Consider the following 57,671-nt stretch of genomic DNA (forward strand, 5'->3'; position numbering starts at 1 on the left):
AGCTTTCCGATATCGTCAAAATTGAAAAGGAAATTGATGTCCTCGAAAACATCAGCCTGGAGGATTTGTTAAAGGAAATTGAATCCGGTATGAAGGACACACTTTTGCTATCCAAAGCTACCATCAATCTGGATCTGAAAATCCGGGAGATCCCATTTTCAAGAAAAAACCTCAGGAGTATCATGACAAATATTTTGAGCAATGCAATCAAATACTGCGCTTCTGACCGGACTCCCGTGATTAATATCTATTCGGAAAAATCAAATGAAACTATTATCGTTTCCATCAAAGACAATGGATTGGGTATTCCAGAAAGCAAAAAAAAGGAAATCTTTGCAAGATTCAAGCGTGCACACAACCATGTTGAGGGAAGCGGGGTCGGTTTATACCTTGTCAAAAAAATAATCACCCTTGCAGGTGGAGACATTGAGGTCGAAAGCGAACTTGGAAAAGGATCTACATTTAAAATTTATTTCAAATGTACTGAAGCGCTTTAAGCCCCCCTATTATAAAAACAATCCTCAATCATCCATTTCTCAATATCTTCTCCATCTTCTTTCCTTTGGCCAATTCATCTACCAGTTTATCCAAATACCTCACTTGCTTTGTGAGTGGGTTTTCAAGTTCTTCTATCCTGTAGCCACAGATCACACCAGTGATAAGATGGGCATTGGGGTTCAGTTTGGCTCTCTTAAAAAAAGCTTCAAATGTCACTTTTTCATCAATCAATTCCTGGATCTCTTTGTCACTAAAGCTGGTAAGCCAAGTGATGACTTGATGCAATTCTTCCTTTGTCCGGCCTTTTTTCTCCACTTTGGTGACATAGTGTGGATACACTGAAGAAAATGTCATTTTGGCCATTCGTTCATGATGTTCGGCTGTTGCTTCCATATCGCTCTATTTATGGTTTTCAAATTTCACTTGCGGAAATATTGCCTCAATTTCCTTAGTCTTTTTCAGTTTCCCAAAAGACGACTGGCAACATCTTCCAATCTTAAAATTAAGTAATTATATGGACTTTGGGAATTGCAGACCAAGGGAAATTGCTTTTAACAATTTCAAAGTAAGAAACTCTTCCAGGGCTGCCCAAGTTTGTCGGATTGGTCCGTGGGGACACAGTCCAATAACGATTAAGTTCAAATCCTCGAAGGTATTTTTGGATAAAAGCAACTTCCCTGACTGCAGACCTTTTCAATTATTGCACCCACACCTACTTTTTATTTGAAACCACAAGTAAATTGAGGGCGATTCCAGAAAAATCAAAATTGATATCCAACAAAAAACCAAATATTATTCACCAACAGGTGTCTGTTTACTTTTGAATTTCCCATTTGGGTTTCCTCCAAAGGTTCAAAATAATATCTAAAAGGGACAGCGAGATGGAAGTACAGTCCTTTAACCTTAAAAAGATCCGTCTCTCTATAGCTCGGGGCGAAACCTACAGTCGCCGAAAAATTTTCCACAGATTCCGCCAGAATAGTATGTTCATAATAATCATTCGCATATCCTACTGAGGCTCCCAGATATAAATTTTTCAATAAATGATAATCATAGTACACTTCGTAACTTTTCATCAGCCCCTTGATATTTTTCCCCTCCACCGTTCTGGCAAAATTGCTCGAAAGATGCTTTTCTGAGAGATTGACATTTTGATATACAAACCTGAGGAGGTTGTCATTTTTAAACTTCAACCCTACTTCCCCACTAAAATTTTGAAAGTTATTGAAGGCCATTTCTCCAAGTTCATAGCCTATAAACACCTTGGTTTTATCCAAGTCTCTCTTTCCTGCGGTAGACTGTTCATTCTCTTGGGAAAAGGCATAAAATGCTTTCGTCATTAATAATGCAACAATGATTGCTTTAGTACCCATAATACTTTTTTCTAAAATTTGGATTATGAGACAAAAGTATCCTTGCAAATCTACAGACACCATCGGGCATCAGGCTGAAAATTGAAGCTGAATGAAATTTCATACAAAAGTATGAGTTCTCATCATCAGGAATTTAGCAATTGGGTCAGTTCATAGCGGGTTTTTACACTACATTTTTTATAAATATTCCCAGCATGGGTCTTTACCGTAGGCAAAGAGATGGATAGCTGGTCCGAGATAGCCTTATAGGTGATCCCTTTTGAAAGCAAAGCTGCGATCTCACCTTCACGTAAAGTAAGCCCATAATTTTCAAAATGTCGCTTATGGGGTTCTACTCCTTTATTGATCAGAGACAGTCTTTGCAAATCATCATAAATCTTACTAATTGCAAGCAAGGTAAAACCAATGTAAAGCAAAAAATCTATGGGGAAATTTTCATAAGCTTTCTCAAACCCGAAATGAAATACAAGTATGAGTGGCACTATAACCATAAAGACAAGCGAAAAAACCCTGTTGGATTTTTCTAGATGGACATAACGTTTTTTGGGTTTGGTGAGTCTGATGACAACCATCGAAATCACAACTGAACCTACCAAAAACACAACAATCGAATATTCAACGTAATACACAAAACCTACCCAATGGCTAAGAATAACGGCAAAAAACAGCATAAAAGCTAGGTAGCTATGTATCTTCTTGTAGATGGAAGGTATGGCATGAACCCGTTCTTTCAAAGTACTCAAAAAGGTAGTCACAGAAACCAAAACCATGCATACCAAAGTCGTGATTGTTGGAGATGTGCCATCATTGGATAAAGGCGATAAGCTGATAGACACCACCAACAGCAAAAGTGAGACTGTGAAAGCGATAGTTTCAATAGCTTCCATGCTCCGCTTAAAGCAAAACACTTGAAGAAAAATGGCTATCGTTAAGACAGTATAGGTAATGGTTAATATAGAGAGTTCGAATGCCAGCATATCGTTAAATGAAAGGAGAAAGTTATTCAAGTTTCTATTCACATTCTACATGGCTGCAGATTTTTATTTATAGACATATGGAAATCTGCCGCTAAGTTGAATATTGCTCGTGAAAAATTCCGTTTATGAATTAATTTCTTTTCGTTCTCGCTTCTTTGCCTCATATCCCATATCTGGCATTTTTTGCTTCTTATCTCTTCTAGCTACATCAGAAAACATAATATGTCAATAACATTGAATTAATGTATCAATGATACCTTTGTCCAGATATGGAAACTTTGTTATTTGTAGTCACTTTACAATCCCTGACTACAGGGCTATTGATCTACTTGAACAAAAAATTTAAGGGTGAAGATTTATTTTTAAGCCTATTCTTTGGGGTATTCACGGTTCATTTGGCTTATAAGATCCTAATCCATCTGATATTTCATGATGCAAATATTTTTGAGAAACTCAATGGAAGTTTCTCCTTGCTCTATGGCCCATTACTTTTTTTCTATACAGTCCAGATTATGGGCAATAAAATTGGGAATTTTAAGATTTTGGTTCACGCAGCTCCATTTTTGGTTTGTTTAGGGCTTAATATTTTGGCATCCCTATCCTTGTTTTTAAACTCTGATATTATAGAATTGATAGACATTTACCACAATTTCATCACATCTATCATCTTTGTTTCATATATCTCATACAGCATTATCAGTATCCGTCTGATTCAGGTATTGCCAAAAAGCCCTATCAATAAATTAAAGGTCAAAATCGTAAAACTCATCACAGTAAGTTTGCTTGGAATCTCATTGTTGATCATTGCCGGATATTCATTTTTTTCTATGGGAATCAGCTTGCCGTTCAATCTACGGGTGATTTACTATTTTATATTGTTGATTATGTTCTTTGGAGTGATCCAGCTACGAATTCGGATGTTTTTGAGTTCGGAATCATATTCGGAATTCAAAGTGGAGAAAAAAGTGCAAACAGAAAACAGCAAATACAAAAACTCGAAAATCAATACGAAATTATTGGAGGAAACGGCTGCCATGATCCTAGAATATTTCGAGAAAGAGAAGCCGTACCTAGACTCAGAATTCAGTTTAGAGGATTTGGCAAGCAATCTCGCTATCCCAAAACTCCAAATCACCCAAACCCTCAATATGCACTTGGGTACAAATTTTTACCAGCTTGTAAATAATTCCAGAATTGAGCTATCCAAAGAACTCATAGCAAATGGACAAGAAAATAACCTGACCGTCATTGGTTACGAAAGTGGCTTCAAGTCCAAATCTACTTTTTACAAATACTTCAAAGAAGTCACTGGATACAACCCCACAGATTACAAAAAGCAAATCAGCATTTGAATGTTACTTCGTGATAACGGATTGATAATCATTTCTTAAAATAATTTAACGTTATAATTATCAATCACTTACACTCCAATCCTTTTAGGAAAAGTACGTCCAAATTTACATGGACGAATGAGGCAGCCCACTGATCTAGATTTACACAAAAAAATTGAAGTCATGAAAAAACAATTACTGCTATTACTGTTTATTGTCAGTTGCTTTGGGACTGCATCTGGACAAACGTCAGTTTCTGTGACAGGAAGAATATCTGATGGTGCAGGATTTCTGCCAGGAGTCAATGTGTTGGTTTTGGGAACTACCCAAGGAGCACCCACAGATATCGATGGAAAGTTCCAAATATCAAATTTGCCAAATGGGACGGTAAAACTCAGGTTCAGCTATTTGGGATTTGAAACCATCGAAAAAGAATTTGAACTGAAAGAGGGACTAAACAGTATTGGGACAGTCACAATGACTGAAGATTCCGGCAGTCTGATGGAGTATGTTGTCCAAGGAACAATGGCGCCTTCCCAACTCAAAGCAATGTCTATCAAGAAAAATTCCTTGGGAATCATGGATGTGATCGCGGCAGATGCCATCGGCAAACTACCAGACAGAAATGCTGCCGAAGCTGTACAAAGACTCCCTGCAGCCAGTGTGAACAGATACCATGGAGAAGCCAACCAAGTAAGTGTGAGAGGAACTCCCTATGCATGGTCATCCACACTATATAATGGCACAAGACTTCCAAGTGCCAATGTTTTTGGAAATAGAAATGCCTTGCTTGATGCCATACCGGCTGAAATGATCCAGTATATTCAACTTTCTAAAGCCATCACCCCTGACATGGAAGGTGATGCTATAGGGGGTTCTATCAATTTTATCACAAGATCTGCTCCAGAAGAGCAAATTCTCAATGCAAGCATTGCCGGTGGCTACAACCAACGCTCGGAAAATTCCTCTTACAATGCTTCTCTTGTATATGGAAACAGATTTTTCAACAACAAACTTGGATTGATCATCTCGGGGGCTATTTGGAACAGGAATTTTGCAGCCGATGAGATTGCAATGGAATATAACATCAACAGACCAAACCCAGCTGAAAGATACTCCATCAATACACTGAATGCGAAGCGATATTTTGGATACAGAAGGACGACAGCCATCAATGCTGCATTGGAATATGAGTTTAATCCTGCCCACAAATTGTTTACACGCTTTGTAAATGACCAGTTTGATGATGTAAGGCCTGTGTATGAATCCTATTATGAATTCAACAGCAACAGGTACCGCTATAGCAACAGGGAGTCTGATTACAAAACCAACTTGAATGGAATTGAATTGGGAGGAATCCACAAATTTGGAAGTAAAGCCAAATTGGATTGGACTGTGTCAAATTATGAGATGTACTACAGATTGGAAACCCCACCAAACATGCCATCCAACCAGAAAGGTTTGCCTATCGTGCAATTTCGCCAAAATCTCCAAGGAAACTTTGGTGTAAGGTCGGGTGATGGATTGGTCTACAACCAGTTTGATTCACCGGATGGAAACGGTATTGACCCATACAACTTTGATCCCAAGTTGACCAACCCGAACGATTTCTTAGACCCAAGTAGGTTACAACTGCAACAAATGATCATTTACCAAACAGACCAAAAGGACAATGACAAAGTGGCCCAAGTGAATTTTACACACAATGCCACTTCAAAATTCACCCTGAAAACAGGGATTAAGATCAGACTAAAGGACAATGAAGGCGAACTAACCCCTTTGGCATTTTTACCGGGGGCAGCAGTTGGAATCCCAGGGTCTCCACCGCTTAGATTCTTGAGTGAGTTCCAAACACAAGGCTTTCCAAGTATTGGGACATATTTCAGTGAAGTAAACAATCAGTTTGACTATTTGGCATTGAATCCACTAACCCAAGGCCAGGTTTTTGAAATGTTTTCTCCTGAATTCTTCGAACAAAACGGTATCATGGATTTCTCTCCCGCATCCAATGTCACGACGAAATACAATGGAAAGGAAAATGTCTATGCGGGATATATCATGGGGATTTATGAAATCAACCAAAGACTGAAGCTGACAGGTGGGATAAGAAATGAATTTACCCATATTTCCATGAACAGTTTCCAATTTGACGCTGAAACTGACAACACTGAGCCGATCAACAAAAAGCATGAATACAATGCTTTTCTTCCTATGATCCACCTGACATACAAACCTACCGAACAGAGCAATCTCAGGTTGGCATATACCAAAACCTTTGCAAGAGCAAACTTCAGAGACCTAAACCCCTCGGAAAATATCGACATTACAGGCGGAATCCCTAGGATTAGCCGTGGAAATACAGCCTTGCTTCCTACATTTTCCCACAACTTTGACGTGATGGGGGAATATTTCCTGAATGATATAGGATTGCTGACAGGGGGTGTATTTTACAAAAATATCTCAAACTTCATCTTCAATGACCTCTCCCAAGAAACAGTAAACGGCACAAATTACCTTGTGTCACAACCCAATAACTTAGAAAACTCTTTCCTTGTAGGTTTTGAACTTGGGATTACCAAGAGATTTTCAGGGTTGCCGGGTATCCTGAGTGGCTTCGGCACTGAGCTGAATTATACACGAATCCACTCGGAACTAGAAGTGCCTAGGAATGATGAACAAGGCCAAGTGATCGGAAGAGACATTACCTCACTTCCAAATCAATCAGGCAATCTGTTCAATGCTTCATTGTTCTATGAAAAAAATGGGCTTATGCTTAGGTTGGCAGGCAACTATCGAGGTCCATCTGTGGAGACCATCAACAAAGACTTAGGTCCAGATTTTTATGTGCACGTAGGAAAGAACTTCACTGTTGATTTCTCGGGGGCATATTCCATTACCGATAAGATCAAGGCATTTGCAGAAGTGAGAAACATTACCAACGAACCATTTGTGCAATACCTAGGTGAAAATAAAGACAGAATCACATCCAGTGAGTGGTTCTCTATCAATGGACAGGCAGGCATCAGACTTATCATATTTTAAAAAACACAAATCATGAAAATTACAATATTGGCAATACTAACTTCATTCATTTCAATAGTCGCATTTGGGCAAAAAAATGCAGAAATCCAAAGCAGCCCCAATTTCAGGGAATTGGGAGGATTGGAAATTTCTCCAAATTCCAAAATCAAGGATGGGGTAATATACAGGTCTGGGAGTTTTTCTGACCTGAATACAGAAGATGCGAAGACTTTCGAAAAAACAGGAATAAAAACAATCGTGGACTTCAGGTCAGAACATGAAATAGCAAAAGAGCCAGATCATTTGCCCGAAAACATGGAGATCGATTGGGTCAATGCTCCCATTGGCAATATAAACCCTGAGAAAATGGGCAAGTTTGCCGAAGTACTTATGAGCCCTGATTTTGATGAAGCTGCGGTTGAAGGCTTGATGGTAGATGTGAATAAAGGGTTTATTGATAACATAGCTGACTTCAAGCCTCTGTTTGATGTATTACTGGATAAAGAGCATGCTATTCTATTTCATTGTACCGCAGGAAAAGACAGGACAGGTTTGGCTTCTTCATTGTTTTTGCATGCTTTGGGAGCAGATTGGGATACCATCATGGAGGATTTTCTTTTGTCCAATGAAGCTGTAGACAAATTGGATAAAAAGAAATCAAATGCATATGGACTTCCCCAAGACAGGATAGATATGCTTATGGGTGTCAGGGCAAGCTATCTCGAAAGCGCCTGGGATACTGCTATCAAAAAATATGGCAGCATAGATACAATGCTTGAAAAAGAATTGGGAATAGGGAAAAACGAAAAAGCCAAGCTTCAGAAAAAATTTCTGGTAGTGAGGTGAGATTTTGCGCTGGCAAAAACAATTATCGCTGTAGAATTAAAAGAAGTCGTTTCTCTAGGGAAACGTCTTCTTTTAATTTATTTGCTTGCAAAGGATGACACGAAAGAACGTCTCATTTATAGATTTAGTGGTTTTTAGATAATATGCTTTCAAATCACCTGCTTAATCAGCTTTTCTGATTCTATGTTAAATATCAAAAACCCTTCGGTATGGTCATCAAGTTGTCCAACTAATTTCCCGTTTTTATCCCAAACAGCACTTTGCCCTGCACTTAAAAAATCGTCACAGTAACCAATGCAATTGGACATTAAAACAGGCATTGAGAATCTTTTTGCTATCGATGGATAGTGGCTCATCGCCTTGTCAATACCACGCTGTGATTTGGCGACGCTTGCTACATAAATTTCTGCCCCTAGATTAAATGCCCTTTCTGAATGGTCAGATTGTAAACTTTCATAGCAAATTGCCGGTGCGATCTTCTTACGCTTAACTGTTATTAAAACTTGCTTTTCCCCGTTGACAAAGTATGGAATCTCATCTGAATGCAATAGTTGCTTAGCGTAAATCTGTCTAGGTATTTCTGGTTGAAAGAGCAACATCCCAATTTGTATCCCCGAATTTGTTCTTGTTGGCATTCCAAGTGCTATTACGATTTTATTCTTGTCACTTATGTCTTGAAAATCTCCAAATATCCCATCATCTGGATCTGTTGCCAAGCTTTTTGCCAGCTTGGGTTCATAGCCTGTCAGGGAAAGTTCGGGAAAGAATATCGAAGTCGCTCCAAACGAAACCGCAAGATCAATCAGTCTTTTGTGCTTCCCAATATTCGCCGAAATGTCACCCCCAATGGGATTGGTCTGGGCAATGCAGATTTTCATGAACTTGGTTTTAGATCCTTATATCAAATTATCATTATTTACCGGAAACACACTTGCAGTCTCCTCAAACCGCTGCACTTTCATGACTTAATTGCATCATTTTTTTTAACCTGACCATTTTTTCCTTGTACTGCAGGGGCGATTCTGTTCTTTGTTTTCCTAATTTGTTGTCGACGAATAGTTTACATATCGGAGTGCAAACCTATAGTATTTCCTTCTGTATCTATGACAATACTACAAAAACCATGTTCTCCAATCTGCATTTTTTCTTGGATAACTTGGCCTCCTGCCTGCTGAACCCTTGATTCTTCTACTGCACAGTCCTCACAAGTGAAATACACAAGTGTTCCACCTGCCCCAGGTTTGAAATCGGCTGTTTTGCAGAGTGCACCACTGATATTCTTTTCACCTTCTGCCCAAGGAAAACTCCACATTTCCAAATCCCCAAAATCTCCCGGTGTCTGCATTGGAATCATTTCGATTTGGAATACATTTTCATAAAATCTCCTGGCCCTATCCATGTCTTCTACATAAATCTCTAGCCAAGTAAAAGGATTTTTTGCTGCTATTGCCATGATTGAATTATTTATGATGATTTGGGTGACAGACTAATTTACAATGGAGCCCATCATTTCCAGATTGAAATATACTAAATAAATTTTATGTATATCCGCTCTCTTACCAGTAGCCAATTAAAATAATGTATCCATATTGTTTCTAGGGCAAGTTGACTGTCAACCGTCGACGGTTGACAATTATCCGCATCATTTCATATGCATAATTTTACTACTGGTGTCATTGCGGATAATCATAATAAATTTAATCGGAATATCTTGTAAAGCATATACAACGAATCAATTCTACTCGTCTCTGCCCAATTCAGCCCACATATCCCATTTATCCCTTATCTTTGGCATCAAATCAACAATGATGCTCCAACAAATCCGAACGCTTATACTCAAAGAACTTACGCTCGAATGGCGGCAGAAATATGCCCTCAATGGCATCTTGTTATATGTCGTTTCGGCGGTGTTTATCACCTACCTTAGTGTAGGCGCAAAGCAGGGAAATATCGGAGTGCCTACTTGGAATGCCCTTTACTGGATTATCATCCTTTTCTCAGCTGTCAATGCGGTGGCAAAGAGTTTCGTGCAGGAGCATCAGGGGCGGCAGTTGTATTACTACATGATTGCCTCACCAGAATCCATCATCGTCTCCAAGATTATTTACAATTCGATCTTGACTTTGGTTTTGGCGCTGTTGGGGTATTTGGTATTTAGCATCATCTTGGGAAACCCAGTGCAGGATCAAGGCTTGTTTGTACTTAATCTCGTCCTCGGCTCCCTGGGCTTTTCGGCATGCCTGACGATGGTATCCGGCATCGCATCCAAAGCCAGCAACAATGCCACATTGATGGCGATATTGAGCTTTCCAGTGATTATCCCCATTCTCCTGATGGCTATCCGGGTATCCAAAAATGCCATCGATGGGCTGGATTGGAGTGTAAGTGTGGATAAACTGATTACACTTTTGGCGATCAATGCTATCATTTCAGCCACAGCCTATATCTTGTTTCCTTATTTGTGGAGGAGTTGATATTGAAAATCCAGCTTTTCATTGACATTCCTTTGGTACTGTTCAAATAACTGACAAAAAGCACAGGAATCAGGAACTTATACCTTATTTTTGCACTCGAAAAGCAAAAATCGATTACATGAAATCTAGCTGGTGGAAAATTCTGACAATAGTACTATTGGCATATACTATTATTGCAGGACTCTTACTTGATGTTCCCCGACTTCCCATTCTCAACGAAACTATCCGAGCGCTGTACTTCCATGTCACCATGTGGTTTGGCATGATCATCATGCTTCTGGTAGCGGTAATCTACAGCATCAAATTCCTCAGGACAAATGATCTGAGAAATGATGACATTGCCATTGAGTTTACCAATGCTGCCATTCTTTTTGGGGTATTGGGCATCGTGACAGGAATGCTCTGGGCAAAATTCACTTGGGGCGACTATTGGAGTGGAGATCCGAAGCAGAATGCTTCTGCCATAGGATTATTGATGTATTTCGCTTATTTGATTCTAAGGAACTCACTGACAGATGTACATCAAAGAGCCAGAATCGGTGCCGTGTATAATATTTTCGCATTTGCTGCCTTTATCCCTTTGATTTTCGTATTACCAAGACTGACTGACAGCCTGCATCCGGGAAATGGAGGAAACCCGGGTTTCAATGCATACGATATGGATAGCAATCTGCGTCAGGTATTCTATCCGGCAGTGATTGCATGGACACTCTTGGGCACATGGGTCAGCATAACGCGCGTTAGGCTCAAAAGAGCAGAAAGAAAAATAGAAGATAAATTGATCAATCAATTATAATGAAGAAGTGGTTTATAATATTGTTTCTCTTGGTTAGTCTACAAGGCTTCGCACAGGAGAAAATCGCCATCACAGAGGACGATTACAACAACACAAAGATAGAGATGGCTGATGTCATGCGTTCTGAGGGGAAAATATATGTCTTGGTAGGAATTATCGGGATCGTATTTGCCGGAATATTGGTTTATGTGATTGCAACAGACAGGAAAATCAGCAGATTGGAAAAATTGCTTGAAGAAGAAAGTGGGATAAACTCAAAATAAAAAAGGTATGGAATCGACCCCGACCGCAAGATGCAGTCAGGAGGACTTACGTCACAGGGGGGAAAGATTATCCACTATGCGAGATTCTCCCGAAAGTCGGGGCATGAAAAGACCGTTAAAAATCAAATTATAAACAGATGAAAAAAGGGCACATTTTAGGACTGGGGATTATTGCAATCGCGATTGTGATCATCGTCTCTATGCTTGGAGACACAAGTACTTATGAAAGTTTCGCTACTGCCAAGGAGATGAAGAAAAAAGGTGAGGACAAGGCAATCCACGTAGTGGGTCAATTGAAGAAAAGTGTGTCGGGAGAAGTAGAAGGGATTGAAGTGAATGAAAACAAGACCTCATTTTACTTTATGATGGTCGATAATGATGGAACTGAACAAAAAGTCTTTTACAATGAACCTGTACCTGCAGATTTTCACAGATCCGAGCAAGTGGTTGTAATTGGTTCCTATAAAACTGAGGAAATTTTTATGGCGGACAAGATCTTGATGAAATGTCCTTCCAAATATCAGGAAACGGAAGTGAATACTGCCGGAATGTAAATTAGATTTAAAGATAAGTTATGATCAATACCTTTGTTGGTAATTTAGGCCATTTTGCTACTATTCTTGCTTTTGTAAGTGCTGTAGTGACGGCCTTTTCCTATTATAAATACAGTGTGGCCTCCGAACTCGAGAAAGCAAATTGGAGGAACTTCAGCAGAATACTTTTTTACATCCATTCTGTTTCGAGTGTAGTCATCGCTGTTTCACTATTCGAGATTATCTACAGCCATAGATTTGAGTATTTCTATGCTTATTCCCATTCCTCGATGGCATTGCCAGTACATTATATGATCTCCAGTTTTTGGGAAGGTCAGGAAGGTGCATTTATCTTATGGATCTTCTGGAATGTGGTTTTAGGCTTAGTAATCATCCATACCAACAAATCCTGGGAAGCCCCAGTGATGATCGTATTTGCATTGGTACAGGCTTTCCTGGTATCCATGATTTTGGGTGTGGTGATTGGTGATTTGAAAATCGGCAGTTCTCCATTTATACTCTTGAGAGACGCCGTATCAGCCCCGATTTTCCAGATGAACCCTGATTTTGTGCCGGAAGATGGTACAGGATTGAATCCATTGTTACAAAACATCTGGATGGTAATCCATCCACCGACATTGTTTTTGGGTTATGCAAGTACTTTGGTGCCATTTGCGTTCTTGATGGCTGGGTTGGCTTCCAAAAGATACTCAGAATGGATTCGTCCAGCTTTGCCTTGGGCCATATTCTCTGCCATGATTTTGGGAATGGGGATCATCATGGGAGCTTATTGGGCTTATGTAACCTTGAATTTCGGTGGCTACTGGAACTGGGATCCCGTGGAAAATGCCGTTTATGTTCCTTGGTTGATTATGGTCGCAGGAATCCATACCATGATTACTTTCAAGAAAAGCAGTACTGCGCTGAAAACTTCCATAGTACTGATTATTGCTTCATTTATATTGGTGCTTTACGCTACCTTCTTGGTGAGAAGTGGCGTTTTGGGGGATTCATCAGTGCATTCATTTACTGATCTGGGACTTTCTGGACAGCTTTTGATATACTTACTGTTTTTCTTGGCAGTTGCTATTTTTCTGTCTGTCAGAGCTTGGAAGTACATTCCTACTTCAGACAAAGAAGCATCTGTGTATTCACGGGAATTTTGGATATTCATAGGAGCTACGACATTATCATTGATGGCTTTTCAAGTGATCCTTCCTACCTCGATTCCAGTTTGGAACGCTATCGTAGAAAGTTTCGGAGGGATCTCAAATATGGCTCCACCCACAGATCAAGTTGGATTTTACACTAAATTTCAACTTTGGTTTGCTGTTGTTTTAGCCTTACTTACTGCGGTTGGACAGTTTTTTTGGTGGAACAAAATGGATGGGAAAACACTCAAGGACACTTTGGTGATGCCTTACATAGTTTCGGTTTTGCTATCAGCGGTGATCATTGTTCTGGGAAAAGTTTATAATATCAGCTATAGCATTGTAGTCCTCGCTGGTACATTTACTATCGTTGCGAACGCGACCATTTTATTTAAACTCCTTAAAAAATCCACCTTCAAACTCGCAGGTGGATCTTTGGCACACATTGGATTGGGGATGATTTTGATCGGTGTGATGTTCTCTTCAGGTTATTCAGAGACGATTTCTTACAATCTTTCTGGTCTGACATACAAGAATAGCTTCGAAGATGAAATCAACAAAGAACATGTACTTCTTTGGATCAACAAGCCTACACAGATCAAAGACTACACTGCCATCTACAGAGGACGTCAGAAAAAAGTAGTGGGTGTACCTGGATTAGTTGATAGCAACATACTGAAAAAAGCTGAAGGAGTGAATCAGGCTATCGCTCTGAAAGATATCGTTGTGGATGGAAAAACATATCACAGGGAAGGGGAGTTTGTCCAGATTGTTTTGGAAGAAAACAACTACTACAAAATCGACTATTACCAAGATGACCAATTGGCTTTTTCCCTAAGCCCAATGGCACAGTACAACACTTCCATGGGCTTGATATCATCTCCAGATTCCAGGAGATTTGTCGACAAGGATCTATACACTTTCGTTTCCGTCATCAACGATCTTGAAGATCCTGAGTGGAACAAAGACGAAGTGTTTGAAGTATCACCAAATGACACTTTCTTCATCTCTGATATGGTCACCAAATTCGAAAGTGCAGATGTGGTGAAGGAACTGGATGGAATGCAACTTTTCGACGGTGATGTAGCGGTAAAAGCCAAGCTAACCATCCAAGACTATGATGTGGAAAAAGTGCTGGAGCCAATTTTCATCATCAGAAATAACCAAGTCGGTAGAATCCCAATCATAGACAATGAACTTGGTATCAAAATCGAGTTGACGAATATTTTGCCTGAAGAAAATAAATTTGTCTTCACCGTCAATAGCAACCAAAAAGACTATGTGATCCTAAAAGCCATCGTCAAACCTCAAATCAATATCCTTTGGGCAGGAACGATCATCATGTTGATTGGATTCTGTGTGGCGATCTACAGAAGGTATGACGAATTCTCTAAGATGCGGGATAAGGGTTTGGAGTAATAAGCTTCCATTTGAAGATCATTTTATTAAGTATTATTCTGCGAATGTACTTAGGTAAGGGAAAAGTTAAAGGGAAATCCTCTTTTTAGCTTTTCCCTTTTTTTTAAAATAATTTGATTTAATTTTTATGTGTATCCGCTTGATTGCACGTAGCCAATCAATAGAATGTTTGATAAATGATTTGAGGTTCTGTTGACAGTTGTCCGGTGACGAGAATCCGCAACACATAATACCTCTTCTGAGACAACGTACAACATTGCGGATACTCGTATTAATTTTTGTGGATAAATGTTACTTTGTCCATATTCCTTGTAGTTGAAGATCTCCATAATAATCTTTCAAAAATTAATTTACGCACAAGTACTTATGCATTTTATCTATATATCTGCATATATACTTGTGCAGAAATGGAAGATATAATAATTAACTCTGAAAATTTAATCGAGGAAGTTTCTCTGAACTTCAAGAGATATCTTTATACACAAATCAATTGGAACAATCGATTAATTGGCATTAAAGGTGCCCGTGGGACAGGTAAAACCACCATGCTTTTGCAAATGCTGAAAGCTTCCAATCTTCGCATGTCTGAGAAGGCATACTTCACTTTGGATGATATCTATTTTTTGGGCAATAGTTTATTGGAAACAGGCAAGTTATTTTATCAGCAGGGAGGAAAACTCTTGGTGTTGGATGAAGTCCATAAGTACCCCTCTTGGTCCCAAGAAATCAAAAATCTATATGATCGGTACAGGGATTTGCAAATTGTATTTACAGGATCATCTATTGTGGATATTTCAACACGAGAAGGTGACCTCAGCAGGAGGGCATTGATGTATGAACTTCAAGTTTTATCGTATCGTGAGTATCTTCATTATCAATATGGCATGGGATATCCGGTTTTGAAGCTGGAGGAACTACTGAACAGCAAAGAATCAATCAGAAGTCTATTTCCAAAAGATTTCAAACCTTTGGCAAATTTTCGGGGGTACTTAAAATTTGGCTATTATCCATATCAAACAGAAGACAGGTTGGGGTATTTTCAAAGACTCCGACAACAGTCCCGTTTAATAGTCGAATATGATATGGCTGAGTTAAAGGGATTTGATATAAGACACGCCAAAAAGATGTTACAGCTACTTTTCGTAGTAGCACAGCAGGTTCCATTCAAACCTAACATCAACAAACTAGCCGAAAAGACGGGAATCCACCGAAACTCTATCAACAACTACCTTTACTTTTTGGAGGAAGCGAGACTTTTGAGTTTACTGCAAGCAAGTGGGAGTAGCGCTGCATTACTTCAAAAACCAGAGAAGATTTTTATGGAAAACAGCAACCTTCTGTACGCACTTTCAGAGGATGCACCAGAAATTGGTTCAGTCAGAGAAGTGTTTTTCCACAATCAAGTCAGTGCTAAGCACAAGCTTTCAATGCCAAAATCTGGTGATTTTCTGATCGATTGGAAATATGTGGTTGAAATGGGTGGGAAAAATAAGGATTCCAGACAAATACTGGATTTGCCCAACTCTTGGTTGGTAAAAGACGATTTGGAGTACCCTGTTGGAAAGTCAATTCCATTGTGGCTATTTGGGTTTCTTTATTGACGGAAATGCTTTAAACCTACATCCTAAACCTTATAGGCAACCTCATCAATACTTTTACTTTCTCTCCATCCAAAGTCCCAGGAGTCCAAAGGTAAGGGTAATTGTAAATCACTCGTAAAGCTTCTTGGGCAAGCATAGGATGAGGCTCAGGATTGAGTACTTCTAGATTTTCAAAATCACCTTCCTCAGTAATTTCAAAAGATAAATAAACAACACCCTCAATCCCTTTTCTTCGAGCATCTTTTGGATATCTAAGGTTATTTTGAAGATACAGAAACATACCAGGAATACCATCAAATGGCTCAGGTTGAACCTTTTCAGGTTTCTTTATCTCTAATCCATTTTCATTATAATAATTCCCTGAAACCAATTTTTCTCCTTCACATTTTTCTTTAGATTTCAATTGTCCATTGAAATAATAAGTCTCCATTTCAGTTTCTGCCAACAAAAAGTCAACTTTCATGATACATTCTAAATTCCCATTATCGTTATACTTTCTTTCAATCTTTTTCAGCTCATTTCCTTCAAGATCATTGAATACGATTATTTCATCAACCAAAACACTATCCAAACTATAAATCTTGGTTTCCTTCTTATCATCACTTTCATAAGTAACTGAGAAAAAGCAAGGAGGATAGGTATCAATATCCTTAATAGGAAATTTCCCTACATTAAGATAGTTAAGCATCTGAGCCTTTACCCCATAAAAACCTAAGGATAGACAAGTTAGCAAGAGTAATCGTTTTCCCATATTGTTATTATTTCAACAAGCCCATCTTCGTCATAAAATCCCAAATCCCAATACCCAAAGTCACCGAGATATTCAAAGAGTGTTTTGTCCCCAACTGTGGGATCTCGATCACATGATCGGACGCTTTGAGTACTTCATCTTCAACCCCAAAAACCTCATTTCCAAAAACCAATGCATATTTTTTGTCAGAAATGGCTTCGAATTCATTCAACTTCACACTTCTATCCACTTGTTCAAAGGCGCAGATTTCATAACCACTGGCCTTTATTTCTTCCAAAGCTTCTAAGGTGGTTGCCTTATATTCCCAAGCCACAGATTCTGTAGCGCCAAGAGCTGTTTTTTGGATATCACGATGCGGCGGAGTACCGGTAATACCACAAAGATAAATCTTCCCAATCAAAAATGCATCGGAAGTCCTGAAAGCAGAACCAACATTATTCAAGCTTCGAATATTGTCCAAAACAATGATTATCGGACTTTTTTCGACTTCTTTGAACTCCTCCACCGAGAGCCGATTGAGCTCTTCCATGCTTAATTTTTTCATTGGGTTTTGTTTACCTTTCTTAATATTATAATTTCAAGCTTTCAAGCAGAATCAAAATTAGCATAAAGATTTAATTTAAGGTACAAAATGGCCAAAGCGAAGGTAACAGAAGTGAAGGAAACACCCTTGATGAAGCAATATAATGCAATCAAAGCAAAGCACCCGGGAGCATTGCTGCTCTTCAGGGTAGGGGATTTTTATGAGACTTTTGGAGAAGATGCCATCAAGGCAAGCAAAGTGCTTGATATCGTATTGACCAAGCGGGCAAATGGCTCCGCTTCCCACATTGAACTGGCTGGATTTCCGCACCACTCACTAGATAGCTACCTCCCTAAGCTTGTCCGTGCAGGTAACCGCGTGGCTATCTGCGACCAGCTCGAAGACCCCAAAGAAGTCAAGGGAATCGTCAAGAGAGGTGTCACGGAGCTTGTCACCCCAGGACTTTCATTCAACGACAATGTCCTGGACAAAAGAAGAAACAACTACCTTGCGTCCATCTATTTCGGGAAAGACACTTTGGGCATTGCATTCCTCGATCTCTCCACGGGAGAATTTATGTGTGCCGAAGGATCCCAGTCATATATCGAAAAATTACTCCAAAGCTTTAGCCCTTCTGAAGTCATCTATTCTAAAACTGCCAAATCTAGGGCAGCAGAGATTCTCAAAGACAATTTTTCCACCTTCCATTGCGAAGATTGGGTGTATCAGTATGATTACACCTATGAAAAACTCACCAATCACTTTGCCACAAACAACCTGAAGGGATTTGGGATAGAAACATTGGAGCATGGAATCATCGCTGCCGGAGCGGTACTATTCTACCTGGAAGAAACAGAGCATAAAGAGGTGAAACATATCGCTGCGATCTCCAGAATTGCCGAAGAGAGGTATGTTTGGCTGGATAAATTCACCATTCGAAACCTGGAATTGGTATATCCACAACAAGATGGAGGGATCCCCCTGATTTCTATTTTGGACCATACCGTGACACCGATGGGATCACGGATGATGAAGAAGTGGATGGTTCTCCCCCTGAAAGAAAAGGAACCGATAGAAGAAAGACTTAAGGTAGTAGAACACTTTTTTACAAAAAGAGAATTGTCGGAAGAAATCCTAAACCACCTCAAGCAGATCGGTGATTTGGAAAGGTTGATTTCAAAAGTTGCGGTAGGAAGGATCAATCCGCGGGAAATGAATCAGCTCAAAAAAGCACTGAAGAACACCCTGCCAATCAAAGAACTCCTGAAAAAATCTTCCAATGCATCCCTCAAGAAACTTGCAGACCAAGTCAATCCATGTGAATTTTTATTGGAGAAAATCGAAAGGGAACTCCAAGAAGATGCCCCAATGCTCACCCATCAGGGAAACATCATCAAAGATGGTGTGGATGCTGAATTGGACGAGTACAGAGGACTTGCCAATACAGGAAAAGACTATTTGGTACAGTTGCAGCAACGAGAGGTTCAGAGAACAGGGATTTCCTCTTTGAAGATAGCTTTCAACAAGGTCTTTGGCTATTATCTTGAAGTCACCAATTCCCACAAAGACAAAGTGCCTGAAGAGTGGATCAGGAAACAGACCTTGGTCAATGCCGAGAGGTACATTACCCCTGAACTGAAGGAATACGAAGAAAAGATCCTCAACGCTGAGGAAAGGATGATTGCCATCGAGCAGAAGTATTTCTTGGCTTTGGTTCAGGATGCATCCGAATACGTCATCCAAATCCAGCAGAATGCCAGAATCCTTGCTTCTGTAGACAGTTTGCTTTCTTTTGCCTCCGTAGCGATAAGCAACAACTACTGCAAACCGAAAATATCTGACACAGACACTCTGGAGATCAAAGACGGTAGGCATCCAGTGATCGAAAAACAATTGCCTGTAGGGGAAGCTTACGTACCCAATGATATCTATCTGGACAATGACACCCAACAGATCATCATCATCACAGGACCTAACATGGCAGGTAAATCCGCACTCCTGAGACAGACAGCCTTGATCGTGTTGATGGCCCAGATGGGAAGTTTTGTGCCAGCTACATTTGCCAGGATTGGGATTATAGACAAGGTTTTCACCCGGGTAGGAGCTTCGGACAACTTGGCAAAAGGAGAATCTACATTCATGGTAGAAATGACCGAAACAGCAAGTATCCTAAACAACCTTTCGGATAGAAGTCTGGTACTGATGGATGAAATCGGACGTGGTACATCCACCTATGATGGGATTTCCATTGCTTGGTCTATCGTGGAATTTTTGCACAACCATCCAAAGTCACGAGCAAAAACACTTTTCGCCACACACTATCATGAACTGAACCAGTTGGCGGAGGATTTTCCCAAAATCAAAAACTTCAATGTCTCTGTAAAGGAAGTTGGCAATAAAGTCATCTTTATGCGAAAACTGAAAGAAGGGGGAAGTGAACACAGTTTTGGTATCCATGTAGCCCAAATGGCCGGAATGCCAAACCCAGTTGTGTTAAGAGCCTCTGAGATCATGGTACACCTTGAAAAGGACAAAGATCTCAACGAGCAAAAGGAGAAAATTAAGGACATGCCAAAAAACAACTATCAGCTTTCCCTATTTGAGATGGACCCTAAATACAAAGAGGCCAAAGAAATGCTGGATCAGATCGACATCAACACCATTTCACCAGTTGAGGCATTGCTAAAACTAAATGAAATAAAAAAGAAGTTGGAAAACTAAATACGGTAGAGATTTTGGGAGATATGAATATCCCCTTTGGTACCAGTAGCCACTTAGAATAATGTGTTCTTCTAATTTAAAACGGCAGTTGGCTACTGGTTTCATTGCGGATAACCATATGATGCAAAGAGATAATATGAAAAATAAAGAAACTATTTTCTTTCAGTTCAATTTATCTGTATAAACATATAATAAGCTGTTTGGCTTGTTATATACATTAAAATCATGTTTATTTGTTTAAAGGTGCTGTTTGCAGTTGGAAAACATTTATGGATAGATTTTTAAGAAAAAATTTAAAAAAGCAGAATTCCTATTCTGATTTTTTTACCGAGTGGAAAGAAAGAGAGTTCAACACCACCGATATTGATGAAGACAAATTGCTCAAAGACCTGGAAGCACTTAGTCAAAATCTGGGGATGAAGGAAGGTATCATCATAGGATGCTTTGACTACAGGGATTTGAGTTTGGCATTTTTCACCGACAATGTCGAGGACATCATGGGCTACCCAAATTCATTTTTCCGAAACAAGGGCATGGAGGCAGTATTGACAATGTTGCACCCTGAGGATGTCCCTGAACTGGCAAAATTTCAAAAAATCGTTTTGGATTTATTACAGGGGTTAAAACGGGAAGAAATGGAAACTTTTGAATTTACCTATACCGTCCGTTGGGTTCATTACAGAACCAAAGAAATAAAATGGTTTGCGTCAAAAGTAAGACCTTACTTGATAGACAAAAACAAGAATGTGGTTTTCGACCTCCACATAGTAGTCCATTTGGTCAATCCCCCACAAGTGAATAATTTCGATTGGAGCTATTCCTACACCTCCCAAGATGGAGATAAAATCCATGCCTCCAAAAGGGATCCAAACAGGGTCAACTTCAAGTTGACAAAAAAAGAGCGGGAGATCTCCAATATGATTTTGGAAGGGAAAAACTCTCAAGAAATCGCCACGAAGCTAAACATTTCGAAAAACACAGTGAATACCCATCGGAAAAATATCTTCAAAAAGCTAAAAGCAAAAAACACTGCTGAATTGATGAAAATTTTATTGACAACATCAATAGATTAATTTCCTGATTATCAACAACAGAAGTTCAAGACTGTTAAATATTGGATTTTTTTTACCGTATCGTTTTGCAAATAAGGAAAACTGATATACCTTTGCACACACAAAAGACGGAGATAAAAGATCAAAGTCAAAAACATACACAAATGCGAGAGTAGCTCAGCTGGTAGAGCACGACCTTGCCAAGGTCGGGGTCGCGAGTTCGAATCTCGTCTCTCGCTCAAAAAGCCCTTCTTTAAGGGCTTTGTTGTTTATAAGTAGCTCCGGCATACGCCGAAGTGAAGCCGGGATGGTGGAATTGGTAGACACGCAAGACTTAAAATCTTGTGGCTTCACGGCCGTGCGGGTTCGATTCCCGCTCCTGGTACAAAGACCTCGTAGAAATACGGGGTCTTTGTTTTTTAACACACATTAAAACCTTGTGGCTCCACAGCCGTGCAGGCCTGTCTGCCACCAGGTAAATTCGATCCCCATTCCTGGCACAAAAACCTTATAGAAATACGGTTTTTTTGTTTTATATTAGATTATGTTTTTTGTATACGCAATATCAAGTATTAGAAGAAAATATATCTATGCAGGACTAACTTCAAATCTCGAAGACAGAATTCACAGACATAACTCAGGATACGAAAAAACAACCAAGCCTTATGCCCCATTTAGCATCATCTATTCTAAAACTTTTTTGACAAGGCCTGAAGCTAGAGAACATGAAAAATTTTTGAAATCAACTCCCGGTAAAAGATTTCTTTATTCCTTGCCCTAATCTTGTGGCTTCACGGCCGTGCGGACCTGTCTGCCGCCAGGTAGACCTGTCTGCCGTTGACTGGTAGGCCTGTCTGCCGCCAGGTAGATTCGATTCCCGCTCTTGGTACAAAGACCTCGTAGAAATACGGGGTTTTTGTTTTTTAATATTTTTCTAATATCAATACTAATTCAGTTTTGGTATCTTTAAACAATGATGCAAGCAAAGATATTAGTTGTTGAAGACGATGTCCGTCTAGCTTCACTGTTGCAGCGGGGACTGGAAGAATCCGGGATGCAAGTTCTCTTGGCCTATGATGGAGAACTTGCATTGAAACTGTTCGAAAACACCATGCCGGATCTGGTCATCACCGACCTTATCCTTCCCAAAATCAATGGGCTAGACTTATGCAAGCACCTCAGGAACAAGCATCCCCAAACCCCCATCATCATGCTGACAGCCCTGGGCACCACCGACGACAAGCTCGAAGGATTCGATGCTGGCGCCGATGACTATTTGGTAAAACCCTTTGACTTCAGGGAGCTGCATGCACGCATCAAAACCCTCCTCAAAAGAACCCAAGCTGTAAATAGCATTAGCTATACCAATGAATTGGTTTATGCTGATCTAAAAATAGACCTTCAGGTAAAGAAAGTCTTCCGAAAAGACCAAGAGATCACCTTGACCCCCAAAGAATTCAACCTACTTGCCTTTCTGGTAAAGAATCCGGACAGGGTTCTTTCCAGAGAAGAGATCGCGCAAGAAGTCTGGGGAGTGAACTTTGACACTGGGACAAATTTCATTGATGTCTACATCAACTATATCCGAAAAAAAGTTGACAAACCATTTGATGAAAAACTGATCCATACGCGTCCCGGAATGGGTTTTATATTGCAACGATCATGAATATCCAACAACGCATTACTTTTCTTTTTACTGCGGTGAGTGCTGGGATCCTCGCACTTTTTATGGCAGTTGTATACTTTTCCGCCTCCCAAAACAGAGCGAATGAATTCTACAATATCCTTGAAAAAGAAGCTATTACAAAAGCAAACCTGCTATTGGAAACGCAACTTGACGCCGAAACATTGCAAACCATCTACAAGAACAACCGAGAAATACTCTATGAAGTAGAAGCCGCAATATACGATGACAACATGAGCTTGATCTACCATGATGCAGTGAGTATCGACTTTGTGAAGGAAACCCCTGAAATGCTTGCTGAAATATTAAAAAAGGGAAAAATCCAATTTGTCCAAAAGGAATGGCAGGTAGTTGGAATAGTCTACAATTTTGACGGCAAACCATTTATCGTAACAGCAGCAGCCTTTGATGGATATGGATTCAGCAAACTGAAAAACCTCCAAACGACTATGCTGCTGGCATTTTTCTCTGGACTCCTATTGATTTTTGTAACAGGAAAGTACTTCTCCAAAAGATCCCTAATCCCGCTTTCCAAAATGTCTGATGAAGCAAAAAAAATCTCCGCCAGCAACCTGGACTTGAGGCTAAAAGAAGGGAATGATGAAATTGGTCTTTTGGCAACAACCTTCAATGCCATGCTCAAAAGACTCGAGAGTTCATTCGAATCACAAAAGCAGTTTGTCTCTTACCTAGCCCATGAATTCCGCACACCATTGGCCATTATTATCGGTGAAATCGAGTTGAGCCTATCCAAAGAACGGTCAGTGGCCGATTACAAAACCACCCTGCAAACCATACTTGACGACTCCAAAAAGATTGCAAAGCTTTCGGAGAACTTTTTGGATCTCGCGAAAGCCGGCTATGACAAATCAGAAGTAAAATTCAAAGCGGTCAGACTGGATGAATGCCTCATCGAAGCCAGCCATAAGCTCCAAAAAAACCATCCTGACTTTAGGGTAGAAATGGATGTTCCGGAAGGGTTGGAAGAAGAAATGATTACAATCCAGGGAAATGAATACCTCCTTAGCGCAGCTTTTAAAAACCTCATTGAAAATGCATGCAAATTCTCGGAAAACAAGTATTGTCTCATCAAGATTTGTTCGAAAAACTCCCGCCCTACCCTGACTTTCACAGACCAAGGAATCGGTATTCCAGAGGCAGATTTACCAAAAATATTCTCCCCCTTCTTTAGGGGAAACAACACTCTTTTTGCTGAAGGTAGCGGCATTGGGTTGTTTTTGGTAGAGAAGATTATCCTACTTCACAATGGAAAAACCCATGTTTCTTCGGAAATCGAAAAAGGGACTACTGTAACATTGGAATTCTAACCCTTCCATTATTCTAATGGGATTCTAATTTTTTTCTAACCACTCCCTAAAGAGCCTTTCGGGTCTACAGTTTTACTTTTGCATCGTCCAATAGGGAAAATATGAAAAAGCTATTACTCATTTCTTTTGTGCTTATAGGGGTAAACTCATTTGCACAAGAAGCAACCATCGGAATCGGAGCCCCCGATGGCCACAAAAACACAGACCGTCTTTCAATCCTGGATACCATCAGCCTGCCATTTGAATTGTCAGACGACAAAAAACTGTCTCGTGAAGACATTCTCAATAAAAAGGAAGGCTTTTTTGTAACGGGTTTGCCGAGATTTGAGTTTGACCCAATCCGTGGTTTCGGCATAGGAGGAAATGTGTTTTTCTTCCAAAACAAAACCAAAGAAGATCCATTCTTTTATTATACCCCTTATAGATACAGCATCAACACAGAATTTTTTGTCTTTGAAAATGGCAGAATTAGGGCTGCCGTCAATTTGGATATCCCATATATCTTCAACTCAAAATGGAGATTTAGGGCAGACGCAGTAATCTGGGAAGACCCCAATGCCCAATATTGGGGAATAGGAAGGCAATCTTTGGATAAACTTGGCTTTCAGGATAAATCCACAGGCGCGGAAGCAGGGGTACGTCAGTTTAACCGTGTAAATGAATACGAGGACAATTTAAGCTTGGCTGTTCCAGGAAATGGCGGAAGACTTCAGACGGATACGCATTACAATCAATTTCTCCAAAGAGAATTGCTTTTCAACGCACTTGGGGAAAGGGTAGAGATGGGAGGAAAACTACGGTTGCTGTTCGGCTACGAGGCACTTTTCACAGCCTTTGAAGATTATTCAGGAAAGCTAGCAGAAGAGGCTTTCTTAGCTGACGGCACTGAAGTTGAAGCTATACAGCGTCAAACTTTGGTCAACAGACAGATTAATGACGGCACTTGGCAAAGATTCAACCTTTCGGGATTTTCAGAAGGCTATAAGTTTACATCTATGTTGGCCGCCGCACTGATCTATGACACCAGAGACTTGGAGCCTGACCCATCCAAAGGACTATTTTTGCAGTACTCCCACGAATACTCCGCACCTTGGTTGGGATCTGATTTCAATTTCAACAAATTCATGGTTCAGGGTCAATTTATTCACACTTTCCACCGATGGAAAAACAACCGAAACAGACTTACATTTGCAGGATTGGCAGCATTTGGACATATCTATGGCCCAAACATCAACTTTATAGAAATGTGGGACCTTTCTTCCCAAGCTGAAGCAGGGGGAATCCTCGTCCTTGGTGGTGGCAGATCTTTGAGAGGCTATAGAGAAGCCAGATTCATGGCTCCCACTGTAGGCTTGGTAAATTTGGAAATGCGTGCCAGGCTGCATGACTTCAATGCTTTCAATCAGCACTTTGCCCTTGGTGTGACGCCATTCTATGACTTTGGTACAGTATGGGAAGGGTTGACCGATATACAGCTTAACAATTTCAGGGGAGCTCCAGGTATAGGGGGAAGAATCGCCTGGAACCAATCTACCATACTCCGTTTGGATTATGCACAAAGTAGAGAAGGCGGCCAGTTTTTCTTTGGTTTTGGACATATATTCTAAAAGCCAACAACAAGACTCCAAAAACCAAAATAGCCCGACTCTATCAAAGTCGGGCTATTTTAATTTGTCAAAAGAAAGAATATCTACTTGGTCTGAAACCCAACCCTAGCCAAATTCACAGTACCAGATGGAGCATCCATGATAGCTACAGTATTAAGCGTTTTTAGATTCCTTACATGGATCTTCGTTTTGTCTGCCTCTAATACATAAAGAAAGTTCTCAGAAGCTGTCAAAACCGGATTTTCTTCATTCATCATCCTGTAATGCTCCAACTCATCCCCAGCTTTTCTGGCTCCAGCATTTACATTTTCCGCTACAGTCACCGGTTTGGAAGCCAACTCAATTCCTGAGGTGGTGTCAAACACCTTAACCACGTTATCCTTCGTCTGAACAATCAAGTGGCCGCCATCTGCACTTAGCAAATAGGTCTTGATATTGTTTGACAAGAATATTGGTTTGATGGTATTGGCAATGGGATCAATCTCAAAAATACCTTGCTGGCTCGCATAACCGTAGAATTTGCTGATATTGTCATTACCCTTAATCGTCCCCATCCAGTTGCCGGAAGTAGATTCCAACGGGCTTGGATTGGCTATCAATTTGATTTGGTCATCTGCTCCTGCCACAACCACACCTTCGGTAGCTCCAAATACTGCAAAATCACCATTGGATGCATCTCCATGAATTCCCGTGACAGACACCTCTTCATTTTCAGAAATCAAGTCACCGGATAAGTCCAATAATTTCACCCGTTGTGGGAGCGATCCTTCTGTCCCTTCGTCTTTGAAAGTCACTGCAAGTTTATTGCCCTTCAACCATGTCGCTGCCCCATGGTGCACACCATTCCCAAGACCAGAAATAATCGTTGGGGTAAAGCTTGGGGTTTCCATATTGGTTTCTCTTGCCAATGTCACACTTCCATCTCCATCATTGAAGATGACAATATTCCCAGAAGTCGAAGAAAAGTGGGTTGGCAACGGAGCTACTGCTGTCGCAGACAACCATTTTGGACTATAAGCATGTCCGTGGTCACTGTGGTTCTCCAATCCCGAATCGAAAAACCTAACATTACCCTCTGCTCTTTCCATAGATACAATGTATCTACCAGATGAAGTTACATAGTTAGCACTTGTAGTACTGAAAGCAGGAAGGTCAGGCTGGGCGAATTCTTCAGAAACAGGATTCAACAAACCCAGCTTAGAATTTTCATTCCACAAAGCCAATCTGACCCATTCACTTTCCGTTTCCCCAAAATTCGGCTCTTCTACAATAGGATCCTCTTTCTCCTGGCATCCAATCAACGATGCAAACAATAGTGCACTCGCAAATGCATAATACTTTTTCATAAATCTTTTTCTTGCAAAAGTATGTTTCCATTCCCTTATATGCAACATTGTTGCATTTAATTTTTCTATTGCTTTAAGTTAAACACCTTATTCTTCTCAATTTTTCCGATGAATGTGACAAAAGTCAAAGCAAGTCTTCCTTTTGCCTCAATTTGGACATGTGAATCACTATTGAAACTTTGGTGGATTGACACAGATGACAGAATAAACCATACTATTGAGTATGATCATCCAAGCCATGTTAGAACTCAAAAGAATATTATCCAACTAACCCCAAAAAACATTTAAAACTATAAATCACTTTTTTTGGAAAATCATGGAAATTTACAAAAGAGATCAAAATGGAGTTATGGCACCAAAAAGTGACTTAAATTTTTTAAAAAGTTTTATTTGGAAAATTTAACAAAATCTAATAAGTTAGTTTTATGGATTTAAGTATGATACATAGAACAATTCTGTTTTCTGCATTTTTCGTGTTGTTTTATAACACAAACTGTTATTCTCAGGAAAGAGTAATAACACCATTAAACGAGCACTTTTTCGCAGTTAATGAAGGTAGTGATGATCATCATTACAACAAAATTGAGAGCACTTCAAAAACAGGTGAGTCAATAGAGAAAATCTACAACCTAGAAAATAAGTTAATAGCTTTTAAAAAAGCTAGGACTGCAGATTCTTTAGGTACTAGAATTTTTATTGAAGTAGAACAAAAATTTTCTTTGACAGGAAAATTGGAACAAAGCAGATTAAAATATTCAAATTCTGATTCAACACGTATATTTGTTATTGTTGAGGAGGAAATTATTTTAGATCTCCACTGCCAAACTAAAGACAAATGTGAGGGAATCTATATACAAACAACTGGGGAAGAAGAATTTGTAGATAGGAATATATTCCACCCAAGTTTTACTAGCTATAAGTTATGGGAAAAATTTTTGCTTAATAATTTAACTTATCCTCTGGTTGCAAGAATAGGTGGTCATCAAGGAAAAGTATTTGTAGGAATAAAGATCGATCATACAGGAGAATTATCAGAAATTAAATTCATGAATTCACATGAAACACACTCTTCCTTGAAGAAAGAAGTAGAAAGAATCCTGAGAAAGTATAAAGGAGGGTTTATCCCAGCAAGAAGTATAGATGGGCAATATATATCAGCTTGGATGTATTTCCCTGTAAAGTTTTCCTTAGGTTAAAATTTAGAAAAATATGAATATTTAAATTCTCGTTGCCTATAATTCTCCACAATCGCCAAATGCTCAACATGACAAGAAGTATATGTGGTGATTCTGCCAAAATCTTCAATCAAGGTCTTTTTCCCAAACTCTTTGGTTTCAATAATCTTCCCCACTCTGTTTGGCCACTGATTGCTTCTTCCAATTGTATGGCGGCACACCTTTCAATATAACCTGATATAAATCATGGAAAAAAATAGTTAAACATTAGTCTAGAAATTTTTATTATCGTAATATTGCAATATAATAGTCGTCGAAATAAAACTTCACTGAATATGCTTTACCACGGTAAACAGGTTCTCAAAATACAATTGAAACAAGGTAGAAACATGTCTCTGCCTCATTGTAGATAAGTTTGGCGAAATAGAATGAAGTAATGAAAAAACAAACTTATAACGAAAAAAATTGGAATTAGAATTGTGACCTCCTTAGTCTCTGATTTTAGAAAAGGTTGCTGATAACAAACTATTTCAACATTATTTCTACTCTATTTCAGGACTTGACTCTCCGAATATAACATCTGAGCGGGCTTTACTTCTTGTCTCTAAAATTTTATTTCTAGCATCTCGCTTCTAACCTCTAAATGTCTCAAAAATGGGTGTTACCAAATCTGACTTATTCACCGAAAAGCAAAACGAATTGGCAAAAATCGCCAAAGTCTTTGCTCATCCTGCAAGAATAGCCATTCTTGAATATTTGATTCAATCTGATACCTGTATCAATGGAGATTTGGTTCAGGAACTAGGGCTTGCCCAAGCGACTATCTCCCAACACTTACGCGAACTCAAAGAAACCGGCCTGATCAAGGGAAGCATCGAAGGGGTAACAGTATGCTATTGCATCGATCCTATCCGCTGGACAGAAGTACAAAACCTCTTTCAAGAGCTGTTTGGTGGCTTTCCGAAGATCTCTGGATGCTGCTGAATAGATGTGAGATATTAGATTTGAGACATTAGAGGTTAGGCTTTGATGGTCGCAATTTCAAGTATCCCATCACATTCCAGTTTAAATAAATTTATCAAGTTCATTTAAAATATATCGTGAGTCAAAGACAGAGCTATAAATTCAAAAGTCTCATGTCTAGCGTCTCATATCTAAAATCTAAAAAAAATGAAAACCTCAGAATTTACCCAAATCCTACGAGAAAACCCTGAAAAGGCACTTTTCTTCGAATATCAATCAGGTCAATATGTGAGAACTGACTACCACATCACCGAGATCAAGAATGTCAATTATGATACCGTGGACTGCGGTGGCATCCGCAACCAGTGGTCAGAAGTACATATCCAGCTATGGGAAAACGAAATTCCTGAACCAGATCATGCTGTGGATAGTAGCAAAGCCTTGAAAATCTTTGAGGTAGTCAACAAAGTGAGGGAAACCTTTCCAGATACTGAAATCAAATTCGAATACGGTAACTCCCTTTTCCCGACTGCTGTGCTTCCTATCCACAATATCAAGGACACTGGAAATGCCTTGATCGTACAACTAACACCTGACCAAACGACCTGCAAAGCCAAAGACAGAGCTACCACTCCAGAAGAAAAAGCTGCTGCCTGCTGTGGTCCAGTATCCGAAAAACCAAAAGTCAGAGTTTCCCTAGCATCCCTTCAGACCGCCAATAGCTGCGAACCTGGAGCGGGTTGCTGCTAAGTCATTGAACAAAGTACCAAGTACGATGTACAAAGTATCGGAGACCTCTTGGTACTTTGTACTTCATACATTGTACATCAAAAACTCCATATGAACATATACCTAACACTCCAAGCAATCATCGAAAAAGCGCAAGCACTTCCAATTTCAGATGAGCGAAAAGCTGTCCTCCAAGTTCTGATTGATTATATCCAAAAGAAAATCGATCAAGGTCAGGAAATCAATCTGAATTATATCTGCACGCACAACTCCCGCAGAAGCCAATTTTCCCAAATTTGGGGAAAGGTAGCTGCTGCTTTTCACGGAATAGACATCAACTCTTACTCTGGTGGCGTAGAAGTAACTGCTTTCAACGAAAGAGCGGTAGAATCTATCAAAAGATTCGGATTCAAAGTCAGCAAAGAAGGAGTAGGCAATCCAAAATATTTTGTCCTATACTCAAACGATGAAAATCCGATTGTGGCATTCAGCAAAGTGTACGATGATGCAGCCAATGCACCAAAAGGCTTTGCTGCCATCATGACCTGTTCCCATGCAGATGAAAATTGTCCATTTATCCCAGGTGCAGAAGCCCGGATCCCAGTCAGATACGAAGACCCAAAAGCATTTGACGACACAGATCAAGAAGCGGAAAAATATGATGAAAGATCACTTCAGATAGGTTCGGAGATGCTCTTTGTATTCTCTCAAATCATGAAGAATTAAAATGGAAATGTACTTTGTGAAATACAATTGAAATATACTTCGTGAAATAAATTGAAATAGATATTATTGGATATTTGATCTGTGATATCTCCATCATATTTCAACCTTATTTCCATTTTATATCTACCATATTTCCACATTATATCTATTCTATTTCTAATACATCCTTATTCAATTAATGACCAATAATAATGTCAACAAATAAAAAAGAAATCGGTTTTTTTGAAAAGTACCTAACAGTCTGGGTTGCGCTATGCATAGGTGCTGGTATTCTGATTGGGCATTTGGCGGGTGAGGATATTACCTTTTTGTCGGATATGGAGATTTACAATGTCAACATTCCGATAGCGATATTGATCTGGTTGATGATCTACCCGATGATGTTGCAGATAGACTTTGGAAGTATCAAGGGAGTGGGAAAAGCTCCAAAAGGACTGATATTGACTTTGGTGATCAATTGGCTGATCAAACCATTTACCATGGCATTCTTTGCGTGGATATTCTTTGACAAGCTGTATTCTGCCTACATTGATCCAGAGCTGGCAGGAGAATATATAGCCGGAGCAATCCTATTAGGTGTGGCGCCTTGTACGGCGATGGTTTTTGTATGGTCTTACCTTACAGATGGTGATCCCAACTATACTTTGGTACAGGTTTCTGTCAATGACTTGATCATTTTGGTTGCATTTGTCCCATTGGTTGGCTTGCTACTAGGCATCACTGATATCACTATTCCTTATGGAACATTGGTCGCTTCCGTATTGATTTTTGTGGTTGTGCCATTGGTGGCGGGAGTAATTACAAGCAAAATAATGATCAGAAGCAAAGGTGAAGTGTGGTTTAAAAATGAATTTTTGCCAAAATTCAAACCAGTCAGCATCTTCGCATTATTGCTTACTTTAGTGCTTTTATTCGCCTTCCAGGGGCCAAATATCCTGAACAATCCATTGATTATTTTGCTGATTGCCATTCCACTGATCATCCAAACCTACTTTATTTTCTTTATCGCTTGGTTTGGTGGGCGTAAACTCAAGCTTCCCCACGCGATCTGTTCCCCGGCTGCGATGATAGGAGCAAGCAATTTCTTTGAATTGGCTGTTGCAGTGGCAATAGCTTTGTTCGGATTGCAAAGCCCAGCTGCTTTGGTGACTGTGGTGGGTGTATTGGTAGAGGTGCCGATTATGCTAAGCTTGGTGGCTTTGGCGAATAGGTGGAGGTATTAGGTAAAAGAAATATGCCTGATGCGAAATATACTTTCAGTGAAATATTGTTGAAATATAGCTGCGCTGAAATATATTGAAATAGAAATTGGTGGATATTTGATTTTCGATATTTCCATCAATTTTCAATAGTATTTCCATCCTATTTCCACTTTATATCAACCATATTACTACATTATTCCAATCACATTTCAATAAGTTATAAAACATCTAAAACTAAGAAAACGGCTTTTTTTAAAGTGCCTTATTTAATTCTTCAATCAAGCTTTCCAAGGAATAATCCACTTTACCACTTTTCTCACCTTCAACCAATGCATTCCGCAATGCCTCCAACTTTGTTTCTTTCTCCTCTAAAAGACGCAAAGCTGCCCGGACAGCCTCACTGGTAGATCCATATCTACCTTTTTGGATTTGTTTATTGATAAAATCCTCAAAATGACTACCCAATGTTATACTAGTGTTTTCAGCCATAATTTCAATTTTAACAATCAAATACACCAATAAATATTAATATTTGGTACATCAAAATCAATTGGAAAAGCTCTAAAAAGTGTGTCCAACTCAATTCTGCTATCACTGATGGCAGAATTTGAATATCAGGAAAAACTTCAACAAAATATAGTATTTTCTACAACTCAGGCTCATAAGGTAGCCCCATCTTTATTTGTAATTTATCTTGTATCTCCCAAATTTACTTGTTTTTCAGACAATTTTTCACTCCTACTACACTCCAGTCACCAAATCCTACACTTCAGTAACCTTTAATTTTTTCTGAATGCCTTTTCCTAGACTTTTGAATCAAAGTTCAAAGCTATGAAGGCAACAATTTACATAATTCTAATTCTAGTAGCCCAGCCTATTTTCGCCCAAACCAACATCCAAGGTATGGTAAAGGATCAAAGGGGAGAAACTATCCCTGGGGTAAACATTTTTCTCAAAGGAACCTACGAGGGTGTTTCTTCGGAAATAGATGGCAGCTACATACTTGAGACTACATTGACAGGAGAATATACAGTCATTTTTCAAGCGATGGGCTACAAATCTTTCGAAAAAGATGTTTTGCTTGAAGGAAAACCCATCACTTTGTCAGTGACACTTCGGGAAGCGATCAATGAAATGACTGCCGTCACCATCAGCGCCGGTGCGATGGAGGCTTCTGATGAAAAAAAGGCCGTCGTACTCAAGCCTATCGATATTGTCACTGTACCATCAGCCATGGGGGATATCATCGGGGCATTTCAGACTTTGCCCGGAACTGCCAATGTAGGCAATGACGGGCGGCTATTTGTCCGTGGTGGTGATGCTTCTGAAACAGCAATATTCATTGACGGCATGAAAGTCGGCAATGCATTTGGGACAACTGCATCAAATGTCCCAACTCGCACAAGGTTCAATCCCAATCTTTTTAAGGGTTCATTTTTCAGCACAGGTGGTTACTCCGCAGAATATGGACAAGCTCTCTCGTCCGCATTGGCACTGAACAGTGTGGATATCCCAGCTAGAAGCCAAGGCGATATCAGCATACTGTCTGTCGGTGGAGGTTTTGCACAAACCTTGACCGGTGAAAGAAACAGCATTACAGCATCGGCAAACTATTTTGATTTGTCACCTTACCAAAAATTGATCAACCAAAACTTCGACTGGGAAAGATCCCCTTACGGATGGGATACGGAGATTTCGGCAAAACAAAAATGGGGAATAAGTGGAATCATCAAAGCTTATGTCCATACTGAAGCCAGTGGCATGAAAATCTGGAGCAAACAGCCTGGTTCTGAAGAAAGAGGTCAGCTTGTGGGTATAGGCAACCAATATACTTTTGCCCAAGGCTCTTTCAAGCAGTTGGGGAAAAATGACTGGAGCTATTATGGCGGTATTTCATTTTCCAACAATGTGGATAATTTTGACATCGCAGCAAATGAAATCCAAAATCAAAACAGATTGCTTCATGGAAAAACTGTAGCAATAAAAAGCTTTTCTGATAAATTTTCCCTAAAAACAGGTATGGAAACCTACATCCTTCGCTATTCCGAGGAGTTAATTTCCGAAAATCTGAAAAGGGAAATCACGGACTATCAATACAATCTTTTTACAGAAGCCGATTATTACTTAAGCAATAAGCTGGTATTTCGTGGAGGTTTGCGGTCTGGCCATAGCTCCTTGGCAAACCAGACTTGGCTCAATCCCAGATTTTCATTGGCATATAAATTTGCGAATGAAGGACAAGTCTCTTTGGCAGCAGGTACATTCAACCAAATGCCACTTGAAGAACTCCGAATCATCAATCAAGCACTTCAAAACACTCAATCGGAGCACCTGATCTTAAACTATTTCATCAACAAAAACGGAAGGACTCTTCGTGCAGAAGCATTCTACAAAGGGTATAAAAACTTGGTGACTTTCGAAGGACAAAGGTTCAATTACAGTAAAATAGAACAAGCAGGAGAGGGATTTGCCCAAGGTTTTGATTTCTTTTACCGAGATCAAAAATCCTTCAAAAACACAGATTTCTGGATCACCTACAGCTTTGTGGACAGTAAAAGGCAATTTGCCATGTTCACCGAAATGGTACAACCTTCCTTTGCACCGCGCCAAAATGCATCGATTGTAGTCAAACATTTTGTGGGCAAGCTCAAATCACAAATCGGAACTTCATTCAGCATCAATGATGGCTACACTTACCATGATCCCAATTTTCCGGGACAGATGAATGCCAAAACAAGGTCATTCCAAGACCTGAGTCTAAGTTGGAGCTACTTGCCGAAGCCAAATATGATCATTCATATGGCATGTTCCAATGTGCTGGGAAGAGAAAATGTGTTTGGTCATCAATTCAGTGGGCAGACAAATGAAAACGGAAGGTACGAAAGTAGCCCAATCGGAATGCAAGCTACAAGATTCCTCTTTCTTGGGGTATTCATCACCCTTTCCAAAGACAAAACAGCAAATCAATTAAACAACTTATAAATATTTATTATCATGAAAAAGATCAATTTAATCATCGCAATTATTTTGCTTAGCATCAGTATTTCATTTGCAAATGAAGCATATCAAGCGGCAATGCTCAAAGAAATCAAAACCATGAACCAAGCGGGGCCAGCTACAGAACTACAAAAATCGGCAAATGCATTCGGTAGAATAGCCCAAATGAATCCAGTGGAATGGTTGCCACATTACTATGCCGGTTTGGCGTTGGTAAATGCTTCATTCAGGGTTCAGGGAGGCATGACAGAAAAAGACAACCTCTTGGAAGAAGCGAAAAAACATGTTGAAAAAGCAGCCGCAATCTCACCCAACAATTCAGAAATAGTGGCACTGGATGGCTATATCACCATGGCAGAATTGGCAGCAGACCCCGCATCTAGAGGACAGCACCTTTCACCACTGGCCATGCAGAAATTTGGCAAAGCTGTGGAACTGAACAGGAAAAACCCAAGGGCAATCATGATGTTGGGGCAGATGGAGTTGGGTATGGCTGAGTTCTTTGGAACAGGACCAGAAAAAGGATGCGGACTGATCAATGCAAGCTTGGAGTTGTTTGAAAAAGAAGCCTCAAATCATGATGCCGGTAATCTCAATCCACACTGGGGCAAGGAAATGGCTGAGCAGGTGAAAACAAAGTGTAAATAACCCCCTGAAAGGATTCCTTCAAGTGTTTGAAAATGATGGTCGCTATTTCTATCTGACCTGAATAGCTATGGCATAAAGCCCATCAGGGGTTTGGAACCTTTGATGGGCTTTATACGAGCCTGTACTTTTTTATCTATCTTTGGTATCTATGAGTACCTTGTTTGGATTCGAATATAGACACATGAAATCAAGACCGAATGAATAATAATCCCTCCAAATGTTCAACCATTATGAGATCATTCAAACAATTTATTTTGGTGAATTTGGGAATCGTACTCATCGTGACGATCATACTTTGCCCAAAATGCTTTCTTACTTTGGAAGGAATTAAGGGCTTACTTCCAAACTTTATCTTTTCATTCTGTATTTCAAGTTGTTTGAGCTTTGGAGGTTCGTGGATCGAAGGTTATTTTGATGGTAAAATTTCTTGGATAGAAGCACCAGTTAAACGACTTTCCCTTACCGCAATCTCTTATATTATCTATTCATTTTCTGTAAGTGTCATTCTTGTGGTCATTTACATTACTTCCACTAACCCGGAAGTTACATTAAACAATATTGGTTGGATGAGAGTCTTCAGATATGCATTGATGGCTACCAGCATTGCGTTAATCATCATCACGGTTTTTATTGCCAGGTCATGGCTATTCGAATGGAAAAATGCTGCTCTAGAAGCCGAGAAACTAAAATCGGAAAATCTGGCAAGCCAATATCAATCACTGAAAGACCAGCTAAACCCACATTTCCTATTCAATTCTTTGAATGTATTGAGCAATTTGGTCTATGAAAGTGCTGATAAATCAGCCGACTTTATCCAACAACTGTCACGAATCTATCGGTATGTATTGGATGTACAGCAGGAAGAATTGGTAAGTTTGGAGATGGAAATTGATTTTGCGGTCAATTATCTTAGTTTGCAAAAAATCCGATTCGAGCAGAGTTTGGAATTCCATATCGATGAGTTTCAATCAAAGGGCTGGATGATCCCTCCCCTTTCCCTACAACTCCTTTTGGAAAATGCCATCAAACACAATGTCACCAGTGAAACCAGACCTTTGAAAATCTGGATCGAAATCCAAAATGAAAAACTGATTGTCAAAAATAACTTTCAACCCAAAATGGATAAAGAAACACATTCTGGAATCGGTCTCGAAAACATTTCCAAACGCTATGACCTTCTCAGTGAATCCGCTCCAGAAATTATTCAAACTGAGCGGGAATTTATCGTCAAATTACCGCTTCTGAAAGTCTCCAAAGGATGAACATACTGATCATAGAAGATGAAAAACCTGCTGCCAAAAGACTGATGCAGCTAATTGGACAAGAGCTTCCTGAGGCGAAACTTACAGGAAATATCGATAGCATCGAATCGGCTATTGATTGGATTACTTCCAATCCAGATCCTGATTTGATTTTCTGCGATATCCAATTGGCTGATGGCTTAAGCTTTTCGATTTTCGAGAATGTAGAAGTCAATTCACCCATCATTTTCACGACTGCCTTTGATCAATATGCGATCAAAGCATTTAAGCTGAATTCCATAGATTACCTCCTCAAGCCGATCGATCCAGCGGAATTAAAACATGCAATCGGCAAATTCCAACAGCTAAACGACAGACCCTCTTTTGATATCAACAAAATCAGGGAAATATTCCAAACAGAAAGCAAGACTTACAAAAGCAGGTTTCTGGTCAAAATCGGAGAAAAAATCCAATCTATACAAGCCTCGGAAGCTTCTTATTTTTACAGTGAAGAGCGAATCACTTTTCTCAAAACATTCGAAGGGAAAAAATTCATCTTGGACTATACACTCGACCAGCTTGAAAACATGCTCGAACCAAAGCAATTTTTCAGACTCAACAGAAAATATATTTCCTCATTCCCCTCCATTTCAGAGATCCACACCTACTCAAACAGTCGGCTGAAAATCATCCTCAAAGACTGTTCAGACAATGATATTTTGGTCAGTCGAGAAAAAGTAACTGCTTTTAAAGCTTGGCTGGATGGTTGAATTTGAAGAGTTTCTTAATTGATAAAACCATTTTCTTTCAATTTACTTGCAAGATCCTTAGAGATACGTTCGTACAAATCCGAGAATTCGTTCCATCCTCCACTCCCTACAGCATCGGACTTTGCTATCCATACATTTTGATAATCGTATTTATCAATCAGAAAAATATGATATTCCGCATTTAGTTTGGTGACTGTATCCCCATCACTAACCCTCTCGTGTATCCATTCCCCTTTGGAATGAACCAACAGTATTGCATCAAAGTTGATGTTTTCTATTTGACCCATAAAATCAGCATAATCTATGGGCTTGTGAAGGGGAAAAACCTGACTTGCATTGAAGATTTTTGTCCCATTGAAATACTTCCTGATATGATATGCAAACTTTTCTCGATTCCGCTCTTGGTCGAGACCATTGAACCTCGTGTTGATCACATAATTATAATTTTCCTCGTTCCATTCATAAAATGTATCCTCAGAATCTGTAAATATCAATAACAGTGAATCATATTGCTTTACATCCTCGGTCAGTTTGTGTCCATTCAAATTGACAGTGATACAGGACGAAAACATCGCCAAAACCGAACAAACTAAAATGATTTTCTTCATACAGGTATTACTTGATTTTAATAGAGAAGGTTTTGGTTGAGATTAAATAAGGATACTTTTATATGAGTATCCGCAATTGTGCCAATAATGGAATTTATAGGTTAAAATTCAGAAAATCTGATATTTGATCACAGACAACTCAGCTGCAAAAAGAGGTTATACCCCTAAACTTTACATAATGCATATTATCATATTCGATTTCGGCAAAAAAACGACCCTTCCATTGGCTATAAATCTTAACCACAAGGGACACCAGGGTTTTCACTAAGGACACTAGGAAAAAAAAATAATCACCTTTTCGTGGGAATCCCTACCGTGAGCTTTGTGCAACCTTTGGGCTCTTTGTGGTTGGTTTTTGGCATATGTTCTTATCAATTATTTTTCAAATATCGCAACTGCCCTAACTGGTGAACCTGTTCCTCCCCTAATTTTTAAGGGAAACCCTATAAACCGAAATCTCCCCCTTCCAATTAACAAATGTAGGTTTATCAAATTTTCATAATGCGTAAAACCTAATTCCCCGCAAATACGATGTACTTCTTTGTTCGAAACCTTCCGAACACCAGGAGACATTGTTTCAACTCCAAATGCAGAGATTTCTTTTTCTCCCAACCAACGAGCGCTTTCGGCAGAAACCCCAGGACCATCCCCCCAGTTTATCCCGTTAAAATGTCTTCTATAATGGTCAGTATAAATCAGAACAGTATCCCCATTTTTAATTGTCAGGTTTTCTTTCCTACAGGCTTCTTCAATTTCGTTTGGCTCTATCAGCTCTTTGGGTTTTTTGTGGGAAAAATCTAAGCATATACCTTCTGTATAAAACATTGACAGTGGCATTTTATCAATAGAATGGCCTTCATATTGTTTTGCCATATGATTGATAGCATCAACATGTGTCCCAGTATGCTCCCCAAGTTCTAATTTATGTACCGCAGGTGTTTTCTTTTCAGGATTTTTAATTCCATCCCATTCTTCGTGAGAGTTATGAATTTCCATTTTGACTTGTGGCAGGTCTTTAAAAACCGGCATTCCTTCATAAATCTCTTGACTCAAATCTATAATCTCTGTCATTTAGGTTATCTTTTTTTAATTATGTACCAATCCAGTTGATCTAAATTCTGCACTAAAGTAATTCACATATCATAAAAAATCATCATTGGGTTTGAATTCAAATGGAAAGATCAAAAAGCAAGATTTCCAGCATCTTTTCTCCAAGCTTACCCTGAACATCGGACTTCATTGATCAGTAAAAGCAATTTTGAAGAATTTCTATTTCAACAAGTAACTTTTCCAAAGTTTAGAACTTTGGAAAAGTTTAATACTCTAATAAACACGCCTTATTGATCTACATCAACCTCAGCTTCACTCCTCCATTGATCACAAAGCCATCCAATGGCGCATAGATTTCCCTGAAATTTGGATTGTCTATATTGCCTGTGAAAATGGTATCAAAACGGGTTTGACGGGCATCCAGGAAATTTTCGAAATTGATAAATACTGAAAATTTCTCCCAAATCTTCTCCGCCATAAAGCCCATGATCCAATAGGACTGCCCTACCGAACCATCACTCAAGCGCTGTTGGCTAAAATAATAGGATTCCCAGCCAATTTTCCATTTGTCATGCACCTCATAGAAAAGCACTGAGTTGATCCTGTGTTTTGGGGTCAAGGGATTGTCTCTTCTTATCCCATTTGAATTGATCCTAGCATGGGTATAGGTATATCCCATAAACCATTTGAAATCCCTAAACATCCATTTGATATTGGTCTCCGTGCCTTTGGTATCACTGTACCCGTCAATGTTGACAAATCTAAATTCAGAACCACCTATTTGTTCCAAGAATAATGGATTGTTCAGGTATGTGTAGAAAAACAAATGATTGACACTGAAAAACAGTTGGTCATTGAACAATGAAGTCTTGTAATTCAAATCCCAATTGAGTCCATAACTTTTCTCCAAAGTATTGAAATCAGCATCGATTGGTTGGATATTCTGATACTGCAACCTTTCACTTTCTTCGGTGAAAATCGTCGGTGCCTTGTAGCCCAACCCTCCACCAAACCTAGAACTGAAATTCACATTTGCCTTGTACATCAAGGCTATCCTCGGCAACACTGCCAGTCCATAATCCAACACATAATCCGTCCTCAAGCCAGATTCCAGCACCCACTTTTGACTCAAATTGGTATTGTTTTGCACAAAAGCCCCGAAAGTATTCAAGTTGTAATCTCTCACTGGAAAATTATTGGTCTGCTCTTCTTTGAATGCTTCCGTCCATAGATTCCCTCCAAGTACCCAATCTGTAGCTTTTCCATCTATCTGATAATTGATTTCAGTAAATGTAGATTGCTGTACCGCATTGAAATCATAAGCATTTGTCCCCAGTTTGCGGTTGAAAACATTGTAACTGTTTTTTACCTGAAGCCTTTTCTTTTCTTCCAAACGATGGTTTAGGACAAACTGAGTGCTGAGCCTTTCACTTTGGTTACTTTCGAAAAAAGCATCTGGATTTGACCGATTTCCCTTAAGATAATCCATATCCCCCCCAACCCTGTCTTCCAAAGAGAGATTTACCCCAAACTCCAAGTCTGTGGATTTGGAAGGGTAAAGAAAGACTTTGGGGTTGAATGAAAAACGGTCAAATTTCGGAATGGCACTCAAGCCAATCGCCGCAGGGTCGAAAGGTGAATTGGTGTTGTAAGCAGCAAAGATTGTGGTACCGATTTTTTCATTTCGCTTTCCATAAAACCCCGAGGCATCAAAACCACCGGCGTTGGTGCCATTGAGGACAAAGCTCAATTCTCCGTCTTCATCAGGCCTTTTTGAAATCAAATTCACCAATCCAGCGATGGCTCCTCCGCCATAAAGTGTAGATGCCGAACCCTTGATCAGCTCCACTTGCTGCAGATCCAAAGGCGGGATCTGCAAAAGCCCCAATCCACTTGCCGCACCGGAATAAAGTGGAAATCCATCTTTTAGGATTTGGGTATAGCGACCATCCAAACCTTGGATTCTGATCCCTGCATTGGCTGAAGTTGGAGAAGTCACCTGTACCTGAATCCCAGTACTTTCACTCAAAAGCACACGGATATCCCCAGGCTTCATATTGACTTTTTCGTCCAACTCCTCCCCTGCGATAAATTCCACCCGGGTAGGGATATCCTCTATGGTTCGCGAGCTTCTGGTGGATGATACCGTCACAGTTTCCATCTCGTCATGGGATTCATGCAGCAATACTTCCAGTGGCATTTCACCGACATCATCCGGCCAGTTGATAGAGATCTGCTTCCTTTCATAACCGATTAACTGAAACCTCAATGTCAATTTTCCAACTGGTGGGTTTGGGAAAACAATCAAGCCATTCTCATCTGAAACAGCCCCCTGCTTATTCTCCAAGATGAGCATAGAGACTCCTATCAATGCTGTGTTTTCGTGTTCATCTTTGACTACTACCTGAAGATCTTGAGCCATCAAACAGCCAGTCCAACTTAGCCATAACAGGCCAAGAATGAATATTTTTTTCATAAATAAATATGTAATATGATTAAAAATTGATTTTATCAATCCTCTCAATAAGAAGTAGACATTGCAATCCTACCTTATGGAAAAGAGGACAGTAGACTCCTTATGTGCGCATATCGTCACAAAAGGAATTAGAAAAATTTAGGCTAGCTTGGGCGGTTGCCAGATTGAAAATGCCGATTCTTGATAACAATGCACGATCAATACGGGCTCTTCGGACTTGATGGATTGTTGTGGGAAAGATCCCATTTCCCAAACAACTTGGTAGACAAAGAGTGAGCATACTTTGCAGATTGAAAAAGGTGAACAACACTGATTTTCTGGATGCTCAGAATCATGCTGTTCGGTGCTCTCCAAATGATCACAATCATGGTTGGCTTGCGGGATGCCAATCTGAAAGATCATGTAAATGAGTAATATGAAAGAAAATATGCGATTCACACTTTAAATGTAATGAAAAAAATTAAAGCTTTTCATAAGTCCATTCGTTTTTCACTTTATCATACCTAGCCCTATCATCTGGAAATTCCACATATTCCTTATTCAAAAAGTAGCGATCTAAATTTTTAAAATACATCAAGTCTTTCCAAAGATAAGATCCCTTTTCTTTGATTTCATCTACAGGAAGCATAGGAGTATTTGCAATTTCTTCAAAGTCGATCAATTCGAAGTCATTTCCTAGTTTGAACTTACCCAAGACGCCCCTCTTATATCCCTTTTCGTTTCTAGCAGGTCTGATAAGTTGGAAATAATGAGTACTATCCTGATCAATAAAGTAATTTAAAAATTCAAAATTTTTGATTTGACCAACATATAGTTTTCTATATTCCAAATCAAATTTCTTTTTTGGATCTACACCCCTTGGAACTTTATAGATATATGTAACAATATTGGTAAGCAAAGTATCCTGTTCACTATTGTCGAAGTAATGCGATACTTGATATTTTTTATCCTCCCCATCGCAGGCAACAAAAGAAAAAACTGCAATCAACAACAATACTCCTAATGCAAAATTCTTCATGGAAATTATATTTTATTCAAAAAGCCAAGCCAGCAGTGCTGACTTGGCCTTAAAATTAAGGTGTTAATAGATTAGTCTCTGTAAACAGTATTTCTGCTGAAATTAGCCCATCCTTGAGTCCAGTCTTCGGAAGTCCCGAAAGCACCGGCATGAGGTACTTGCTCAAACTGACCGAACCAAGTACTCTTAGTGCTTGATTGAACAAAAGGTACATTGTCCCACTTAGCTCCAGTTGCAACAGGCTTATCCGCTTCAACAGTAAATGTAGGAGTTCCAAGATCAAAAACAGAAGGGCTGATTCCAATTTCGTCCCATGCACCGTAGAATTTATTTCCAAAAGCTGCAGTATTAAACCAATCAAGTGCATTGAATCCAGGAACAGTCCATCTGATAGAGTGACCTCTTGGCTCAGAACCCGGGTGATTACCCCTAGCCACTCCATTTCCGTCAACAAATGGTAAACCAGTTGCCTGCAAATCAGGATAACTTGCGGAATTCAATGCACTTTGGTGATCATAAGCTCTATTTGGATCATAAGCTTTTCCAAAACCATTTCCACCCCAGCCTCTTACACCAGCAAGGAATACGTTTCTCAACTGCAATTCGTCATTCTGTGCAAATTGAACAGTATTGTTTCCATCTATAAAGATTCCCATTGGGTAACCTGCGATGATTGAATTATAAATCTTCAATTTACTGCTTCTTCTAAGCTGTGCACCGTGCTGGAATTCAGCTGAAATAGAAGTTTCTCTTACCTTTTTTGGACCGATGATAGTAATGTTAGAAAATACCGATGAAGTGTAAGGCTCCCTCAACTCACCACTACCATTGTTATCTACTTCAAAACCATTAGAACCTGATTGATCTGCGTCTTTTGCATCTCTTATACCGATAGCAAACTGAATGTTTCCACTGTGACCCAAATCTACATCAAAGTCATCATCCAAACCTCTATAAGCGATCAAATATCTTCCATCAACAGAACCACCAAACCACTCAAACTGATCATCAAGACCAAATGAAGCCTGTACATATTCTACAACAGTACCTCTACCCACACTACCCAAAGTTAGGGTGTTTACTTCTTCATTTGGATTGATAGGAATACCTGCCCACTCAATTCTAACATATTTCAAAACACCACTGTTATCGGTATCATCTGTTCCCCCGTGCCAAGCAGCATAGCCACCTTCAAGCTGAACACTTGGACCTTCATTGTTGCGAGCTCTACCGCAAAGTACTACACCACCCCAGTCACCTGGAGTTCTTTCGCCAGGAGCATTAGCGGAAGTGAATACAATTGGTGCATCCTTAGTTCCTTCTGCCATGATTTTACCACCTCTTTGTACTACCAAAGTACCTTTTGTAGCTTCATCACCGAAAACAACTGTACCTGGCTCTATAGTAAGGACACCTTCTGTCCTTCCATCATCAGTCGAAGGAGTTTGGCCAGCAGCAGGGATTGGACCTACTCTTACAAAACCAATCAAATAGTAATCCTTATCAGCTGTTAAAGTAACATTTCTCTCCTGAATATAAGTACCTTCAATTCCTGAAACAGCAACACCTACGATATGTTCGTCATATCCTGGAAGTTGAGTAGTTCCACCAACTTGAACTCTTGGCTTAGGAGGTGTTGCAGTTACATTTACTGCCAATGGAGCAGAAGTAGCTGCTCTATCCAACATATCTGTAACTACGAATGTGAAGTTTACTACAGCGCCAGCATTCAAAGTTGGCTCAATTGTATATTTGAATTCATAAGATCCAGTAGTACCTGTGATATTTACATCAGGGAAATTACTATCTGGAGCTCCATTCTTTAAAATCCTGAACGATTTCACACCTTCTGGTGCGCTTACTGAAACTAATGCCGATACCTCAGATCCAGGAATACCACTTATTGTACCAGGATCAGATGATACAGTAGGAGGTGCTCCCGCTGGTTTTTCATCGTCACCACATGACACCAAAAATAATGATGACAGAAGCAATGCGGAGATTGAAAACAAACCAAAAACTCTATTCAGTTTGTTGCTTTTCTTGTTGTTGTTCATGATGTTAATTAAATTGTGTAAAGTTAAAATTCATATGTAAACCCTATAGAATATTGAGTCCCTAGCTTGTACCTTCTGAATATTTGATCATTTTTCCTATCAAAGACCCCGTCTTCGTTACCATCTTGCAAGAGCAAAAACTCTTGGTTAAGTATATCTTTGATACCAGCTTTCACAGAAAGTTTTTCAGTCAAGGATTTTCTTACAGATAGATCAAGTACATTTCTAGGCATTTCATAAGTATCAGGAATCGCTCCTGCTCCAACCAAAAGAATTCTTTTCCCAATCACATTGTAATTTAGGTTAACTTGAAGCCCTGTTATCTCATCATCATAGGAAATCCCTGTGTTTACAATGAAGTTTGATTGACCCTGTAATGGCCTGTCCGTAGCCCTCAAAAGCAAGGATAAAGAATCACCAAGTGTCACTTGACTGTCAATGACAGAAATGTTGGCGGTAAGGCTCATCTTGCTGAAAAATTTAGATTTGATAACATTCGCCATAGATTTTCTGACATCAACTTCAAAACCTCTAGCATAAGCACTTTCTGTATTGGCAAACAAGAAGGTAGATTGTTCACTTCCAAAATTCCCGTACAAAGACTCTATCGGATCTCTGAAATCTTTATAAAATAATGCGAAAGAAACCGTTTCTGTCAAACTTGGATACCACTCCCATCTCAAATCATAATTATGTATCGTAGCATTTCTAAGAAATGAATTTCCAGCGACAGTGGCATCAAATACGAAATCAAAGAATCCAAATGGAGCAATTTCCCTAAACTCAGGCCTGTTAAGTGTTTTGCCATACACCCCCTTTAAGACCATCTTTGGATTGATATTGTATGCAAGTGTCACTGATGGCAAAAAATCCACTTGATCAATCACAACTGGATCAATTGGAGGTGTGCTTGTACCAGGCTGAAATCTATCAGGACTTCTTAGTTCTTGTTTATTGTCTTCTACTCTAACCCCACCTGATAGATTAAATTTCCCCAATGGCATATTCAATGATAAATAATATGCCCTTAATTCGTTAGTAGCTATATAGAAGTTACTCGTAGCGAAGTTTTCTCCAAGTCTAATACCATTATTACTGTTAATATTCTCAGGCTGAAATAGTTCTTCGACACCTGATTGTATAAGACCTTCATTAAAATTCGGTGATCTGCTGAAACCAAGGTTTCTTGCGTCAAACTCTCTTTCTCTATTTTCCAAATACACTCCAGCTTTAAGCATAGGCTTGAAGGAAGCATTTGAATTTTGATTAAATTTCTGTTCGAAATTGATCGCTCCCGAATAGATATTCTCACGCATGGTAGAATAAAATTTTCCCAAAAAATCAGGCGTCTGACCACGAGGAATAAAAAGCACAGACTCACCCGTCTCTTCGTCCACCACATTCTTTCTATAGCGTCTGTAATCAGGCAATTCATTGAAGGTCATACCATAACCACCTACCCATTCCAACTTTCCTGTTTCATCAAAAAGCTTATGGCTACCAACCAACTGTCCTGAGTATACTCCTCTATATTCATTGAAAAAGGCGAAATTATTCTGCTTAAAACCCTGGGCAACCTGATCTCCAAAACGATCAATGAAGTCATGTGTTGTCAATCTTTGGTACAGGTTTTTGAGTTCGATTACATTTTTATCATTGATTTTCCAAGCCCAATTGAACACAATACCATTGGTTATTTCTTGTCCATACTCTACATCCTGAAAAGCATATCTTAATTTAGGCTCATTTGTATCAAAATCATACGCTTCAAAAGCATTGTTTTCTACATTAAAAATCGTTTTGGTGTTAGAATATTGAATGCTTGTAGTGTTCCCAATCTGCATCCCTTTTTTTCCAATGTCCTTTCTAAAAGTATATGTAAGACCTATTTTGTAATCTAGACCAGAATTATAATTGCTTTCACGCCAATTGTTTGGCAATGATCTTCCTGCTTGATCGATCTCTGCTGCTGACAAGCCTGTCAACCTCTCTGGGAAATTCCCTGGCAAATTATTTGCCCCATCATTCCAACCAGTCCAGTGATTTGATCTTCTATCTTCTGCCCTAAAGTCTTGTAAAGAAGTACCCTGTCTAAAACCTGTAGAAACATCCAAAGTAGTGCTAGTCTCTTCAGGAATACTTTTAGTGAAGATTTTCACCATACCACCGGAGAAATCACCAGGCAATTCTGGGGAGGGGCTTTTATAGATCAGTATTTGATCTATAATATTACTTGGAACAACATCAAGTGAAAATGACCTCACATCAGGTTCCATACTTGGTGTATTTATATTATGGAGCTGTGTTGTATTATACCTTTCATTTAGCCCCCTAATCACAATAAACCTATCCTGAACGACTGTCACACCGGGAATTCTTTTTACAACTTGGGATGCGTCACTGTCTAATGTCCTTTTGATTGATTCGGCAGACAAGCCACTGACTACTTGCACACTCTCTTTGATATTTCTTAAAAGAGAAATATCAGAAGCAGTCTCCCTAACGGCAGTCACCGTGACTGAAGTCAATTCCGAAATATCTTCATCAAGACTGACTTCTACCACCTTTTGGTTTCCTGAAGAAACCTGAACGGGAATCTTTTGGGTAGAATAGGTGATAAAAGAAACGATTAGTGTGTGGGATCCAACTGGAACATTGGATATTTCAAAATCTCCTTCCAATCCAGTAGCTGCACCTCTGTCAGTACCTTCCAGTCGGACATTTGCCCCAATAATTGTCTCTCCAGTATTTACATCTCTTACAACGCCTTTGATAGACCCTGTTTGTGCTGAAATGTAATTCGAAACAAGTAGGAGTAAAATTGTTAAGAGTAATTTTGCATTCATAATATTCTTCTTTGTACAGCAGTATTTTACGTGACAAAGATGATTACCCAATGTAAATTGAGGTGGTACAAAAAATTATCAAATCATTAAATAGTTGGTCTAAAAATGAAAAACGCCATCACAATATTTTCATATTGCAATGGCGTTTAAGTGTCAATAAGTGGATTATACAGGTGAATTCTCTGAATTTAACCTATTTCAATGTTACGCTTTTGTTAATCGGTATTTTGTCGAGGATAATCTTGATCAGATCACGGGTGTTGATATTGTCTGCTTCAGCTTCATAATTCAGTATAATCCTGTGGTTTAACACGTCTTCTGCGATTTCCTTGATATCTTCCGGCAATACGAAGTCCCTTCCATCCATGAAAGCTACTGCCCTAGCTGCCAAGTTCAGATTGATACTGGCCCTAGGCGACACACCGAACTGGATATATTTTGCTTCTTCCTTCAACCCATATTTCTCTGGGAATCTTGTCGCAAAAACCAATTCAATGATATAGTTCTCCAATGGCTCGGCGATTTTCACTTCATTGATTTTGTTTCTGATCGCAAAAATATCCTCTTTGGATAGAATGGCATTCACTTCAGAGTTGAATGACATATTGGCCATCCTTCGCATTACTTCCAATTCATCACTCTTAGATGGATAGTCTATATGCACCTTCATCATGAATCTATCTACCTGGGCTTCTGGAAGTGGATAAGTCCCCTCCTGATCTACCGGGTTTTGTGTCGCCAAAACCAAGAATGGCCTGTCCAACTGGTAGGTGGTATCGCCGATTGTAACCTGCTTCTCCTGCATGGCTTCCAATAGTGCTGACTGTACTTTGGCAGGAGACCTGTTGACCTCATCAGCTAGGATGATATTGGAAAAAATAGGCCCTTTTTTCACTTCGAAATTTGCCTCTTGCTGATTGTAGATCATCGTACCAATCAAATCAGACGGCAACAAATCAGGCGTAAACTGTATTCTTCTGAAATCCAAGTGAAGTACTCTTGACAGTGTGTTTACCGTCAGGGTTTTCGCCAATCCAGGCACCCCTTCCAATAAGATGTGTCCATTGGTAAACAAGCCAATCAAAAGTCTATTGACCATGCGGTCTTGACCCACTACTAATTTCTTTACTTCTTCTATGACCTGTTGAATCTTCTCCTGATGCATGGGATGTTTAATTATTTGTTTTATTTCTTATGTTGATGAAGTCTGAAACTAAATCAAACTTGTGACATTTATCTACTTGTCAACAGTCAACGATCATCTGACAACAGCGTTTCAGCGCACAAGCTTCAACAAATTTGAGAACGTAACTCATTTTATTACTATAGATGAAAATTCAAAACGTTAATTTCTCCGTTGACAACTATCAATGAAATGAACGAGTAAGCTTCTTCAATCTTATCTCAAATAGGTTTTTTCTTGATTCTTTTCTCAAACGTAGGCTAAATTAGGACAAAATATGTTTTAAGCCAAAATGTTATTCCCGGGAAGCTGATCTTTAAGTAATTTTTAACAATTCGTAGATAGCCTTTCTATCAAACTCCCGGATTTCCCCAACTTCAAAGTCACCAATATGCAATTTTTCCATAGAATAACGCACCAATCGGAGCGTGGGATAACCTACTGCAGCGGTCATTTTCCTGACTTGTCTGTTTTTGCCTTCGATCAGGCTAAGCTCAATCCACGAATCAGGGACATTTTTGCGATAGCGAATGGGTGGATTTCTTGGTGGGAGAATCGGTTCTTCTTCAAGCAGGAGTGCTTTGGCTTTTTTGGTATGGTACATTTTTCCATCCACATTGATGTCCACTCCATTTTCCAGTTGGATGATCGCTTCTGAAGAAGGAATGCCTTCTACTTGGGCTAGATATGTTCTCTGGTGGGCAAATCGGGGATTGAGCAGATGGTGATTGAGGGATTTGTCATTGGTCAGGAGCAGCAAGCCCTCGCTGTCCTTATCAAGCCTACCGACTGGATAGACATCTGATGGAAAATCTCCCAGTTCCTTCAGGGTATTCGCTTCCCCACTGAACTGACTCAGTATTCCAAAGGGTTTATAGATGATAAAGTATCGGTGTTGTGACATTGGTAACTAATTCTTTTATTCGTTTTTTCATTAGACGAAATTATATCTTGAAGCTTTCAAAAGTCAATCCAATTTGCTAAAATCAATGCTGAGCGTCACTTCAAGACAGCTTTCACCCTTACTTTTTTGAACAGTTTGCTTTGGTAAGCTACTCCATCATGGGGGACTGCATTGGAATAAGGGTCATCAGCATCTAAGATCTCGGTGATTCTATATGATTTTTGCTTTGATTCGGCAAATTTGCCCAACCTATTTTCAGCATGCTTCAATGCCAAATCAAACAGCTTCTCTGAATACTCATCCCGCTTAGTTTCATCAATATAAGAACCCATGGTGTTGACATATCCTGGCATGTCGTTTTTGGACAAAATCGATACGACATCATTAAGAGCTGCTTTATCCTCCAAAACCAACACATAACTTATGCTGAATGTAAAGTTTTTTGCTGTACCACCATTCCCTTCTTGATACACGTTTTCATGTTGAAGCTTTGGTTTATATTTTGCCAAGTCTCCCGAAGAAACCAAGGCAAGCATCTCCTCCTTCTTTTTTTCGTTGCCATTGAAGTTGATACTGATCGCATAAGGAGAATCAGGCAGTTCGATTTCACCAATGCCAGTCATCTCGATAGTTTCTGAATCAGAAGAAGTAGTCTGGCAGGAAGAGAAGATAAATATCATTCCTACAAATAGAATCACGGCAAGCTCAAATGATCTTTTCATAATGTTAGTTGTTTTTGTTATTTCTGTTTAAAAATGTTTTTGTTCAAAATTCTCTTTGAGATTGTGGAAAGCTAGATTTTTCAAAACTATTGAGAGTCAATTTATGTCTTTCCCACACTTCGCAATATACCTCTTCAGCAAAGCAATTTATCCAATATCTGTCAAAGTATCCAACATTGCTTCATTTCTTAAATCAAAACCAAGGGATTCCATTTTTCCCGTTAGCCTTCCCTGCAAATTTCTGGCTTGACTCAATAGATTGATAACCTCTTCATTTCTCCAATTAAATTGCCCTCAAAACCATGCCAACCTAAGCCCACTTCATCTTACTCAATTGAATTTAAGTGTTTTGTAGTAAAAAAATTTCTTTTTTATATTTCGCCGACGGCGTATTTCAACTTTATTTCTACAGTATTTCTACCCCTAAATTTATTTCCTTACAGATCTAGCTCCTTTTCCGACATTTTAGACTTTGTTACCAGAATTAGGAAATCCTACTCCAATTGATCTCGTGCTTCTTTTGCGCACGGATCTGACGGAGAACGAGGGTGTTTTCGGGTTGGGAAAGGTCAGGGTCTGCCTGAAGGAGTTCCTGGGCGGCATCTCTTGCCAAGGTCAGGATCTGTGCGTCTTTGCTCAAATCAGCAATCAAAAGGTCAGCCACACCACTTTGCTGAGTACCCATCAAGTCTCCAGGACCACGGAGCTTTAAGTCCACATCGGCGATTTCGAAACCATTGTTTGTCCTGACCATGGTGTCGAGGCGGATTCTACTGTCTTTGGAGAGTTCGTATTTACTCATCAGAATACAATAAGACTGATCCGCACCCCTTCCTACCCTGCCCCTGAGCTGATGCAGTTGGGACAGGCCAAAGCGTTCGGCATTTTCCACCACCATCACAGAAGCATTGGGTACGTTCACACCCACTTCGATCACTGTGGTAGCTACCATGATTTTGGTTTCACCCTTGACAAATCGCTGCATTTCATAGTCCTTATCTGCAGCTTTCATATTTCCATGGACTATGCTGATAGGGTACTCTGGAAAAGCCCGACAGATACTTTCATAGCCATCCATGAGGTTCTTTAGATCCAAAGTTTCGGATTCCTCGATCAATGGATAAACAAGATAAACCTGCCTTCCCAATTCGATTTGCTTTCGCATAAATCCAAAAACCTTCAACCTATCCTTATCATAGCGATGTACTGTCTGAATGGGTTTTCTTCCCAAGGGCATTTCGTCGATTACCGATATATCTAAATCACCATACAAAGTCATCGCCAAAGTACGTGGTATCGGTGTAGCAGTCATCACCAAAACATGGGGTAAGAATCTTTCATTCTTTGCCCAGAGTTTCGCCCGCTGGGCTACCCCAAATCGATGTTGCTCATCCACAATTGCCAAACCTAGGTTTTTGAATTGGACGATATCTTCCAACAGTGCATGGGTTCCGATGATAATGTGAAGGTCTCCTACAAGCAACATTTCATGGATTACCTTGCGGACGGATTTTTTGGTAGACCCCGTCAGCAGCGCAATATTCAACCCCATCAGATCCGCATATTCTTTCAGCCCTTCAAAATGTTGGTTGGCCAAAATCTCCGTGGGTGCCATTAGACAAGCTTGCGCACCCGAACTGATTGCGATGAGGATACAAATAAAAGCCACCATGGTTTTCCCACTCCCAACATCCCCTTGAATCAGGCGATTCATCTGTTTGCCGGATTTCATATCAGCAAAAGATTCCCTTACCACGCGCTTCTGCGCCTCTGTCAGTTCAAAAGGCAGATGCTCCTTATAGAACTTTGTGAGCAACTCTGTCTGGTTGAGGATTTGCCCTTGGGATTTTTCGGTACGGGTGAGTTTGAGTTTGAGCAATCTGAGCTGGACATAGAAGAACTCTTCGAATTTCAGTCTATATCTTGCCCTTTTTAGAATGTCGGGATCGTCTGGAAAGTGGATTTGCTTCAGGGCTTCCTTTTTGGGAATCAGGTTGAAGCGTTGCATAACATTCTCGGGCAAGGTCTCCTGAATCTGTGGATAAGCAGTGGCAACGAGCCCTTCCATGATCCTGGAAATGCCTTTGGAATCCAAATATTTGGCACGCAGTTTTTCAGTAGTGGGATAGACTGGCTGAAAGAAATTCCGCTCTTCCTGAGCCGTGGTCAACACGTCCATTTCAGGATGCGCAATACTGAATTTTCTGCCAAACTTGGCAGGTTTTCCAAAAAACACAAAAACAGCTCCCGGCACAAGCTTTTTGGCTACCCACTGGATTCCTTTGAACCAAGTAAGTTCCATCTCACCGGTTTCATCAAAAATATGGGCGACCAATCTTTTCCTTCTGCCGTCCCCAATAGTCTCTACACTTCGGATTCTTGCGATAACTTGGACATGGTCCAGATCCTCGTGAAGCTCTCTTATTTTGAAAAACTTTGTACGGTCTTCATACCTGAATGGATAATGCTGAATCAGCTCACCAAAAGTGAAAATATTCAGTTCTTTATTGAACAAGGCGGCTTTTTGAGGACCCATCCCCTTCAGAAATTCAATTTTGGTGTCAAAGAATCCGGACAATGATCAATGGTTTTGGTTTAAAAGGTACAAATTAAGGTATCTGTCATTAAAAAACTAAATGAAAATCGATCCTGTAGAAAAAGAAAGAGGTTAATTCGTGCGTCCACTGAATTATATTTCAATGCAGAAAACCTTTGTGATCAAGCGGATATAATTTGCTTCAACAATAGCCCTACTTTGTCAAGTTAATGCATGAGGATCGCAACCTGAAAGGTTTCACAGCTCAGAGTGTATTTTTAATTATTTTTTGGTCAATAAACCTGTCAGGTTTAGCATCTTTTTTAAATTCGACAAAGTAGGATTAAGACCAAGTATCTAAATGAGAGACAACATCAAGTGCTGACTTATGCAAAATAGCATGCCCCATTATCGCCAGATTCCCTAGACCTTACCCATATATCTCTTCCAATACCTGACCAAGCCTGATACCTGCGGCAATCAATCTTTCTTCGGTGTGGTGATAATGCTTGTAGATATATTCGTAACCGATTCTGCCATTCTCTGGGATATCATACATGTCTGGTCTGATGGCAGCAGCTTCGCGCAACCAATCTGCTGGAGTTGTTTTCGTATACTTATTGATTAAAGTAGGGGAAATTCTCTTTTGAAGTTCGATCGCAATCTCAGTGTAGCCCATCTTTTTCCCTTCGATCAAATCAGAATCCCAAATCGCATGGATATTTGTTTCTTTGTTGAAAAAGCTCACTTTCACGTCATTTCCTCCACGGTCTCCAGGCTTACCAACATGAAAAGGTTGGTGCAAATCCCCAACGATATGAATCAGCATTCTCAACTGGTCTCTCTCCTCTTCTGCTGACAACTTACCTCTTTTGAGGTTTTCTTTGATCCTCAAAAATGCTTCATAAGCGTCCCCTGCTTCCTCTTGGATAGTCGGGTCGTATTCCCCATCTACAGTAGTCACCCAATGCCAAGTGTAGGTATATTCATATTTTTTGTCAGAACGGATATTGTCCATCCAGACCCCTACACCGGAAATAGATTCTTGCTTCAAAACTGCCTCAACTTTCTCCACTGTTGCTGGATTCATCTGCCATTCGGCAAGTTTACCAATCACATAATGCCCAATAGCACCCCAGGCAAATGTCTGTGTATGAATACATACCGTCAACACCAAAGCGAGGATGATATACTTGATCTTTTTCATATTCAATTTGAAATAAGTAGAAACACTGTTGAAATTTAGCACTCCTGAAATATCATTTGGTGATCTGTATAATTTGAAATATTGTAGAAATAAATGGAAATATGTATCTCCGCTTTCTTACCAGTAGCCAAATGAATTGATATATTTTAAGTCAATTGATGCACTAATAACCGATAACAATTGTCCGCATGATTTTATTGGGAAATTAAGCTAATGGTGTCATTGCGGATAATCACAAATGGAAATATGCTTCTGCGAAATAATAGGAATGTGGTAGGATTATGAAGAGGCACTCATTATTTCGCAACGCATATTCCAACTACATTTCTATAGTGACTTCAAGATTCCAATTCCTTCACTGCCAAAAACGCCATCAACCCAGCACCGATTTCCAGTGCATCTTCGTCTATATCAAATGTAGGTGTATGTACTCCGGAAATGATTCCCTTGGCTTCGTTTCTTGTGCCCAATCGGTAAAAACAGCCATCAATCTCTTGGGTATAGTAGGCAAAATCTTCTGCTGCCATCCAAATATCCAGATCGACAACATTTTCTTCTCCAAGATAATCAATTGCGGCTTGCTGCGCTCTGTCTGTGAGTTCCTCTGCATTTTTCAAAAATGGATATCCCACCCGGACTTCAAAATCTACCTCACCACCCATACCTTCTACGATCCCTTTGGCTATGCTGACCATATGTTGATGCGCTTTGGATCTCCACTCTTCGTTGAGTGTACGGAATGTCCCCTGGATCTTTACTTCATTTGGGATAATATTTGTAGCACCCAGTGCTTCGATCCTTCCAAAGGAAAGCACCGAAGGAATCTTAGGTGAAGCGTTTCTACTCACTACCTGCTGTAAAGCGACTATCATATGGGAAGCTATCAAAACAGGATCTACCAAAGTTTCTGGCATGGCACCATGTCCACCTTTTCCTTTCACTGTGATATATAGCTCATCGGCACTAGCCATGTACATCCCCTTTCGGAAACCTACTTTCCCTACAGGAATCAATGGCATCACATGCTGTCCAATAATGCCGGATGGCCTTGGGTTTTCCAATGCTTTGTCTTTGATCATCAAAGAAGCTCCGCCGGGAATCAACTCTTCTCCTGGCTGAAAAACAAGCTTCACAGTCCCTTCAAATCCATCCCTAACCTCATGGAGGATCTGTGCCGCACCCAAAAGGGAAGCAGTATGCACATCATGTCCACAAGCATGCATTACTCCTGGCTTGGTTGACTTGTAAGACACATCATTTTGCTCAATAATCGGCAAGGCATCCATATCCCCCCTGAGGGCGATCACCTTTTTATCTGGATTTTTGCCCTTGATCAATGCCACAATGCCTGTCTTTGCCTTTACTTCATAATCAGTGATGCCAATTTTCGACAATTGCTCCTGTACAAAAGCGAGCGTCTCAAATTCCTGAAAAGAAAGTTCTGGATTGGCATGCAGATGCCTTCTATTTGCAATGATTTCGGATTTGTACTGCTGTGCGAGTGATTTGATTCTTTCCTTGATCATTATTTAATTTTGTTCAGAATCCACATACCCATTTCTTTTGAATCTTTCTTGAATGATCCTTGTCATGGGAAATGAATGCTTTAATTTATTATAATAAGCCTGTGCCTCTATTCTGTTGGTAAACTTTCCCACTTTTACTAAATAGCGGGGTTGCTGATACTCCATTTCAGTTTTGATATTAGGGAATCGGGAATAGAGTTCATTCCTCGTACCGAATGCCGCATCACGATCCACTCCACTGTATACCAACACAGTAAATCCCGAATAGTAGCGTTCCGATCGATTCTTGTCTGCAAATTTCCTCAGAGCATATTCCAAATCCTCATCGACAGCCAAACTCCCATTGAAAGTTTCACTGGGTGTAGCTGTTACAGATTGATCTTCCATTGAAGGGAAACTTATCCTTGTAGGTGACAAATCTTCCTGGTATGAATCAAATTTATCCGTATCTCCACCCACTTTTTTGATAAGGTTACAAGACCCCAACAAGAAAACCAGTACAATTCCACCCAAAAATGATTTCATCATGACTATTTTTTTAACCTTCAACAATAACACACTTTCCTGCCGCTACATCCAACTCTACACTCTTGAACTTCACGTCTTTCTTGACCGAACCATCAGCATATTGCGCTGTCACCCTGTCATTTCTCCCATAGGCTTTTTCAGATTTCCTTGGAGCTACCACTTGCTGCTCAGCCCGTCTATTGGCTACCGCAGCAGCTGCCTGCCTGTTTGCCCCAGGGTTCAAGCTGCTTCCGGCATCCGCCTTGGAGGCTTGGATATTCTCTTGGCTTTTTGGTGCTTGGGCGGCTTTTACCTGACTTGGATCCTGTGTAGGCAGTTCCGCTTTGGCCAAGAATGAGATGACATCTTCATTCAGTCTGCCCACAAAGCGCTTAAACATCTCAAATGCTTCAAACTTATATATCAACAAAGGATCCTTTTGCTCATAAACAGCATTTTGAACAGATTGCTTCAAGTCATCCATGTCACGCAGATGCTCTTTCCAATTTTGGTCAATGATCGCCAAAGTCACATTTTTCTCAATAGCCCTGATCAAGTCCCGTCCTTCGTGGCTCACTGTAGATTCAAGACCAACAACTACGCCAATTTGCTTCAAGCCATCAGTTATAGGAACCATTATTTCCTTCACCGTAGCTCCTCTTTGTGCATAGACATCCTTCAAGATTGGCAGTGCTTTTTCCAGAATCCTCTCGTTTTTGGAAACGTAGCTTTTATAGGAAGCATCAAACAGCTCTTGAGTCAATTTATACGCATCTTTTTTCTGAAGGTCTTCGGAGGTAAATTGATGATCGACCCCTAGAGAACTATAGATATTCATTCTCAAATTGTCCAGATCCTCGGTTGATTTTGCCATCTGGATGATATCCGAACATACATCATACATGATGTTCAGAATATCCAATTCCAGACGTTCTCCCATCAAGGCATTGCGTCTTCTTTTATAGACTACCTCCCTTTGGGAATTCATGACGTCATCATATTCCAAAAGGCGCTTTCTTGTACCGAAGTTGTTTTCCTCCACCTTTTTCTGCGCTCTCTCTATGGATTTGGAAATCATGGAATGTTGGATCACTTCACCTTCTTCCAGACCCATTCTATCCATCAATTTGGCAATCCTCTCAGAACCAAAAAGTCGCATCAAATTATCTTCCAAAGACACAAAGAACTGGGAAGAACCCACATCTCCCTGGCGACCCGAACGACCTCTCAACTGGCGATCGACCCTTCTTGACTCATGTCTTTCAGTACCAATGATCGCCAAGCC

At 39.8% G+C, this 57,671-nt stretch carries 48 protein-coding genes, 2 tRNA genes and 1 pseudogene (2 of these 51 only partly in view); 27 read left to right on the top strand and 24 right to left on the bottom strand.

The annotated features are described in order from the left end of the window. A protein-coding gene (locus tag ACFSKL_RS05695) for a CheR family methyltransferase (protein ID WP_376884265.1) crosses the window boundary here: on the top strand, window positions 1-497 show its end. It extends 2,704 nt beyond the left edge of the window; only the last 497 of its 3,201 coding nucleotides appear in the window; its start codon lies beyond the left edge, outside the window; its stop codon occupies window positions 495-497. 28 nt (window positions 498-525) lie between these two features. Here the strand turns inward: ACFSKL_RS05695 and ACFSKL_RS05700 are convergent, their stop codons facing one another. The 3 genes from ACFSKL_RS05700 to ACFSKL_RS05710 all read right to left on the bottom strand — a co-directional run bounded on the left by ACFSKL_RS05700 (window position 526) and on the right by ACFSKL_RS05710 (window position 2,878). Next, window positions 526-891, bottom strand: a complete 366-nt coding sequence (locus ACFSKL_RS05700; protein WP_376884267.1) for a DUF2200 domain-containing protein — start codon at window positions 889-891, stop codon at window positions 526-528. Window positions 892-1,259: 368 nt separating this feature from the next. Continuing rightward, a complete protein-coding gene (locus tag ACFSKL_RS05705) occupies window positions 1,260-1,871 on the bottom strand; it encodes a hypothetical protein (protein WP_376884268.1) in 612 nt (203 codons plus the stop codon). Between the two features lie 125 nt (window positions 1,872-1,996). Next, complete coding sequence (locus ACFSKL_RS05710; protein WP_376884270.1) at window positions 1,997-2,878, bottom strand: helix-turn-helix domain-containing protein; 882 nt, start codon at window positions 2,876-2,878, stop codon at window positions 1,997-1,999. Window positions 2,879-3,117: 239 nt separating this feature from the next. Here ACFSKL_RS05710 and ACFSKL_RS05715 point away from each other — a divergent pair, with 239 nt between their 5' ends. The 3 genes from ACFSKL_RS05715 (at window position 3,118) to ACFSKL_RS05725 (ending at window position 8,046) form a co-directional block, all read left to right on the top strand. Further along, window positions 3,118-4,200 carry a helix-turn-helix domain-containing protein gene (locus ACFSKL_RS05715; RefSeq protein WP_376884272.1) on the top strand — a complete coding sequence of 361 codons (1,083 nt, stop codon included), beginning with the start codon at window positions 3,118-3,120 and terminating at the stop codon, window positions 4,198-4,200. Window positions 4,201-4,362: 162 nt separating this feature from the next. Beyond that, window positions 4,363-7,221, top strand: a complete 2,859-nt coding sequence (locus ACFSKL_RS05720) for a TonB-dependent receptor (protein WP_376884274.1) — start codon at window positions 4,363-4,365, stop codon at window positions 7,219-7,221. Window positions 7,222-7,233: 12 nt separating this feature from the next. Next, window positions 7,234-8,046, top strand: coding sequence for a tyrosine-protein phosphatase (locus tag ACFSKL_RS05725; RefSeq protein ID WP_376884275.1), 813 nt, complete (start codon window positions 7,234-7,236; stop codon window positions 8,044-8,046). Between the two features lie 149 nt (window positions 8,047-8,195). Here ACFSKL_RS05725 and ACFSKL_RS05730 read toward each other — a convergent pair whose 3' ends face one another. Then, window positions 8,196-8,924, bottom strand: a complete 729-nt coding sequence (locus ACFSKL_RS05730) for a carbon-nitrogen hydrolase family protein (protein WP_376884277.1) — start codon at window positions 8,922-8,924, stop codon at window positions 8,196-8,198. Window positions 8,925-9,106: 182 nt separating this feature from the next. Then, window positions 9,107-9,499: a VOC family protein gene (locus ACFSKL_RS05735; RefSeq protein WP_376884280.1), complete on the bottom strand. Its 393-nt coding sequence runs from the start codon at window positions 9,497-9,499 to the stop codon at window positions 9,107-9,109. Window positions 9,500-9,854: 355 nt separating this feature from the next. Between ACFSKL_RS05735 and ACFSKL_RS05740 the strand changes: the two genes are divergently transcribed. The 6 genes from ACFSKL_RS05740 (at window position 9,855) to ACFSKL_RS05765 (ending at window position 16,283) form a co-directional block, all read left to right on the top strand. Further along, a complete protein-coding gene (locus tag ACFSKL_RS05740; protein ID WP_376884674.1) occupies window positions 9,855-10,520 on the top strand; it encodes a heme exporter protein CcmB in 666 nt (221 codons plus the stop codon). A 118-nt stretch (window positions 10,521-10,638) separates the two neighbouring features. Further along, complete coding sequence (ccsA, locus tag ACFSKL_RS05745; protein ID WP_376884282.1) at window positions 10,639-11,316, top strand: cytochrome c biogenesis protein CcsA; 678 nt, start codon at window positions 10,639-10,641, stop codon at window positions 11,314-11,316. Beyond that, complete coding sequence (locus ACFSKL_RS05750) at window positions 11,316-11,579, top strand: CcmD family protein (protein WP_376884284.1); 264 nt, start codon at window positions 11,316-11,318, stop codon at window positions 11,577-11,579. Before ccsA (ACFSKL_RS05745) ends, ACFSKL_RS05750 begins: the two co-directional genes overlap by 1 nt. A gap of 137 nt (window positions 11,580-11,716) precedes the next feature. Further along, on the top strand, window positions 11,717-12,133 hold the full coding sequence (locus ACFSKL_RS05755; RefSeq protein ID WP_376884286.1) for a cytochrome c maturation protein CcmE domain-containing protein: 417 nt from the start codon (window positions 11,717-11,719) through the stop codon (window positions 12,131-12,133). A 20-nt stretch (window positions 12,134-12,153) separates the two neighbouring features. Further along, window positions 12,154-14,682 (top strand): cytochrome c biogenesis protein CcsA, encoded by a 2,529-nt coding sequence (gene ccsA, locus ACFSKL_RS05760; protein WP_376884288.1) that lies wholly within the window; start codon window positions 12,154-12,156, stop codon window positions 14,680-14,682. A 407-nt stretch (window positions 14,683-15,089) separates the two neighbouring features. Beyond that, window positions 15,090-16,283, top strand: coding sequence for an ATP-binding protein (locus tag ACFSKL_RS05765; protein ID WP_376884289.1), 1,194 nt, complete (start codon window positions 15,090-15,092; stop codon window positions 16,281-16,283). Between the two features lie 16 nt (window positions 16,284-16,299). Here ACFSKL_RS05765 and ACFSKL_RS05770 read toward each other — a convergent pair whose 3' ends face one another. Next, entirely contained in the window at window positions 16,300-17,034 is a 735-nt protein-coding gene (locus tag ACFSKL_RS05770; protein WP_376884291.1) for an energy transducer TonB, read from the bottom strand. Between the two features lie 7 nt (window positions 17,035-17,041). Then, complete coding sequence (locus ACFSKL_RS05775) at window positions 17,042-17,578, bottom strand: RNA methyltransferase (RefSeq protein ID WP_376884293.1); 537 nt, start codon at window positions 17,576-17,578, stop codon at window positions 17,042-17,044. Between the two features lie 87 nt (window positions 17,579-17,665). On the opposite strand from ACFSKL_RS05775, the gene mutS reads away from it, so the two are divergent. The 8 genes from mutS to omp85 all read left to right on the top strand — a co-directional run bounded on the left by mutS (window position 17,666) and on the right by omp85 (window position 25,949). Beyond that, window positions 17,666-20,278 (top strand): DNA mismatch repair protein MutS, encoded by a 2,613-nt coding sequence (gene mutS, locus ACFSKL_RS05780; protein WP_376884296.1) that lies wholly within the window; start codon window positions 17,666-17,668, stop codon window positions 20,276-20,278. 269 nt (window positions 20,279-20,547) lie between these two features. After that, window positions 20,548-21,351 (top strand): helix-turn-helix transcriptional regulator, encoded by an 804-nt coding sequence (locus ACFSKL_RS05785; RefSeq protein ID WP_376884298.1) that lies wholly within the window; start codon window positions 20,548-20,550, stop codon window positions 21,349-21,351. 145 nt (window positions 21,352-21,496) lie between these two features. Further along, window positions 21,497-21,569 (top strand) — tRNA-Gly (locus ACFSKL_RS05790). Window positions 21,570-21,631: 62 nt separating this feature from the next. Next, window positions 21,632-21,715: transfer RNA gene (locus ACFSKL_RS05795), tRNA-Leu, on the top strand. 159 nt (window positions 21,716-21,874) lie between these two features. After that, window positions 21,875-22,111: a GIY-YIG nuclease family protein gene (locus ACFSKL_RS05800; protein WP_376884300.1), complete on the top strand. Its 237-nt coding sequence runs from the start codon at window positions 21,875-21,877 to the stop codon at window positions 22,109-22,111. 195 nt (window positions 22,112-22,306) lie between these two features. Further along, complete coding sequence (locus ACFSKL_RS05805; protein ID WP_376884675.1) at window positions 22,307-22,996, top strand: response regulator transcription factor; 690 nt, start codon at window positions 22,307-22,309, stop codon at window positions 22,994-22,996. Then, window positions 22,993-24,342 (top strand): ATP-binding protein, encoded by a 1,350-nt coding sequence (locus ACFSKL_RS05810; RefSeq protein ID WP_376884302.1) that lies wholly within the window; start codon window positions 22,993-22,995, stop codon window positions 24,340-24,342. The genes ACFSKL_RS05805 and ACFSKL_RS05810 overlap by 4 nt, the downstream gene beginning before the upstream one ends. Window positions 24,343-24,443: 101 nt before the next feature. Continuing rightward, complete coding sequence (gene omp85 / locus ACFSKL_RS05815; protein WP_376884304.1) at window positions 24,444-25,949, top strand: Omp85 family outer membrane protein; 1,506 nt, start codon at window positions 24,444-24,446, stop codon at window positions 25,947-25,949. Window positions 25,950-26,032: 83 nt separating this feature from the next. Here omp85 and ACFSKL_RS05820 read toward each other — a convergent pair whose 3' ends face one another. Next, window positions 26,033-27,295: a hypothetical protein gene (locus ACFSKL_RS05820; RefSeq protein WP_376884306.1), complete on the bottom strand. Its 1,263-nt coding sequence runs from the start codon at window positions 27,293-27,295 to the stop codon at window positions 26,033-26,035. A gap of 425 nt (window positions 27,296-27,720) precedes the next feature. Between ACFSKL_RS05820 and ACFSKL_RS05825 the strand changes: the two genes are divergently transcribed. The 5 genes from ACFSKL_RS05825 (at window position 27,721) to arsB (ending at window position 32,111) form a co-directional block, all read left to right on the top strand. After that, window positions 27,721-28,491 (top strand): energy transducer TonB, encoded by a 771-nt coding sequence (locus tag ACFSKL_RS05825; protein ID WP_376884307.1) that lies wholly within the window; start codon window positions 27,721-27,723, stop codon window positions 28,489-28,491. Window positions 28,492-29,124: 633 nt separating this feature from the next. Beyond that, the gene (locus tag ACFSKL_RS05830; RefSeq protein ID WP_376884309.1) at window positions 29,125-29,454 is read left to right on the top strand and encodes an ArsR/SmtB family transcription factor; all 330 of its coding nucleotides are present in this window, start codon (window positions 29,125-29,127) and stop codon (window positions 29,452-29,454) included. Between the two features lie 186 nt (window positions 29,455-29,640). Beyond that, window positions 29,641-30,183, top strand: coding sequence for a DUF6428 family protein (locus ACFSKL_RS05835; RefSeq protein ID WP_376884311.1), 543 nt, complete (start codon window positions 29,641-29,643; stop codon window positions 30,181-30,183). A gap of 90 nt (window positions 30,184-30,273) precedes the next feature. Next, window positions 30,274-30,888: a low molecular weight phosphatase family protein gene (locus ACFSKL_RS05840; RefSeq protein ID WP_376884313.1), complete on the top strand. Its 615-nt coding sequence runs from the start codon at window positions 30,274-30,276 to the stop codon at window positions 30,886-30,888. A gap of 191 nt (window positions 30,889-31,079) precedes the next feature. Next, entirely contained in the window at window positions 31,080-32,111 is a 1,032-nt protein-coding gene (gene arsB, locus ACFSKL_RS05845; protein WP_376884315.1) for an ACR3 family arsenite efflux transporter, read from the top strand. Between the two features lie 231 nt (window positions 32,112-32,342). Here arsB and ACFSKL_RS05850 read toward each other — a convergent pair whose 3' ends face one another. Continuing rightward, the gene (locus tag ACFSKL_RS05850) at window positions 32,343-32,579 is read right to left on the bottom strand and encodes a type II toxin-antitoxin system ParD family antitoxin (RefSeq protein ID WP_376884317.1); all 237 of its coding nucleotides are present in this window, start codon (window positions 32,577-32,579) and stop codon (window positions 32,343-32,345) included. 342 nt (window positions 32,580-32,921) lie between these two features. On the opposite strand from ACFSKL_RS05850, the gene ACFSKL_RS05855 reads away from it, so the two are divergent. From ACFSKL_RS05855 to ACFSKL_RS05870, 4 genes are all read left to right on the top strand, one after another. After that, the gene (locus tag ACFSKL_RS05855) at window positions 32,922-35,072 is read left to right on the top strand and encodes a TonB-dependent receptor (protein WP_376884319.1); all 2,151 of its coding nucleotides are present in this window, start codon (window positions 32,922-32,924) and stop codon (window positions 35,070-35,072) included. Between the two features lie 12 nt (window positions 35,073-35,084). Next, window positions 35,085-35,735, top strand: a complete 651-nt coding sequence (locus ACFSKL_RS05860) for a hypothetical protein (protein ID WP_376884321.1) — start codon at window positions 35,085-35,087, stop codon at window positions 35,733-35,735. A gap of 230 nt (window positions 35,736-35,965) precedes the next feature. Further along, complete coding sequence (locus ACFSKL_RS05865) at window positions 35,966-36,997, top strand: sensor histidine kinase (RefSeq protein ID WP_376884323.1); 1,032 nt, start codon at window positions 35,966-35,968, stop codon at window positions 36,995-36,997. Continuing rightward, window positions 36,994-37,746: a LytR/AlgR family response regulator transcription factor gene (locus tag ACFSKL_RS05870; RefSeq protein WP_376884325.1), complete on the top strand. Its 753-nt coding sequence runs from the start codon at window positions 36,994-36,996 to the stop codon at window positions 37,744-37,746. The genes ACFSKL_RS05865 and ACFSKL_RS05870 overlap by 4 nt, the downstream gene beginning before the upstream one ends. Window positions 37,747-37,760: 14 nt before the next feature. On the opposite strand, the gene ACFSKL_RS05875 is transcribed toward ACFSKL_RS05870, so the two are convergent. From ACFSKL_RS05875 to secA, 15 genes and pseudogenes are all read right to left on the bottom strand, one after another. After that, the gene (locus ACFSKL_RS05875; RefSeq protein WP_376884327.1) at window positions 37,761-38,354 is read right to left on the bottom strand and encodes a hypothetical protein; all 594 of its coding nucleotides are present in this window, start codon (window positions 38,352-38,354) and stop codon (window positions 37,761-37,763) included. 375 nt (window positions 38,355-38,729) lie between these two features. After that, window positions 38,730-39,425 (bottom strand): cyclase family protein, encoded by a 696-nt coding sequence (locus ACFSKL_RS05880; protein WP_376884329.1) that lies wholly within the window; start codon window positions 39,423-39,425, stop codon window positions 38,730-38,732. Between the two features lie 274 nt (window positions 39,426-39,699). Then, window positions 39,700-41,880 carry a TonB-dependent receptor gene (locus ACFSKL_RS05885; RefSeq protein WP_376884331.1) on the bottom strand — a complete coding sequence of 727 codons (2,181 nt, stop codon included), beginning with the start codon at window positions 41,878-41,880 and terminating at the stop codon, window positions 39,700-39,702. A 460-nt stretch (window positions 41,881-42,340) separates the two neighbouring features. Further along, window positions 42,341-42,898 (bottom strand): hypothetical protein, encoded by a 558-nt coding sequence (locus ACFSKL_RS05890; protein ID WP_376884333.1) that lies wholly within the window; start codon window positions 42,896-42,898, stop codon window positions 42,341-42,343. Window positions 42,899-42,969: 71 nt separating this feature from the next. Continuing rightward, window positions 42,970-44,955, bottom strand: coding sequence for an Ig-like domain repeat protein (locus ACFSKL_RS05895; protein ID WP_376884335.1), 1,986 nt, complete (start codon window positions 44,953-44,955; stop codon window positions 42,970-42,972). Window positions 44,956-44,978: 23 nt separating this feature from the next. Then, window positions 44,979-47,801 carry a TonB-dependent receptor gene (locus ACFSKL_RS05900; protein WP_376884337.1) on the bottom strand — a complete coding sequence of 941 codons (2,823 nt, stop codon included), beginning with the start codon at window positions 47,799-47,801 and terminating at the stop codon, window positions 44,979-44,981. A gap of 193 nt (window positions 47,802-47,994) precedes the next feature. Next, on the bottom strand, window positions 47,995-48,966 hold the full coding sequence (locus ACFSKL_RS05905) for an AAA family ATPase (RefSeq protein WP_376884338.1): 972 nt from the start codon (window positions 48,964-48,966) through the stop codon (window positions 47,995-47,997). A 334-nt stretch (window positions 48,967-49,300) separates the two neighbouring features. Further along, window positions 49,301-49,888, bottom strand: a complete 588-nt coding sequence (locus tag ACFSKL_RS05910) for a pseudouridine synthase (RefSeq protein ID WP_376884340.1) — start codon at window positions 49,886-49,888, stop codon at window positions 49,301-49,303. Between the two features lie 95 nt (window positions 49,889-49,983). Next, window positions 49,984-50,610, bottom strand: coding sequence for a hypothetical protein (locus ACFSKL_RS05915; protein ID WP_376884342.1), 627 nt, complete (start codon window positions 50,608-50,610; stop codon window positions 49,984-49,986). A 147-nt stretch (window positions 50,611-50,757) separates the two neighbouring features. Continuing rightward, a pseudogene (locus tag ACFSKL_RS05920) lies at window positions 50,758-50,889 on the bottom strand (DUF4172 domain-containing protein); the annotation flags it as partial. A gap of 205 nt (window positions 50,890-51,094) precedes the next feature. Continuing rightward, window positions 51,095-53,188, bottom strand: coding sequence for an ATP-dependent DNA helicase RecG (recG, locus tag ACFSKL_RS05925; protein WP_376884344.1), 2,094 nt, complete (start codon window positions 53,186-53,188; stop codon window positions 51,095-51,097). A gap of 388 nt (window positions 53,189-53,576) precedes the next feature. Next, window positions 53,577-54,353: a S1/P1 nuclease gene (locus ACFSKL_RS05930; protein WP_376884347.1), complete on the bottom strand. Its 777-nt coding sequence runs from the start codon at window positions 54,351-54,353 to the stop codon at window positions 53,577-53,579. Between the two features lie 338 nt (window positions 54,354-54,691). Then, window positions 54,692-55,879 (bottom strand): M20 metallopeptidase family protein, encoded by a 1,188-nt coding sequence (locus tag ACFSKL_RS05935; RefSeq protein ID WP_376884350.1) that lies wholly within the window; start codon window positions 55,877-55,879, stop codon window positions 54,692-54,694. A gap of 3 nt (window positions 55,880-55,882) precedes the next feature. Then, window positions 55,883-56,407: a hypothetical protein gene (locus tag ACFSKL_RS05940; protein WP_376884352.1), complete on the bottom strand. Its 525-nt coding sequence runs from the start codon at window positions 56,405-56,407 to the stop codon at window positions 55,883-55,885. Window positions 56,408-56,417: 10 nt separating this feature from the next. Next, window positions 56,418-57,671, bottom strand: the end of a protein-coding gene (secA, locus tag ACFSKL_RS05945) for a preprotein translocase subunit SecA (RefSeq protein WP_376884353.1). 2,124 nt of this gene lie beyond the right edge of the window; the window shows 1,254 of its 3,378 coding nt (coding positions 2,125-3,378); its start codon lies beyond the right edge, outside the window — the gene reads right to left on this strand; its stop codon occupies window positions 56,418-56,420.

This window comes from Belliella marina, from assembly GCF_042682445.1.
Classification (GTDB): domain Bacteria; phylum Bacteroidota; class Bacteroidia; order Cytophagales; family Cyclobacteriaceae; genus Belliella; species Belliella marina.

Excerpts from the sequence above, each read along its gene's own strand:
- omp85 (WP_376884304.1), top strand. The coding sequence starts at position 24,444 with ATGAAAAAGCTATTACTCATTTCTTTTGTGCTTATAGGGGTAAACTCA.
- ACFSKL_RS05830 (WP_376884309.1), top strand. The coding sequence starts at position 29,125 with ATGGGTGTTACCAAATCTGACTTATTCACCGAAAAGCAAAACGAATTG.
- ACFSKL_RS05775 (WP_376884293.1), bottom strand. The coding sequence starts at position 17,578 with ATGAAAAAATTAAGCATGGAAGAGCTCAATCGGCTCTCGGTGGAGGAG.
- ACFSKL_RS05700 (WP_376884267.1), bottom strand. The coding sequence starts at position 891 with ATGGAAGCAACAGCCGAACATCATGAACGAATGGCCAAAATGACATTT.
- ACFSKL_RS05880 (WP_376884329.1), bottom strand. The coding sequence starts at position 39,425 with ATGACAGAGATTATAGATTTGAGTCAAGAGATTTATGAAGGAATGCCG.
- ACFSKL_RS05930 (WP_376884347.1), bottom strand. The coding sequence starts at position 54,353 with ATGAAAAAGATCAAGTATATCATCCTCGCTTTGGTGTTGACGGTATGT.
- ACFSKL_RS05865 (WP_376884323.1), top strand. The coding sequence starts at position 35,966 with ATGAGATCATTCAAACAATTTATTTTGGTGAATTTGGGAATCGTACTC.
- ccsA (WP_376884288.1), top strand. The coding sequence starts at position 12,154 with ATGATCAATACCTTTGTTGGTAATTTAGGCCATTTTGCTACTATTCTT.
- ACFSKL_RS05720 (WP_376884274.1), top strand. The coding sequence starts at position 4,363 with ATGAAAAAACAATTACTGCTATTACTGTTTATTGTCAGTTGCTTTGGG.
- ACFSKL_RS05855 (WP_376884319.1), top strand. The coding sequence starts at position 32,922 with ATGAAGGCAACAATTTACATAATTCTAATTCTAGTAGCCCAGCCTATT.
- ACFSKL_RS05820 (WP_376884306.1), bottom strand. The coding sequence starts at position 27,295 with ATGAAAAAGTATTATGCATTTGCGAGTGCACTATTGTTTGCATCGTTG.
- ACFSKL_RS05940 (WP_376884352.1), bottom strand. The coding sequence starts at position 56,407 with ATGATGAAATCATTTTTGGGTGGAATTGTACTGGTTTTCTTGTTGGGG.
- ACFSKL_RS05705 (WP_376884268.1), bottom strand. The coding sequence starts at position 1,871 with ATGGGTACTAAAGCAATCATTGTTGCATTATTAATGACGAAAGCATTT.
- ACFSKL_RS05730 (WP_376884277.1), bottom strand. The coding sequence starts at position 8,924 with ATGAAAATCTGCATTGCCCAGACCAATCCCATTGGGGGTGACATTTCG.
- ACFSKL_RS05800 (WP_376884300.1), top strand. The coding sequence starts at position 21,875 with ATGTTTTTTGTATACGCAATATCAAGTATTAGAAGAAAATATATCTAT.
- ACFSKL_RS05825 (WP_376884307.1), top strand. The coding sequence starts at position 27,721 with ATGGATTTAAGTATGATACATAGAACAATTCTGTTTTCTGCATTTTTC.
- ACFSKL_RS05740 (WP_376884674.1), top strand. The coding sequence starts at position 9,855 with ATGCTCCAACAAATCCGAACGCTTATACTCAAAGAACTTACGCTCGAA.
- ACFSKL_RS05750 (WP_376884284.1), top strand. The coding sequence starts at position 11,316 with ATGAAGAAGTGGTTTATAATATTGTTTCTCTTGGTTAGTCTACAAGGC.
- ACFSKL_RS05715 (WP_376884272.1), top strand. The coding sequence starts at position 3,118 with ATGGAAACTTTGTTATTTGTAGTCACTTTACAATCCCTGACTACAGGG.
- ACFSKL_RS05910 (WP_376884340.1), bottom strand. The coding sequence starts at position 49,888 with ATGTCACAACACCGATACTTTATCATCTATAAACCCTTTGGAATACTG.
- ccsA (WP_376884282.1), top strand. The coding sequence starts at position 10,639 with ATGAAATCTAGCTGGTGGAAAATTCTGACAATAGTACTATTGGCATAT.
- ACFSKL_RS05770 (WP_376884291.1), bottom strand. The coding sequence starts at position 17,034 with ATGGGAAAACGATTACTCTTGCTAACTTGTCTATCCTTAGGTTTTTAT.
- ACFSKL_RS05905 (WP_376884338.1), bottom strand. The coding sequence starts at position 48,966 with ATGCATCAGGAGAAGATTCAACAGGTCATAGAAGAAGTAAAGAAATTA.
- mutS (WP_376884296.1), top strand. The coding sequence starts at position 17,666 with ATGGCCAAAGCGAAGGTAACAGAAGTGAAGGAAACACCCTTGATGAAG.
- ACFSKL_RS05755 (WP_376884286.1), top strand. The coding sequence starts at position 11,717 with ATGAAAAAAGGGCACATTTTAGGACTGGGGATTATTGCAATCGCGATT.
- ACFSKL_RS05850 (WP_376884317.1), bottom strand. The coding sequence starts at position 32,579 with ATGGCTGAAAACACTAGTATAACATTGGGTAGTCATTTTGAGGATTTT.
- arsB (WP_376884315.1), top strand. The coding sequence starts at position 31,080 with ATGTCAACAAATAAAAAAGAAATCGGTTTTTTTGAAAAGTACCTAACA.
- ACFSKL_RS05860 (WP_376884321.1), top strand. The coding sequence starts at position 35,085 with ATGAAAAAGATCAATTTAATCATCGCAATTATTTTGCTTAGCATCAGT.
- ACFSKL_RS05890 (WP_376884333.1), bottom strand. The coding sequence starts at position 42,898 with ATGAAGAATTTTGCATTAGGAGTATTGTTGTTGATTGCAGTTTTTTCT.
- ACFSKL_RS05835 (WP_376884311.1), top strand. The coding sequence starts at position 29,641 with ATGAAAACCTCAGAATTTACCCAAATCCTACGAGAAAACCCTGAAAAG.
- ACFSKL_RS05900 (WP_376884337.1), bottom strand. The coding sequence starts at position 47,801 with ATGAATGCAAAATTACTCTTAACAATTTTACTCCTACTTGTTTCGAAT.
- ACFSKL_RS05810 (WP_376884302.1), top strand. The coding sequence starts at position 22,993 with ATGAATATCCAACAACGCATTACTTTTCTTTTTACTGCGGTGAGTGCT.
- ACFSKL_RS05885 (WP_376884331.1), bottom strand. The coding sequence starts at position 41,880 with ATGAAAAAAATATTCATTCTTGGCCTGTTATGGCTAAGTTGGACTGGC.
- ACFSKL_RS05895 (WP_376884335.1), bottom strand. The coding sequence starts at position 44,955 with ATGAACAACAACAAGAAAAGCAACAAACTGAATAGAGTTTTTGGTTTG.
- ACFSKL_RS05915 (WP_376884342.1), bottom strand. The coding sequence starts at position 50,610 with ATGAAAAGATCATTTGAGCTTGCCGTGATTCTATTTGTAGGAATGATA.
- ACFSKL_RS05805 (WP_376884675.1), top strand. The coding sequence starts at position 22,307 with ATGCAAGCAAAGATATTAGTTGTTGAAGACGATGTCCGTCTAGCTTCA.
- ACFSKL_RS05875 (WP_376884327.1), bottom strand. The coding sequence starts at position 38,354 with ATGAAGAAAATCATTTTAGTTTGTTCGGTTTTGGCGATGTTTTCGTCC.
- ACFSKL_RS05840 (WP_376884313.1), top strand. The coding sequence starts at position 30,274 with ATGAACATATACCTAACACTCCAAGCAATCATCGAAAAAGCGCAAGCA.
- ACFSKL_RS05725 (WP_376884275.1), top strand. The coding sequence starts at position 7,234 with ATGAAAATTACAATATTGGCAATACTAACTTCATTCATTTCAATAGTC.
- ACFSKL_RS05735 (WP_376884280.1), bottom strand. The coding sequence starts at position 9,499 with ATGGCAATAGCAGCAAAAAATCCTTTTACTTGGCTAGAGATTTATGTA.
- ACFSKL_RS05870 (WP_376884325.1), top strand. The coding sequence starts at position 36,994 with ATGAACATACTGATCATAGAAGATGAAAAACCTGCTGCCAAAAGACTG.
- ACFSKL_RS05785 (WP_376884298.1), top strand. The coding sequence starts at position 20,548 with ATGGATAGATTTTTAAGAAAAAATTTAAAAAAGCAGAATTCCTATTCT.
- ACFSKL_RS05765 (WP_376884289.1), top strand. The coding sequence starts at position 15,090 with ATGGAAGATATAATAATTAACTCTGAAAATTTAATCGAGGAAGTTTCT.
- ACFSKL_RS05935 (WP_376884350.1), bottom strand. The coding sequence starts at position 55,879 with ATGATCAAGGAAAGAATCAAATCACTCGCACAGCAGTACAAATCCGAA.